The sequence below is a fragment of the Cupriavidus necator genome (genome assembly GCF_013141915.1).
GTDB lineage: Bacteria > Pseudomonadota > Gammaproteobacteria > Burkholderiales > Burkholderiaceae > Cupriavidus > Cupriavidus necator_B.
The window spans coordinates 55,764-112,574 of record NZ_SROX01000022.1; the positions used below are offsets into that span (position 1 = coordinate 55,764).

Annotated in this window: 51 protein-coding genes and 1 tRNA gene (2 of these 52 running past the window's edge); 12 read left to right on the forward strand and 40 right to left on the reverse strand. The window is 67.6% G+C overall.

The annotated features are described in order from the left end of the window. The 5 genes from E5S69_RS28435 to E5S69_RS28455 form a co-directional block, all read left to right on the forward strand. Positions 1 to 1,326 carry the 3' end of an Rne/Rng family ribonuclease gene (locus E5S69_RS28435; RefSeq protein WP_171517787.1) on the forward strand. It extends 1,770 nt beyond the left edge of the window, so 1,326 of the gene's 3,096 nt are visible here — the last part of the coding sequence; the start codon falls outside the window, past its left edge; it ends in the stop codon at positions 1,324 to 1,326. 226 nt (positions 1,327 to 1,552) lie between these two features. After that, positions 1,553 to 2,677 carry a GTP 3',8-cyclase MoaA gene (gene moaA, locus E5S69_RS28440; protein ID WP_171517788.1) on the forward strand — a complete coding sequence of 375 codons (1,125 nt, stop codon included), beginning with the start codon at positions 1,553 to 1,555 and terminating at the stop codon, positions 2,675 to 2,677. A gap of 20 nt (positions 2,678 to 2,697) precedes the next feature. Then, positions 2,698 to 3,297 carry a molybdenum cofactor guanylyltransferase MobA gene (gene mobA, locus E5S69_RS28445; RefSeq protein ID WP_171517789.1) on the forward strand — a complete coding sequence of 200 codons (600 nt, stop codon included), beginning with the start codon at positions 2,698 to 2,700 and terminating at the stop codon, positions 3,295 to 3,297. 17 nt (positions 3,298 to 3,314) lie between these two features. Further along, positions 3,315 to 4,613 carry a gephyrin-like molybdotransferase Glp gene (gene glp, locus E5S69_RS28450; RefSeq protein WP_171517790.1) on the forward strand — a complete coding sequence of 433 codons (1,299 nt, stop codon included), beginning with the start codon at positions 3,315 to 3,317 and terminating at the stop codon, positions 4,611 to 4,613. Between the two features lie 194 nt (positions 4,614 to 4,807). Continuing rightward, a complete protein-coding gene (locus E5S69_RS28455; protein ID WP_018005172.1) occupies positions 4,808 to 5,089 on the forward strand; it encodes a hypothetical protein in 282 nt (93 codons plus the stop codon). Positions 5,090 to 5,167: 78 nt separating this feature from the next. Here E5S69_RS28455 and E5S69_RS28460 read toward each other — a convergent pair whose 3' ends face one another. From E5S69_RS28460 to pncB, 5 genes are all read right to left on the reverse strand, one after another. Further along, positions 5,168 to 6,658, reverse strand: coding sequence for a DNA recombination protein RmuC (locus E5S69_RS28460; RefSeq protein ID WP_171517791.1), 1,491 nt, complete (start codon positions 6,656 to 6,658; stop codon positions 5,168 to 5,170). 37 nt (positions 6,659 to 6,695) lie between these two features. Then, positions 6,696 to 7,691 carry a 2-hydroxyacid dehydrogenase gene (locus E5S69_RS28465; RefSeq protein WP_171517792.1) on the reverse strand — a complete coding sequence of 332 codons (996 nt, stop codon included), beginning with the start codon at positions 7,689 to 7,691 and terminating at the stop codon, positions 6,696 to 6,698. 4 nt (positions 7,692 to 7,695) lie between these two features. Continuing rightward, the gene (locus E5S69_RS28470; protein WP_171517793.1) at positions 7,696 to 9,120 is read right to left on the reverse strand and encodes a sodium:proton antiporter; all 1,425 of its coding nucleotides are present in this window, start codon (positions 9,118 to 9,120) and stop codon (positions 7,696 to 7,698) included. Positions 9,121 to 9,277: 157 nt separating this feature from the next. Continuing rightward, entirely contained in the window at positions 9,278 to 9,964 is a 687-nt protein-coding gene (locus tag E5S69_RS28475) for a LutC/YkgG family protein (RefSeq protein WP_171517794.1), read from the reverse strand. Between the two features lie 103 nt (positions 9,965 to 10,067). Continuing rightward, the gene (gene pncB / locus E5S69_RS28480) at positions 10,068 to 11,246 is read right to left on the reverse strand and encodes a nicotinate phosphoribosyltransferase (RefSeq protein WP_171517795.1); all 1,179 of its coding nucleotides are present in this window, start codon (positions 11,244 to 11,246) and stop codon (positions 10,068 to 10,070) included. A 366-nt stretch (positions 11,247 to 11,612) separates the two neighbouring features. On the opposite strand from pncB, the gene fdxA reads away from it, so the two are divergent. The 3 genes from fdxA (at position 11,613) to E5S69_RS28495 (ending at position 13,441) form a co-directional block, all read left to right on the forward strand. Next, on the forward strand, positions 11,613 to 11,936 hold the full coding sequence (gene fdxA, locus E5S69_RS28485; protein ID WP_061957871.1) for a ferredoxin FdxA: 324 nt from the start codon (positions 11,613 to 11,615) through the stop codon (positions 11,934 to 11,936). Positions 11,937 to 12,013: 77 nt separating this feature from the next. After that, entirely contained in the window at positions 12,014 to 13,123 is a 1,110-nt protein-coding gene (locus E5S69_RS28490; protein WP_236901459.1) for an NAD(P)/FAD-dependent oxidoreductase, read from the forward strand. A gap of 242 nt (positions 13,124 to 13,365) precedes the next feature. Further along, a tRNA-Asn gene (locus tag E5S69_RS28495) sits at positions 13,366 to 13,441 on the forward strand. 135 nt (positions 13,442 to 13,576) lie between these two features. Here the strand turns inward: E5S69_RS28495 and E5S69_RS28500 are convergent. The 11 genes from E5S69_RS28500 to E5S69_RS28550 all read right to left on the reverse strand — a co-directional run bounded on the left by E5S69_RS28500 (position 13,577) and on the right by E5S69_RS28550 (position 26,810). Beyond that, positions 13,577 to 14,344, reverse strand: coding sequence for an IclR family transcriptional regulator (locus E5S69_RS28500; protein WP_171517796.1), 768 nt, complete (start codon positions 14,342 to 14,344; stop codon positions 13,577 to 13,579). Positions 14,345 to 14,403: 59 nt separating this feature from the next. Next, positions 14,404 to 15,564 carry a CaiB/BaiF CoA transferase family protein gene (locus tag E5S69_RS28505; protein ID WP_171517797.1) on the reverse strand — a complete coding sequence of 387 codons (1,161 nt, stop codon included), beginning with the start codon at positions 15,562 to 15,564 and terminating at the stop codon, positions 14,404 to 14,406. 12 nt (positions 15,565 to 15,576) lie between these two features. Further along, complete coding sequence (locus tag E5S69_RS28510; RefSeq protein ID WP_171517798.1) at positions 15,577 to 16,743, reverse strand: acyl-CoA dehydrogenase family protein; 1,167 nt, start codon at positions 16,741 to 16,743, stop codon at positions 15,577 to 15,579. A 48-nt stretch (positions 16,744 to 16,791) separates the two neighbouring features. Next, the gene (locus tag E5S69_RS28515; protein WP_171517799.1) at positions 16,792 to 17,769 is read right to left on the reverse strand and encodes a tripartite tricarboxylate transporter substrate-binding protein; all 978 of its coding nucleotides are present in this window, start codon (positions 17,767 to 17,769) and stop codon (positions 16,792 to 16,794) included. 44 nt (positions 17,770 to 17,813) lie between these two features. Continuing rightward, a complete protein-coding gene (locus E5S69_RS28520) occupies positions 17,814 to 18,203 on the reverse strand; it encodes a cupin domain-containing protein (RefSeq protein WP_171517800.1) in 390 nt (129 codons plus the stop codon). 174 nt (positions 18,204 to 18,377) lie between these two features. Then, positions 18,378 to 19,073 carry a two-component system response regulator KdpE gene (kdpE, locus tag E5S69_RS28525; protein WP_171517801.1) on the reverse strand — a complete coding sequence of 232 codons (696 nt, stop codon included), beginning with the start codon at positions 19,071 to 19,073 and terminating at the stop codon, positions 18,378 to 18,380. Positions 19,074 to 19,104: 31 nt separating this feature from the next. Then, positions 19,105 to 21,957, reverse strand: coding sequence for a sensor histidine kinase (locus tag E5S69_RS28530; protein WP_171517802.1), 2,853 nt, complete (start codon positions 21,955 to 21,957; stop codon positions 19,105 to 19,107). A 75-nt stretch (positions 21,958 to 22,032) separates the two neighbouring features. Further along, positions 22,033 to 22,662: a potassium-transporting ATPase subunit KdpC gene (kdpC, locus tag E5S69_RS28535; RefSeq protein ID WP_171517803.1), complete on the reverse strand. Its 630-nt coding sequence runs from the start codon at positions 22,660 to 22,662 to the stop codon at positions 22,033 to 22,035. 28 nt (positions 22,663 to 22,690) lie between these two features. Then, a complete protein-coding gene (kdpB, locus tag E5S69_RS28540; protein WP_171517804.1) occupies positions 22,691 to 24,862 on the reverse strand; it encodes a potassium-transporting ATPase subunit KdpB in 2,172 nt (723 codons plus the stop codon). Between the two features lie 41 nt (positions 24,863 to 24,903). After that, a complete protein-coding gene (gene kdpA, locus E5S69_RS28545; RefSeq protein WP_171517805.1) occupies positions 24,904 to 26,721 on the reverse strand; it encodes a potassium-transporting ATPase subunit KdpA in 1,818 nt (605 codons plus the stop codon). Further along, positions 26,721 to 26,810, reverse strand: coding sequence for a potassium-transporting ATPase subunit F (locus E5S69_RS28550; RefSeq protein WP_171517806.1), 90 nt, complete (start codon positions 26,808 to 26,810; stop codon positions 26,721 to 26,723). The genes kdpA and E5S69_RS28550 overlap by 1 nt, the downstream gene beginning before the upstream one ends. 601 nt (positions 26,811 to 27,411) lie before the next feature. On the opposite strand from E5S69_RS28550, the gene rpsU reads away from it, so the two are divergent. From rpsU to E5S69_RS28570, 4 genes are all read left to right on the forward strand, one after another. Further along, complete coding sequence (rpsU, locus tag E5S69_RS28555) at positions 27,412 to 27,624, forward strand: 30S ribosomal protein S21 (protein WP_010814647.1); 213 nt, start codon at positions 27,412 to 27,414, stop codon at positions 27,622 to 27,624. Positions 27,625 to 27,825: 201 nt separating this feature from the next. Then, the gene (gene nodI / locus E5S69_RS28560; RefSeq protein WP_171517807.1) at positions 27,826 to 28,737 is read left to right on the forward strand and encodes a nodulation factor ABC transporter ATP-binding protein NodI; all 912 of its coding nucleotides are present in this window, start codon (positions 27,826 to 27,828) and stop codon (positions 28,735 to 28,737) included. 25 nt (positions 28,738 to 28,762) lie between these two features. After that, entirely contained in the window at positions 28,763 to 29,611 is an 849-nt protein-coding gene (locus tag E5S69_RS28565; RefSeq protein WP_171517808.1) for an ABC transporter permease, read from the forward strand. Positions 29,612 to 29,647: 36 nt separating this feature from the next. After that, complete coding sequence (locus tag E5S69_RS28570; RefSeq protein ID WP_236901460.1) at positions 29,648 to 29,959, forward strand: hypothetical protein; 312 nt, start codon at positions 29,648 to 29,650, stop codon at positions 29,957 to 29,959. 4 nt (positions 29,960 to 29,963) lie between these two features. Here the strand turns inward: E5S69_RS28570 and E5S69_RS28575 are convergent, their stop codons facing one another. The 24 genes from E5S69_RS28575 to E5S69_RS28685 form a co-directional block, all read right to left on the reverse strand. Next, a complete protein-coding gene (locus E5S69_RS28575; protein ID WP_171517809.1) occupies positions 29,964 to 31,169 on the reverse strand; it encodes an O-succinylhomoserine sulfhydrylase in 1,206 nt (401 codons plus the stop codon). Positions 31,170 to 31,501: 332 nt separating this feature from the next. Beyond that, positions 31,502 to 33,031, reverse strand: coding sequence for an amidophosphoribosyltransferase (purF, locus tag E5S69_RS28580; RefSeq protein WP_171517810.1), 1,530 nt, complete (start codon positions 33,029 to 33,031; stop codon positions 31,502 to 31,504). A gap of 112 nt (positions 33,032 to 33,143) precedes the next feature. Next, positions 33,144 to 33,647, reverse strand: a complete 504-nt coding sequence (locus E5S69_RS28585; RefSeq protein WP_171517811.1) for a CvpA family protein — start codon at positions 33,645 to 33,647, stop codon at positions 33,144 to 33,146. 41 nt (positions 33,648 to 33,688) lie between these two features. Further along, positions 33,689 to 34,429: an SPOR domain-containing protein gene (locus E5S69_RS28590; RefSeq protein ID WP_171517812.1), complete on the reverse strand. Its 741-nt coding sequence runs from the start codon at positions 34,427 to 34,429 to the stop codon at positions 33,689 to 33,691. Between the two features lie 107 nt (positions 34,430 to 34,536). Beyond that, on the reverse strand, positions 34,537 to 35,847 hold the full coding sequence (gene folC / locus E5S69_RS28595) for a bifunctional tetrahydrofolate synthase/dihydrofolate synthase (protein ID WP_171517813.1): 1,311 nt from the start codon (positions 35,845 to 35,847) through the stop codon (positions 34,537 to 34,539). 137 nt (positions 35,848 to 35,984) lie between these two features. Then, positions 35,985 to 36,857 carry an acetyl-CoA carboxylase, carboxyltransferase subunit beta gene (accD, locus tag E5S69_RS28600; RefSeq protein WP_171517814.1) on the reverse strand — a complete coding sequence of 291 codons (873 nt, stop codon included), beginning with the start codon at positions 36,855 to 36,857 and terminating at the stop codon, positions 35,985 to 35,987. A 181-nt stretch (positions 36,858 to 37,038) separates the two neighbouring features. Beyond that, positions 37,039 to 37,836 carry a tryptophan synthase subunit alpha gene (gene trpA / locus E5S69_RS28605; protein ID WP_171517815.1) on the reverse strand — a complete coding sequence of 266 codons (798 nt, stop codon included), beginning with the start codon at positions 37,834 to 37,836 and terminating at the stop codon, positions 37,039 to 37,041. A gap of 1 nt (position 37,837) precedes the next feature. Beyond that, the gene (locus E5S69_RS28610; RefSeq protein ID WP_171517816.1) at positions 37,838 to 38,752 is read right to left on the reverse strand and encodes a DNA-methyltransferase; all 915 of its coding nucleotides are present in this window, start codon (positions 38,750 to 38,752) and stop codon (positions 37,838 to 37,840) included. Then, positions 38,752 to 39,945: a tryptophan synthase subunit beta gene (gene trpB, locus E5S69_RS28615; protein WP_171517817.1), complete on the reverse strand. Its 1,194-nt coding sequence runs from the start codon at positions 39,943 to 39,945 to the stop codon at positions 38,752 to 38,754. Before trpB ends, E5S69_RS28610 begins: the two co-directional genes overlap by 1 nt. 123 nt (positions 39,946 to 40,068) lie before the next feature. Beyond that, on the reverse strand, positions 40,069 to 40,791 hold the full coding sequence (locus E5S69_RS28620; protein WP_171517818.1) for a phosphoribosylanthranilate isomerase: 723 nt from the start codon (positions 40,789 to 40,791) through the stop codon (positions 40,069 to 40,071). After that, positions 40,778 to 41,596, reverse strand: a complete 819-nt coding sequence (gene truA, locus E5S69_RS28625; RefSeq protein WP_171517819.1) for a tRNA pseudouridine(38-40) synthase TruA — start codon at positions 41,594 to 41,596, stop codon at positions 40,778 to 40,780. Before truA ends, E5S69_RS28620 begins: the two co-directional genes overlap by 14 nt. 124 nt (positions 41,597 to 41,720) lie before the next feature. Continuing rightward, complete coding sequence (locus tag E5S69_RS28630) at positions 41,721 to 44,531, reverse strand: FimV family protein (protein WP_171517820.1); 2,811 nt, start codon at positions 44,529 to 44,531, stop codon at positions 41,721 to 41,723. A gap of 286 nt (positions 44,532 to 44,817) precedes the next feature. Beyond that, the gene (asd, locus tag E5S69_RS28635; protein ID WP_171517821.1) at positions 44,818 to 45,954 is read right to left on the reverse strand and encodes an aspartate-semialdehyde dehydrogenase; all 1,137 of its coding nucleotides are present in this window, start codon (positions 45,952 to 45,954) and stop codon (positions 44,818 to 44,820) included. 90 nt (positions 45,955 to 46,044) lie between these two features. Further along, positions 46,045 to 46,176 carry a hypothetical protein gene (locus E5S69_RS32705; protein WP_272871743.1) on the reverse strand — a complete coding sequence of 44 codons (132 nt, stop codon included), beginning with the start codon at positions 46,174 to 46,176 and terminating at the stop codon, positions 46,045 to 46,047. Positions 46,177 to 46,276: 100 nt separating this feature from the next. Continuing rightward, positions 46,277 to 47,344: a 3-isopropylmalate dehydrogenase gene (gene leuB, locus E5S69_RS28640; RefSeq protein WP_171517822.1), complete on the reverse strand. Its 1,068-nt coding sequence runs from the start codon at positions 47,342 to 47,344 to the stop codon at positions 46,277 to 46,279. Positions 47,345 to 47,366: 22 nt separating this feature from the next. Then, entirely contained in the window at positions 47,367 to 48,017 is a 651-nt protein-coding gene (gene leuD, locus E5S69_RS28645; protein ID WP_171517823.1) for a 3-isopropylmalate dehydratase small subunit, read from the reverse strand. 19 nt (positions 48,018 to 48,036) lie between these two features. Then, positions 48,037 to 49,446: a 3-isopropylmalate dehydratase large subunit gene (leuC, locus tag E5S69_RS28650; protein ID WP_171517824.1), complete on the reverse strand. Its 1,410-nt coding sequence runs from the start codon at positions 49,444 to 49,446 to the stop codon at positions 48,037 to 48,039. A 353-nt stretch (positions 49,447 to 49,799) separates the two neighbouring features. Next, on the reverse strand, positions 49,800 to 50,501 hold the full coding sequence (locus E5S69_RS28655; protein WP_171517825.1) for an ABC transporter ATP-binding protein: 702 nt from the start codon (positions 50,499 to 50,501) through the stop codon (positions 49,800 to 49,802). Next, the gene (gene livG / locus E5S69_RS28660; protein WP_171517838.1) at positions 50,501 to 51,286 is read right to left on the reverse strand and encodes a high-affinity branched-chain amino acid ABC transporter ATP-binding protein LivG; all 786 of its coding nucleotides are present in this window, start codon (positions 51,284 to 51,286) and stop codon (positions 50,501 to 50,503) included. Before livG ends, E5S69_RS28655 begins: the two co-directional genes overlap by 1 nt. 8 nt (positions 51,287 to 51,294) lie before the next feature. After that, complete coding sequence (locus tag E5S69_RS28665; RefSeq protein ID WP_171517839.1) at positions 51,295 to 52,554, reverse strand: high-affinity branched-chain amino acid ABC transporter permease LivM; 1,260 nt, start codon at positions 52,552 to 52,554, stop codon at positions 51,295 to 51,297. A gap of 33 nt (positions 52,555 to 52,587) precedes the next feature. Beyond that, on the reverse strand, positions 52,588 to 53,514 hold the full coding sequence (gene livH / locus E5S69_RS28670) for a high-affinity branched-chain amino acid ABC transporter permease LivH (protein WP_018005204.1): 927 nt from the start codon (positions 53,512 to 53,514) through the stop codon (positions 52,588 to 52,590). An 85-nt stretch (positions 53,515 to 53,599) separates the two neighbouring features. Beyond that, positions 53,600 to 54,715, reverse strand: a complete 1,116-nt coding sequence (locus E5S69_RS28675) for a branched-chain amino acid ABC transporter substrate-binding protein (protein WP_171517826.1) — start codon at positions 54,713 to 54,715, stop codon at positions 53,600 to 53,602. Positions 54,716 to 55,243: 528 nt separating this feature from the next. Continuing rightward, positions 55,244 to 56,545 (reverse strand): citrate synthase, encoded by a 1,302-nt coding sequence (gene gltA, locus E5S69_RS28680; protein ID WP_171517827.1) that lies wholly within the window; start codon positions 56,543 to 56,545, stop codon positions 55,244 to 55,246. 43 nt (positions 56,546 to 56,588) lie between these two features. Beyond that, positions 56,589 to 56,811: the 3' portion of a succinate dehydrogenase assembly factor 2 gene (locus E5S69_RS28685; protein WP_171517828.1), read on the reverse strand. 65 nt of this gene lie beyond the right edge of the window; only the last 223 of its 288 coding nucleotides appear in the window; its start codon lies off the right edge, out of view — the gene reads right to left on this strand; it ends in the stop codon at positions 56,589 to 56,591.

Sequence of the window (56,811 nt, forward strand, 5' to 3'; positions counted from 1 at the left end):
GTGGTGGAGCCGGCCAAGCCCGCAGCCGCCGCGGAAACCCGCAGCGCGGATGGGCGCCGTGAGCGCGGTCCGCGTGGCGAAGGCCGCGGCCAGCGCGGCGAGCGTGGCGAACGCACTGAGCGCGGCGAACGTGGCGAGCGCCAGGGCCGCGGCCAGCGCGGTGAACGTGGTGAACGCGCCGAGCGTGGTGAACGCGCCGAGCGTGGCGAACGCCAGGCCGGGGAGCGTGGCGAGCCGCGCGAGGGCCGAGGCGAACGCCAGGGCCGCCAGCCGCGCCAGCAAGGTGAAGGCCAGGCGACGCCGGCCGTGGCGCGCCAGGCCGAGGCCATGCCGGCCGAGCGCGCCCAGGGCGAACGCGCCGAGACGCGCCAGGAAGGCCGCCGCGACCGCAACCAGGAACGCCGCGAGCGCCAGCGCGAACGCCAGCGCGAGCGCAGCGAACTGCGCGAAGCCGAAGCCGGTGAAGCGCCGCAGCCGGAAGCCATCGCTGCCGCCCAGGCCCTGGGCGTGCTGCCCGAAGCCGTGACGGAAGACTTCCACGCCCGCGCCGAACTGCCGGAAGGCGCCGAAGGTGCTGCCGAGACCGCCGAAGGCGAGGAACGCCGTCGCCGCAATCGCCGTGGCCGCAACCGTTATCGCCGCGAACGCGACGAGTCCGTGCAGGGCGCGCAGGGTGAAGGCGAAGGCGCTGCAGAAGACTTCGCCCCGGCCAGCGCCGAAGCGGACGTGGCAGCCGAGCCCGCGCCGCAAGCGGCCGTGACCGCGCAAGCTGCGGCCGAACCCGTCGAGGCAATCCACATCGCTGTGCCGGCAGAGGTGACGCCGGCCCCGGCCGCGCAAACCACCCCGGCGGCCGAGCCGCTGGCCGCGCCAGCTGCCGCACCTGCTGAGACTGTCACGCCGGTGGCCGTGGCGGTGACCGAGGCCGTTGCCGCCGAAGCCATCGCCGAGCCCGCCGTCGGCGCGGCGGTCGAGACAGCCGCGCCGGTCGTGCCGGCCGCGGCACCGGCATCCGCGCCGGAGCCCGTGCCCGCGCCGGTCGCGGAAACCGTTCCGGTGGCCGAGCCGGTCGTTCCGACCCCGACTCCGGTCGCAGCCGCAGCCCCGGCGGCGCTGGAAAACCTGGAGCCGATGCTGGCCACCGCCGGCCTGCAATGGGTCCAGACCGACAGCGACAAGCTGCGCACGGCGCAGGAAGCCGCCGCCCGCATCGTGCCGGCCCCGCGCGTGCCGCGCGAGCGCAAGCCGCTGCCGCCGCTGCCCCAGGGGCCGATGATCCTGGTGGAAACCGGCAACCGCGAAGTGCAGATGGCATCGCAGCAGTAAGCGACGCCGCTGCGCAGCAGCGAAAGCAAAAGGGGACGGCCTGGCCGTCCCCTTTTTTTATAGGTGGGGCCGATGAATCCCCCTCATCACCGGGGGATGCGGATGCCCAGCCCCCGCCTCGGCTAGAATGGCAGCAGAATGCATCCGGCCCCCGAGCGCCCCCGTCGCATCGCCTTTTTTCGCCTTGCGCCGGCCGCTCCCCGGACGCCGCGCCCACCCACAGGCCATGACCGAATCCGTCATCCCGATTTTCGACCTGCGCGACCATCGCTACCGCTCGATGACGCCCAGCATTCCCGGCAACCTGGTTGCGCCGACCGGCCTGGTGGCCGACAGCCGTGGCCGGCCGCTGCACGACCTGCGCATTTCGGTGACGGACCGCTGCAACTTCCGCTGCGTCTACTGCATGCCCAAGGAAGTGTTCGACAAGGACTACACCTTCCTGCCGCATTCCGAGCTGCTCAGCTTCGAGGAGATCGAGCGCACCGCGCGCCTGTTCGTGGCCCACGGCGTCGAGAAGATCCGCCTGACCGGCGGCGAGCCGCTGTTGCGCAAGAACATCGAGCACCTGGTCGAGATGCTGGCGAAGATCGAGACCGTGTCGGGCAAGCCGCTGGACCTGACGCTCACCACCAACGCCTCGCTGCTGGCGCGCAAGGCGCGCGCGCTGCGCGACGCGGGCCTGACGCGGGTCAGCGTCAGCCTGGACGCGATCGACGACGCCACCTTCCGCCGCATGAACGACGTCGACTTCGCCGTTGCCGACGTGCTGCGCGGCATCGAGACCGCGCACGCCGTGGGGCTGGCGCCGATCAAGGTCAACATGGTGGTCAAGCGCGGCACCAACGACCAGGAGATCGTGCCGATGGCGCGCCACTTCCGCCACAGCGGCATCATCCTGCGCTTCATCGAGTTCATGGACGTCGGCGCCAGCAATCACTGGCAGATGGACGAAGTGCTGCCGTCGGCCGACGTGGTCAAGCGTATCGATGCCGAATTCCCGCTCGAACCGGTGCAGGCCAATTATTCGGGCGAAACCGCCGAACGCTGGCGCTACCGCGACGGCGCCGGCGAGGTCGGCGTGATTTCCAGCGTCACCCATGCCTTCTGCGGCGACTGCAGCCGCGTCCGGCTGTCCACCGAAGGCCGTCTCTACCTCTGCCTGTTCGCCACTGAGGGCTTCGACCTGCGCGCGCTGCTGCGCGGCGGCTACAGCGACCTGGAAATCTCCAACGCCATCGCGCAGGTGTGGCAAGGCCGCTCCGACAACTATTCCGAGCAGCGCGGCGACCCCGCAGTGCGGGCAAGACGCGCCGAGCGCAAGATCGAGATGTCCTATATCGGCGGCTGAACCCGCCGCACCTCCTATCCATGATTGCACGCGAAGACATCACCGGCCTGATCCTCGCAGGCGGCAGGGGCAGCCGCATGGGCGGCACCGACAAGGGCTTGCAGCCGCTGCGTGGCACGCCGATGGCCATGCACACGATGATGCGGCTCACCCCGCAGGTCGGCGCGCTGATGATCAACGCCAACCGCAACCTGGCCGCCTATGAATCCTTCGGCGTGCCGGTCTACACCGATAGCGTGCCCGACTTCGCCGGTCCGCTCGCCGGCATGCTGGCCGGCCTGGAGCAATGCGCGACTTCGTGGATGGTGAGCGCGCCGTGTGACTCGCCGTTCCTGCCGACCGACCTGGTGGCGCGCCTGGCGCAGGCGATCGAGGCCGAAGGCGCCGAGCTGGCGATCCCGGTCACGCTGGACCAGGACGGCCGGCGCCAGACCCAACCGGTGTTCTGCCTGATGCCGGTCAGTGCGCTCGACAGCCTGGTGGCTTATCTTTCCGGGGGCGGCCGCAAGATCGAGACCTGGGCCGCGTCGCACCGGCTGGCCGAAGTGCTGTTCGACGACGCTGCGGCCTTCGCCAATATCAACACCCTGGACGAACTGCGCACGCACGAAACGCGCTGAATCCCTGCCGAGCCACCATGCCTTCCCTGCAATCCGTCATTTCCTGCTTGTCCGAGTACGATCCCACGGCACTGCCGGTGGACCACGCCAACCGCATCATCGGCGAGGTGGTCGAGCCGGTGCGCGGCATCGAGCAACTGCCGATCCGCAGTGCGCTGGACCGCGTGCTGGCCGAGGACATCGTCTCGACCATCGACGTGCCGGCCCATGACAACTCGGCAATGGACGGCTATGCCTTCCAGGGCGCGGCACTGGCCGCGGCGCAGACCACCACGGTCGAGCTCGAGGTGATCGGCAGCGCCATGGCCGGGGGCGCCGGCGCGCTGGCCCCTACCGCCGTGCAGACGGTGCGCATCATGACCGGCGCCGTGATGCCGGCGGGCTGCGATACCGTCGTGCCGCAGGAGTTCGTCGAGACCGTGGCCGACGGCGCGCGCATCCGCTTTGCCGCCGACTGCGTCCGCATCGGCGACAACCGGCGTTTGCGCGGCGAGGACCTGGCCCGCGGCCAGGCCGCGCTGCAGGCCGGGCGCATCCTGCAGCCGGCCGACCTGGGCCTGCTGGCATCGCTCGGCGTGGCCGAAGTGCGGGTGCGCAGGCGCCTGCGCGTGGCGTTTTTCTCCACCGGCGACGAGTTGCGCTCGATCGGCGAGCCGCTCGACCCCGGCTGCGTCTACGACTCCAACCGCTACACGCTGCACGGCATGCTGCGCCGGATGAACGTGGACCTGCTCGACATGGGCGTGGTGCGCGACCACCCCGATGCGCTCGAAGCCGCGTTCCGCACCGCGTGCGAAAGCGCCGACGCGGTCATCACCTCGGGCGGCGTCTCGGTCGGCGAGGCCGACTACACCAAGCAGATCATGGCGCGCCTGGGCGATGTCACGTTCTGGAAGATCGCCATGCGCCCGGGCCGGCCGATGGCATTCGGGCGCATCCAGGCCAATGGCGCGGACGCCCACTCGGCGCTGCTGTTCGGCCTGCCCGGCAATCCGGTGGCGGTGATGGTCACCTTCTACCATTTCGTACGCGCCGCGCTGCACCGGCAGATGGGCGCCAGCGTGCCGCCGCTGCCGCTGCTGCGCGTGCGCAGCGCGCAGGCCATCCGCAAGAAGCCGGGGCGCACCGAATACCAGCGCGGCATCCTGGCGCGCGCTGGCGACGGCGAGTGGGAAGTGCGCATCACCGGCCAGCAGGGCTCCGGCGTGCTGCGCTCCATGAGCGAGGCCAACTGCTTTATCGTGCTCGGCCACGAGCAGGATTCGGTCAAGGCCGGCGACCCAGTCGAGGTGATGCTGTTCGACGGGCTGGTTTAACCCCGAGACGGCGGGTCCGCGCGCAACCATTCGCTACGCGGCGGTAGCAATGTGTCGTTTTTGTGCTGCACATTTGCCGTCGGCGCGCGGTTGTCGCGGGGCTTTCGGCGGCCCCGCGGCCGCCGGACTATGCTTGGCATCGGCCAATCGCTACACTTGGCGCACGATTCAGAAACATTCGAGTATCCCCCGTCATGAATCAGGAGATCGCGTACCTCCACCCCGTCAAGACCGCCCGCGCGCTGGTGCTGGTCTACTTGTGCTTCTCGCTGCCGATCGTGTCGCTGGGCCTGTTCGTCACCTTCGTCCGCTATGGTGACCTGCCGGCCATCACCGTCTTCAGCGCGATCATCCTCAATGCGCTGATCGGCTTCGGCCTGCTGTGGCTGGCCTGCAAGGCCTACAACTGGGTGGCCGCCCGCTTCGGCGGGATCGAAGTCCACGTGCGCGAGCTGTCCCCCGAAGAAGACCGCTGAACGGCGCCGGTCAGTCCCGGCCGGGCGCCAAGCCGGCCGCCCTTCCCGCTTCTCTTGGATACCTGTCTTGCCGCATGGTCAAGACTGGCTGTTTTCCGTGCTTTCCGGTTCGCCGTCCACCGGCGTTTCGAGACCAAGGCCAAGCAACTGCTGCGCGGCCTCGCCCGGCAGGGCTTCCACCGTGCGCAGCTTGCGCGCCATCTGTCGCGTACGCACTTCCGCCTGTTCGATATTGCGCGCCGCACGCTCGAGCGTATCGCGGGTCTTGGCCAGCACGTCGCCGAACTTGCCGAATTCGGTCTTGACCGCACCCAGCACTTCCCACACTTCGCTCGAACGCTTTTCCAGCGCCAGGGTGCGAAAACCCATCTGCAGGCTGTTCAGCAGCGCGGTCAGCGTGGTCGGCCCGGCCACGGTCACGCGGTAGTCGCGCTGCAGCTGGTCGGTCAGGCCGGGACGGCGCAACACTTCGGCGTAGAGGCCTTCGGTGGGCAGAAACAGGATGGCAAAATCCGTGGTCTGCGGCGGCGCCAGATATTTTTCCGCGACGGTCTGGGCCTCGCGCCGCAGCGCCCCTTCCAGTTCGCGGCCGAACGCCAGCACACCGTCCGGATCGCCCCGCTCTTGCGCGTCCACCAGGCGCTCGTACTGTTCCTTGGGAAACTTGGCGTCGACCGGCAGCCAGACCGGCGCGTTGTCCCCACCCGCGGCCTTGCCGGGCAGGCGGATGGCAAACTCCACCCGCGCGCCCGAGTTGCGCACGGTCTCGACGTTCTTGCCGTACTGCTCCGGCGTCAGCATCTGCTCCAGCAGCATTTCCAGCTGCACCTCGCCCCAGGTGCCGCGCGACTTCACGTTGGTCAGCACCTTTTTCAGGTCGCCCACGCCCTGCGCCAGCACCTGCATTTCGCCCAGGCCGCGATGCACCTGCTCCAGGCGGTCCGACACCAGCCGGAACGATTCGCCCAGGCGCTGCTCGAGCGTTGCGTGCAGCTTTTCATCGACGGTGCGGCGCATTTCCTCGAGCTTGGCGGCGTTGTTGGCCTCGATGTCTTGCAGCTTTTTCTCCAGCGTGGCACGGACTTCGGCCAGGCGCCGCTCGTTGGCTTCGGACATTTGCGCCAGTTGCTGCTGCAACCCGTCGCCGAAGCGGCGCAGCGTGCCACCCTGCTCGTCGCGCGCCTGCTGCGCTTGCAGCATCAGCTGCTGGCGCACCTGCTCGAGCTGCTGCGTGTTGCTCTCGGTCAGCTTGGCCAGCTGCTGCGCGAAGGTGTCGATCTGGTTGTTCTGCAGCGTGGCGATGCCGGTCAGCTGCGACGACAGCGCCTGCTGGAAGCGCAGCATCTGCTGTGCCGATTCGCCGCGGCTGCCGCGCGCGGCCTCGGCCACCTCGGTGCGCACCTCGCGCTCCAGCCGCTCCAGGCCACGCGCGTGGTCCACCCGCATCTCGTCCAGTTGCCGCGCCATGCCGGCGCCAGATGAGGCGGCCTGCTGGCGCAGCAACAGGATGAGCAGCAGGACCACCGCGAGCAGCGCCACGGCCAGCGTCAGGAGCGGAATCAGGTTCATGCGAGAGACATGCGGTTGACGAAGCGCTGCGCCCGGCTCAGCGGCGATGCGGCATCACTTCAGGATTGATCACGGTCGGCGGATGGCCGGCCTGCGGCCCCAGGTCGAGGGCCGCAATCAGGTTGTCGGCGGCCAGCATGGCCATGGCGCGGCGGGTCTTCTCGGACGCGCTGGCGATATGCGGCGTCAGCACGACGTTGGGCACGGTCAAAAGGTCCGGGTGAACCGAGGGCTCGCCCTCGAACACATCCAGCCCGGCGCCGAAGATGCGCTTGTCGCGCAGCGCCTGCGCCAGCGCGGCGTCGTCGACGATGCCGCCGCGTGCCAGGTTCACCAGCGTCGCGGTCGGCTTCATCAGCGCCAGCTCGGCGGCGCCGATGGCGTGGTGGCTTTGCGGGCCATAGGGCAGCACCAGCAGCAGGTGGTCGGACTGGCGCAGCAGGTCTTCCTTGCTGACGTAGCGGGCGTTGAGCGCGCGCTCGGTGTCGGCCGGCAGCTGGCTGCGGTTGTGGTACAGCACGTTCATGCCAAACCCACCCGCACGGCGCGCCAGCGCCTGGCCGATGCGGCCCATGCCCAGGATGCCGAGCGTGCTGCCGTACAGGTCCATGCCGACCAGCATGTCGTAGCTCCAGCGCTGCCACTTGCCGGCGCGCAGGTAGTGCTCGGCCTCGGTGACGCGGCGCGCGGTCGCCATCAGCAGGGCCCAGCCAAAGTCGGCGGTGGTTTCCGTCAGCACGTCCGGCGTATTGGTGGCGACGATGCCCGCGGCCGTCAGCGCCGGCAAATCCAGGTTGTTGTAGCCGACTGCCATGTTGCACACCGCGCGCAGCGACGGCAGCCCGGCAATGACATTGCCGTCGATGCGGTCGGCGGCGTTGGCCAGCACGCCGGCCTTGCCCGCCAGCCGCGCCTGCAGCGCCGCGGCGTCGAGCACCGCGTCCTGCTGGTTGTCGTCGACATCGAAATACTGCGCCAGGTGCGCGATGACTTCGGGATAGATGGCGCGGGTGACCAGGACGGACGGCTTCATGGCATCAGATATGGAAGAAGAGGAAGGTCATGATGACGAACAGCGGCACCAGGAAAATGCCGGAGTACAGCATGTAGCCGAAAAAGCTCGGCATGCGCACGCCCCGGTTCTCGGCAATGGCCTTGACCATCAGGTTGGGGGCATTGCCAATATAGGTGTTGGCGCCCATGAACACTGCCCCGGCCGAAATCGCCGCCAGGGTCGAGGCATCGCGCGTCATCAGCGTGGCGGCGTCGCCACCGGCGGTATTGAAAAACACCAGGTAGGTCGGCGCGTTGTCCAGAAACGACGACAGCACGCCCGTCGCCCAGAAATACATGCCGTCGACCGGCTGGCCGTTGGCGTCGCTGACTGCGCGGATCACTCCCGAAAAGGCCCCGTCAGTACCCGCCTTCAGCATGGCGATGACCGGGATGATGGTCAGGAAGATGCCGGCGAACAGCTTGCCGACCTCGAGAATCGGCTCCCAGTTGAATTCATTGCCCACGCGCGCCGCACGCGGCGTGGCCAGCAGCGACACCAGCGCCACCACCACCAGCAGGCCGTCGCGCACCGCGGCCTGCAGCGGCACCTCGGTGCCGAGGATGTCGAACGAGATCCCGGGCTGCCACAGCCCGCTCATCAGCACCAGGCTGACCACGGCCAGCAGCAGCACGAAATTGAACTTGCCTTCGATGGCGATGCCGCCGGAATCCGGGGTGGGGTCATAGCGCGGCGGCAGTTCCTCTTCCTTGTTGTGGTAGTAGTGCCGGTCAACCAGATAGAAAAGCAGCAACAGCGCCACGCAAATAAACAGCGTCTCCGGGAAGATATTGCGCAGGGTCCAGAAGAAGTCCACACCCTTGAGGAAGCCCAGGAACAGCGGCGGGTCTCCCAATGGTGTCAGCGAGCCGCCGGCATTGGCCACCAGGAAGATAAAGAACACCACCACGTGCGCCACATGGCGGCGGTTATCATTGGCGCGCAGCAGCGGCCGGATCAGCAGCATGGCCGCGCCGGTGGTGCCCATCAAGCTGGCCAGGACCGTCCCCAGCGCCAGGATGCCGGTATTGAGCCCCGGCGTGCCGTGCAGGTTGCCGCGCACGCAGATGCCGCCGGCCACGATATAGAGCGTGGTGATCAGCGCGATGAACGGAATGTACTCGGCCAGCAGCGCGTGCACGGTGCTGGCGGCGGCGGCATGCGCGCCGAACACGAACGCGAATGGCAGCAGGAACAGCAATCCCCAGCCGGCGGCGATCTTGCCGTAGTGGTGGTGCCAGAACTTCGGCCCCAGCAGCGGCCACAGCGCAATCGACAGCAGGATGCCGGCAAAAGGCAGCCCCCACAGCGGCGACAGCGATGCCCCGTCGAGCCCGGCGGCATGGCCGGCGGCGGGAAAGGCGGCCAGCATGGCCAGCAGCGGCAACAGCACGGAGGCACGTCGCATCAGGCAGGATCTCCTTGGGAAGGCAGCAATCACGGGCGCGCACGGCGCGATGCCAGCGCGCGCAGGCAAGCCTGCAAGTGTAATGCAAGCCCATGCCGCGATTACCCTCGCGGCGTGCCTTTTCGGACGGCGGCGCGCCGCGCGCGCCCCGCGTGGCTCAGGCCCCGTCGACCAGGATCACGTGCACACGGTACGGACCATGGGCGCCGAGCACGATGGTCTGCTCGATATCGCCCGTGCGCGAGGGCCCACTGATGATATTGGTCGCACGCGGCAGCTCGCCGCGTTCGCTGCGCACCAGCGCAAACGCGTCTTCCAGGCCGGCGACGATGCGCGAGCGCGGCACCACCGCCACATGGGTCTCGGGCAGCAGCGCGGCCGAGGCGAAGGTGGTGGGCCCGGACAGCAGCATCAGCGAACCGGTCTCGGCGATCGCACAGAAGCAGCCGGTGATGCCGACCAGGTCGCCATGCTCGCGGTCGGCCACGGCGTCCCGCACCGGCGGGCGGCATTCCACTGCCAGGCCCGCGGCGTGCCACGACAGCGGGCCAAATTCGTCCCACGCGACCGCGCGGCGCACCAGCCCCAGGCTGTCGAGATAGCGCGCCGTGGCGGCGGGCACGTCTTCGATGGCCGCGACGCGGTCCACGGTCGAGGCCATGCGCTGGGCCTGCGCCAGGAAGGCTTCGGCCAGGTCAGGCATGGCCGCCGGACGCGGGCCCTGCGGGTGGCGAGCCAGGTAATCGGCGACGGCGCCGCGTTCCCCCGCGCTCGGCCGTACCGGCCTGCCCTGGGCGGCTCGGATGCGGGTAAAGATGCGGTCGCGGGCGTCGTTGGTTTCCATAGGGCTGGCTGGGATAGCTAGGCGCAAAAAGCGCGATGCGCCGATTATAGGGGCGAGCGCCGCGCCAGCATGGTGTCGCGGCCGACGCACCGGTTGAATGTCGCTAAGGGGCGGACTGCACCGAGTACACCTGGCGCAGGTAGGCCAGGTAGCCGGGATCGTCGCACATGGTCTTTTCGGGCGTGTCCGACAGCTTGGCCACCGGCTGTCCGTTACAGCGCACCATCTTCAGCACGATCTGCAGCGGCGTGTAGCCCAGGTCATTGGTCAGGTTGGTGCCGACGCCGAACGCCAGCCGGCAGCGGCCATGGAAGCGTTGATATAGCTCGATCACGCGCGGGATGTCCAGGCTGTCGCTGAAGATCAGCGTCTTGGTGCGCGGGTCGACGCGGCTGGCGGCATAGTGAGCCACCATGCGTTCGCCCCACAGCACCGGATCGCCGGAATCATGGCGCACGCCGTCGAAGAGCTTGCAGAAATACAGGTCGAAGTCGCGCAGGAAAGCGTCGAAGCCATAGGTATCCGACAGCGCGATGCCGAGGTCGCCGCGATATTCGCGCGCCCAGCGCTCCAGCGCAAACACCTGCGAGTCGCGCAGCCGCGGCCCCAGCGCCTGGCAGGCCTGCAGGTATTCATGCGCCATCGTGCCCAGCGGCACCATATTGTGCAGGCGCGCGAAATGGACGTTGCTGGTGCCGGCCAGTTGCGGGCCGAGCAGGCGCCGCATGGTCTGCAGCACCTCTTCCTGCCAGTCGCGCGAGAAGCGCCGGCGCGTGCCGTAGTCGGCGATCACGCAATCGTTCAGCGCGGGCGTCTTCAGCAGCGCCAGCTTGTCTTCCAGGCGGCGGCGTCCTTCGGCCAGGTCGGGCCGCGGCTGGGTGCGGCGGAAGTAGACTTCATTGACGATGGCCAGCACCGGCACTTCGAACAGGATGGTGTGCAGCCACGGGCCGATGATGGAAATCTCGATCTCGCCGTTGCCCTGCGGCGACGGGCGCACCGAGACATATTTCTCGTTCAGGTGGAACAGCCCGAGGAAATCGACGAAATCGCTCTTGATGAAGCGCAGCCCGCGCAGGTAGGCCAGCTCGTCGTCGGTGAAGCGCAGCTGGCACAGGTGCGCCAGCTCGGCGCGGATCTCGTCGATATACGGCGTGAGATCGATGCCCGCGTTGCGGCACTTGAAGCGGTATTCCACTTGCGCTTGCGGGAACTGATGCAGCACCACCTGCATCATCGTGAATTTGTACAGGTCGGTGTCGAGCAGAGACTGGATGATCATAGCGAGCCAGACGGCGATGCCGGGTCAGAACGCCATGCTACCTGAAGTCTGTCCGCTGCCGGCTGGCCAGGTGTTGCTGCGCAGCATGCCCCCGTACTGTCAAACCCGCTCGTCGGCCACCATGCGTTAAATCAAAAGTACATAAAGAAATAAGAAAACTATCTGATCCAGCTATATAGACCCGCTATCCTTGCCAGAAGGCTCGGCTACAATATCGGTTTCCGAAAGGCCTCGGCCGGCGCTCGCCCAGCCCATGCTGCCATGCGGCATGCGGGCACCTCAATGTGATGGATGCGGCGCGTCACGCCGGCAAAAAACGGCCCCATAGTTTCCCATTAAAAGCCGACCCGTTTTCCTGGAACCGAAATGACTCACGTTGTCACCGAATCCTGCATCCGTTGCCGCTACACAGACTGCGTTGACGTGTGTCCGGTCGATTGTTTCCGCGAAGGCCCCAACTTCCTGGCCATCGACCCCGATGAGTGCATCGACTGCGCCGTGTGCGTGGCCGAGTGCCCGGTGAACGCCATTTACGCCGAGGAAGACGTACCGGGCGACCAGCAGCAATTTATCGAACTGAACGCCGAGCTGGCGCGCAACTGGCCCTCCATCACCAAGACCAAGGCCCCGCTGGCCGAGGCCGAGGAGTGGAAGGACGCCACCGACAAGCTGCAGTACCTGCAGCGCTGACCGAACCCGAAGGCCGTCCCCACGCGCTTTCCGCAATACCGGGCACCCGTGGCCCACGCAAACGTATCAGGACGAATATGGACTTGAGCATTCCAAATCCCGTCGCCGACACGACCAGGCAGGTCGACGGCGCCAGCCCGGCCGGCGGCCAGCCGCTGGAAATCGATGCGCTGATCGTCGGTGCGGGTCCGGTGGGCCTGTTCCAGGTGTTCGAACTGGGCCTGCTCGAAATCAAGGCCCATGTGATCGATTCCCTGAAGGTGGTCGGCGGGCAATGCGTGGAGCTGTATCCGGACAAGCCCATTTATGACATCCCGGCGGTGCCCAGCTGCACCGGCCAGGAACTGACCGACAACCTGCTCAAGCAGATCGAGCCGTTCGAGCCAACCTTCCACCTGGGCCAGGAAGTCGCCGTGGTCGAGCGCCGTGACGACGGCCGCTTTTTCGTCGAGACCTCGCTCGGCACGCGCTTTATCACCAAGACCATTTTCATCGCCGCCGGCGTGGGCTCGTTCCAGCCGCGCACACTGAAGGTCGACGGCATCGACAAGTTCGACGGCAAGCAGCTGTTCTACCGCGTCAAGGACCCGAGCCGTTTCCACGGCCGCAACCTGGTGATCGTCGGCGGCGGCGACTCGGCGCTGGACTGGACCCTGGACCTGGTCGGCAAGGCCGAGTCGGTGGTGATGATCCACCGCCGCGACGGCTTCCGCGCCGCGCCGGCGTCGGTCGCCAAGATGAAGGAACTGTGCGAGCAGATGGAAATGCAGTTCGTGGTCGGCCAGATCGGCGGCTATGAAGAGAAGGACGGCGTGCTCACCGAGATCAAGGTGACCGGCGCCGACGGCGTGACCCGCCGACTGCCGCTGGACGACCTGCTGGTGTTCTTCGGGCTGTCGCCCAAGCTGGGCCCCATCGCAGAATGGGGCCTGGACCTCGAGCGCAAGCAGATCAAGGTGGACACGGAGAAATTCCAGACCAACATCCCCGGCATCTTCGCGGTCGGCGACATCAACACCTACCCCGGCAAGAAGAAGCTGATCCTGTCGGGCTTCCACGAGGCCGCGCTGGCCGCGTTCGGTGCTGCGCCGTATATCTTCCCGGAGAAGAAGATCCACATGCAGTACACCACCACCTCGCCGAAGCTGCACAAGGTGCTGGGCGTGGAATCGCCGGTGTTCGACTGACCTCGCGCGGCACCCGCACGAAGAAACCGCCCACGTGGCGGTTTTTTTCTGGCACCAAGCCGGAACCGTCGCTATAATGCGGCCTCGCTGTTCAGCGCGACGGTCCGAAGCTGGCTATAAGCCCTTTGCACCGCCTGCCCCGGCAGCAAGCCAGCCTTCCCGGCACGCTCCGACCAGAACTAAATGTCGAAAGGGTGTTGACGAAGAAATGAGAAACTGGCTATAATTTCTTTCTCAGCTGTTCCCCGATAGCTCAGTCGGTAGAGCGACGGACTGTTAATCCGCAGGTCCCTGGTTCGAGCCCAGGTCGGGGAGCCAACCGATACGGAAGCCCGGTGCAAACGCACCGGGCTTTTTCGTTTTCCGGATGCCCGTTCCAAGGCTCGACGCGGAGCGCCCCGGCCGTCCGGCCGCAACGCCCTGCGCTTTCTCCTTCTAGCCGTCCCTCTTGCCCTATCCCTGCAGCGATGGGGCGGCCGCCTCCAGCGCCGCGGCAATGCCCTGCGCGTTGATTTCCACCCGATGCAGCGGCCCTGCCACCGACAGGCCATAAACGACGCCGCCGATCGTCACCGGCACGGCGATGGCGCCGAGGTCGGGAAACGATTCGCCGAAATTCGGATACCAGCCCTGCTTCTGCCAGCCCTGCATCGCCGCTTCCAGCGCCTGCGCCGAGCTGATGGTGCGCGGCGTGCGCGCGGCAAAGGACAAGCCTGACACCAGCTCGGCACGCGCGCCGGCGCTCAGCGTGCCAAGGATGGCGCGGCCGATCGAATTGACATGCGCATCGCGCAGCTCGCCCGGCGCGGCGATATAGCGCACCGGGTTGGGGGACTCGCGCACTTCCAGATACAGCACGCGACCGTCGTCCTGCAGCTTGCCGAACACCACGGTCTCGCCGGTGGTGTCGCGCAGCGACTCCAGCACCGGCTGCACGCGCTCCAGCAGCGGATCGTTGCGGGCGATGCGTTGCGCGATGTCGAGCAGCCGGCGCGTCGGGTAATAACCCTGGCGGCGGCCGGTCTCGTAGAGATAGCCCAGCGAGGCGAGCGTGCGGATCAGCCCCAGGCAGCTCGACATCGGTGCGCCCAGCAGCTTGGCCAGTTCGGTCAGCGTCAGCGAGCGCCCCTCGCGCGCATAGATTTCCATGATCTCGATCACGCGCAGCGCCGTCTTGACGCTGCCGTAACCAGATTTTTCCGCCGCTTCGTTTCCTGCCATCGTTGGCTTCCTCGACTTCAGTATCCGTTGGCCGGGATTGTACGCGGCGGCAGCGCGGCTCAGTCCTCCGTGTCCGGGGCTGGCGGCAATGCCTGCGGCCAGCTGCGGATATTGCCGGGTGTGCGCGAGAAGCGCGTGGGAATGCCCACGCCGCGCAGGCGCCCTTCGCTCGGATGGTCGTATTCGAACATCATGCCGGTGGCGCGCAGGTGCGGGTCGTCGGCGAGGCTGTCGAAGTGCGGCACCTCGCTGTGCGGGATGTCGGCATCGCGCAGCAGCGCCAGCCATTCGGCGGTGGTGCGCTGCGCGACGATTTCGGCCAGCGTGGCGTAAAGCGCATCGATATTGGCGCTGCGCGCGGCCGGCGTGGCATAGCGCGGATCGCCGGCCAGCTGCGCGTGGCCGGACACATCGAAGAAACGCTGCCATTGCGCGCTGGTGTATGGCAGCAGCGCGATATGCCCGTCGCGGGTACGGTACGGCTTGCGGTGCAGCGACATCACGCGCGGATAGCCGGCCGGCCCGAGCGGCGGAACAAAGGTCTGCCCGGCCAGCTGTTCCGCGGCGAGGAAGGAAACCAGCGTCTCGAACATCGGCACCTCGATGGCCTGGCCGCGGCCGGAGCGCTCGCGCTCGTACAGTGCCATCGGAATCGCATAGGCCACGGTCAGCCCGGCGACCTTGTCGGCGAGGATGGTGTTGACGTACTGGGGCCCTTCGTTCGAGTTGGCACCCTGGAACTGGGCCATGCCGCTGCGCGCCTGGATGATGTCGTCGAACGCCGGCGCGCCGGCATATGGCCCGGTCTCCGAATAGCCATAGGCGCCGCAGTAGATCAGCCGCGGGTGCGCCGCGCACAGCGACGCGTCGTCCAGTCCCAGCTTGCGCAGCGACTGCGGCCGCACGTTCGAGATAAAGACGTCGGCGCCGGCAATCAGCGCCTTCAGCGCCGCCAGATCGTCGGGCTGCTTCACGTCCAGCACCACGAACTGCTTGTTGCGGTTCAGGTTCAGGAAGCTGGCGCCCATGGCGGCGTGCCGCGCCGGCTCGGCGTGGCGGAACACGTCGCCGGCTGGCGGCTCGACCTTGATCACCTCCGCGCCCATGTCGCCCAGAATCTGCGTGGCATACGGGCCCATCGCGACCGAGGTCATGTCGATCACGCGGATCCCGGCCAGCGGCCCGGTGGGCACACTGGCCTGCGCTGGCTTGTCTTGCATCGCCGCCTCCGCTCAGTACGACTTGGGCAAGCCCAGCACCCGCTCGGCGATAAAGCACAGGATCAGCTGCGGGCTGACCGGCGCGATGCGCGGGATATACGATTCGCGCAACAGCCGCTCGACGCGGTACTCGCGCGAATAGCCCATTCCGCCCAGCGTCAGGATCGCGGTCTGGCAGGCATTGTGGCCAGCCTCCGCGGCGAGGTACTTGGCGGCATTGGCCTCGGCGCCGCACGACTGGCCCGCGTCGTAGCGCGCCGCGGCCTTCAGCATCATCAGGTTGGCCGACTCCAGCTGCATCCAGGCCTGCGCCAGCGGATGCTGCACGCCCTGGTTCATGCCGATCGGGCGCCCGAACACCACGCGCTCCTTGGCATATTGCGTGGCGATGGCCAGCGCCGCGCGCCCCAGTCCGATGGCCTCGGCCGCGATCAGGATGCGTTCCGGGTTGAGCCCGTGCAGGATGTACTCGAAGCCCTTGCCTTCCTCGCCGATGCGGTCTTCGTCGGGGATGAACAGATCGTCGATAAACAGCATGTTGGTGTCGACCGCGGCACGGCCCATCTTGTCGATCTCGCGGATCTCGATCTTGCTGCGGTCGACCTTGGTATAGAACAGCGACAGCCCTTCGGTCGACTTCTTCACTGACTCCAGCGGCGTGGTGCGCGCCAGCAGCAGCATGCGGTCGGCCACCTGCGCGGTGGAAATCCAGATCTTGCGCCCGCTTACCGAATAGCCGCCCGGCACCTTGCGCGCAAAGGTCTTGAGCTTGGTGGTGTCCAGCCCCGCGTCGGGCTCGGTCACGCCGAAGCAGGCCTTCTCCTGCCCGGCGATCAGCGGCGGCAGGAAGCGGCCCTTCTGCGCGTCGGTGCCGAACACCACCACCGGGTTCAGGCCGAACACATTCATGTGCACCGCCGACGCGCCGGTCATGCCCGCGCCCGACTGCGAGATGGTCTGCATCACCAGCGCCGCTTCCAGGATGCCGAGCCCCGCGCCGCCGAAGGCCTCGGGCATGGCCACGCCGAGCCAGCCGCCCTCGCACAGCGTCTTGTAGAACTCGTGCGGATAGGTGGCGGACTTGTCGAGGCGGTCCCAGTATTCCATGTCGAACTGCGCGCATACCTGCTGCACGGCCTCGACGATGGAGGCCTGTTCTTCGGAGAGATCGAAATTCATCGCGTTTCCTGCTTGCTGTCGTTGTCTGGTTCGATGCCGGGTAGTTTCTTATTCCGGCTGGATGCCGGCGTCCTTCACCAGCCGCGCCCACTTCTGCAGCTCGGCCACGACAAACTGGCCGAGCTCCGCCGGCGTGCTGCCGAACGGCTCGAAGCCAAGCGCGTGGAACTGCGCCGCGTGCTGCTTGCTGGTGGCTATCGCCACCAGTTCGCGGTTCAGGCGTTCCACCACCGGTGCCGGCACTCCAGCCGGCGCGAACACCCCGTTCCACGAGGTCACGTCGAAGCCCTTCAGTTCCGGCACGCTCGCCAGCGGCGGCAGGTCCGGCAGCAGCTCGCTGCGCTGGGCGGTGGTCACCGCCAGCGCGCGCAGCTTGCCGGCGCGCACGTTGGCGATGCCGGCGGCAAAGTCGACGAACATCGCCTGGACCTGGCCGCCCATCACATCGGTCATGGCCGGCGGCGTGCTCTTGTACGGCACGTGCAGCATCTTCAGCCCCGCCATCTTCGACAGCGTGGCGCCCGAGACGATGCCGGTGCTGTTGCCGCTGGCATAGCTCAGGCCCGGATGCGCCTTGGCGTAGTCGACAAACTCGCGCAGCGTCTTGACCGGCAGCGCCGGGTTGACCACCAGCATGAACGGCAGGTTGCCCATGCGCGAGATCGGCGTGAAATCCTTGACCGGGTCATAGCGCAGCTGCTTCATCAGCGACGGGTTGGCCGAATGCGTGGTGTTGGTGGTCATGAACAGCGTGTAGCCGTCGGCGGGCGCCTTGGCCACGAACTCGGCGGCGATGGTGCCGTTGGCGCCGGGCTTGTTGTCGACCACCACCGGCTGCTGCAGCGACTCGCCCAGGTACTTGGCGGTCAGGCGCGCCACGGCATCGGTGCCGCTGCCGGCGGCAAACGGCACCACCAGGCGCAGCGGCCTGGACGGAAATGCATCGGCGGCGAGTGCCGGGGTGGCGGCCAGCGCCGCGCCGCATCCCAGCACCAGGCTGGCAAAAGCGTTCTTGAATGACTTCACGGTGGTTGTCTCCTGTCGTTTTGTGCCCTGCCCGTGACCGCGCCTCAGGCGGGCCGTATCACGCGCTCGGGGGATTCCTCGTAAGGCGGGGAATAGATCACCAGAATCTTCGCCGGCTCGTCGCTGACCACCGTGAAGACGTGCATCTGGTCGGGCGGGAAGAAGCAGCAATCGCCCGGGCCCAGTTCGCGGCGCTGGCCACCGACCTCGGCCACGGCGCGGCCTTCCAGCACGTAGCAGACCTGCTCGATACCGGGATGCGCGTGCGGCAGCGCCCCCTTGCCTTTCTCGATGGTGCCGTGGATCACTTCCAGATGGCGCGAGCCCACCGTTTCGGGCGCGATCAGCCGGCGGTTGAGCGTGCCGACATGGTTGGCGGGGTGGTAGCCCTCGACATCGTCGGTCGAGACGAAATACACGGGTTGGTCCGGCATGCGAGACTCCTGCTTAAATTCATGTTTATGAATATAAGTTTATACATATGAATTTTCACGTCAAACGTTTTCGACGTACTTGCGGGTTTACCGGGAGCGCTTGGCACACGCGAGCGTCGTCCTCACGCGCCGCGTGATCAGCCGGAAAGGGATGCGAGGGGAACGGCCGCGGGCTCAGCCGGCGAAGCGGTAGCCCACGCCGACTTCGGTCAGCAGCCAGGCGGGCTGGGCCGGGTCGGCCTCCAGCTTGTGGCGCAGGTGGCCCATGTAGACCCGCAGGTAGTGGCTGCTGTCGGCGTGGGATGGCCCCCACACCTCGCGCAGCAGCTCGCGGTGCGTCATGACCTTGCCGCGGTGCGCCAGCAGTACGGCAAGCAGGCGATATTCGATCGGTGTCAGGTGCACTAACTCGCCGCGGCGCCTTACTTGCCGGTTGGCGAAGTCGACCGCAATGTCGCCGAACGCCACTTGCGCCCGCCCTTGCGTGCCGGCGCGCGCGTGCCGGCGCAACAGCACGCGCAGCCGTGCCACCAGCTCGCCCACGCCGAAAGGCTTGGTCAGGTAATCGTCGGCGCCGGCGTCGAGCGCGCGGATCTTCTCGGTCTCGTCGGTGCGGGCCGACAGCACCAGCACCGGCACTTCGGTCCAGGTGCGCAACTCGCCGATCAGGGACACGCCGTCGCCATCGGGCAGGCCCAGGTCCAGGATTACCAGGTCCGGCTGGCGCGTGCCGGCGTCGATCAGGCCGCGCTGCAGCGAATCGGCCTCGTGCACGGTGCAGCCTTCATCCTGCAGCGCCGCGCGCACGAAGCGGCGGATGTGGGGCTCGTCTTCCACCAGCAGCACCGTGGGCGAAAACTCGAATGGCATGACGCGTCGCTTCCTTGGAAGTTTGGCGGGTTCAGGCTGGCAGGCCGGCGGCTTCCGGCTCCAGCACGGGAGGGGTGCCGCGCGGCAGCGTAACCACGAAGCGCGCGCCGGCCCCCTCGCCCTGTGTCCCGGCATGAACCGGCTCGACCCGGATGCTGCCGCCGTGCGCCTGCACGATCGCGTCGCACACGGCCAGGCCCAGGCCCACGCCGCTGGTGGCGGATTCGCGCTCGCCGCGGGTAAATTTCTCGAACACCTGGCGCGCCATCGCGGCCGGCACGCCAGGGCCGTCGTCCTCGACGATCAGGTTCACGGCGTCTTCGGTCACCTCGCCGCGCAGCCGGATCTCGGTGCCCGGTGCGGTGTACTTGGCCGCGTTCTCGAGCAGGTTGCACAGCACGCGCTCGATCAGCACGCCATCGCACTCCACCAGCGGCAGCGCCGACAGGCCCGCCACCACCACGCGGTGCTGCGCCAGCGCGTCGCGCAGCGACGCCAGCGCCGCGCCGGCCAGTTCTTCGAACGACTGCCATGCCTTGCGCAGCGCCACGTTGCGGCTCTGCAGCCGCGCCATGTCGAGCAGGTTCGCCACCATCGCATGCATGCGCCGCGCCTGGTCGCGCATGGCGCCGACCGTTTCGGCGACGTCCGCGGCCAGCGGCGAGGTGCCGCGCTGCAGGGTCTCAGCCATGCCGATCAGGCTGGTCAGCGGCGTGCGCAGATCATGCGACACCGCGGCCAGCAGCGAGCTGCGCAGACGCTCCGATTCCATCGTCAACAAGGCCTGCTGCGCGACCTCGACGTAATGCAGCCGCTCCAGTGCGATCGCGATCAGCGTGGCGAAGACATCGGCCTGCCGCCGCAGCGCCGGCTGCGCCAAGGCGCGCCAGGCGCGCGGCTCGACCGCGAGCACGCCGCGCACCTGCATCGGCGCTTTCAACGGCAGGTACAGCACGGTGCCGGCCGGCAGGGTGTCGGTGCCGGTGCCAGCCGGCTGGCCGTGGTCGAATACCCATTGCGCCAGCACATGGTCGATCGCATCGCTCTGCGCGGCCGCGTCATCGGTCTCGGCATCGGGCACGGCCGAGAGCAATCGCCCCCGCGGCCCGGCCAGGAAGAAGGCCGCACGCGCGTCGAACGCCGCGCGCAGGAAGCGGCTGCCAATGGCGACGATCTGCGCATCGGTCAGCGCCGCCGAGAGTTCGCGCGCCAGTTCGTACAGCGTGCGCGCATCGGTCTCGCGCTGGACCGACACCTGCGCCTGCTCGCGCAGCCCGGCGGTGAGCTGCCCGATCACCAGCCCCACCGCCAGCATCACCAGGAAGGTCACCAGGTACTGCACGTCGCTGACCGCGAACGACAGTCGCGGCGGCACGAAGAAGAAGTCGAACGCGCCCACCGCCACCACGGCGGCAAAGGCGCCGGCCGTGCGCCCGTGGCGCAGCGCCACGCCGGCCACTGCCAGCAGGAACAGCATGGCGATATTGACCAGGTCGAACCACGGCCGCGCCAGCGCCGACAGCACGGTGGCGCCGGCGCACCAGGCCACCGCCCACAGCAGGCCCGGCCACTGCGCCGGACTTGCTTCGCCGGCTTGCGGTTCGATGCGACGCACGCTGCCGGGGGCATCGGGTGCGTCATGCCGGACCCCGTCGGCAGCGACGCGGATCACGTCGACCTCCGGACACGCCGCGGCCAGCGCATCGGCAAAGCTGCTGCGCCCGAACAGCCAGGCGCGCGCACCCAGCCAGGGCGCCAGTGCCCAGGCCAGCCACGCGTGCAGGCGCCCAGGCAGCGAACCGCCGCTGTTGCGCCAGCGCGCCGGCGTGCGGCCTATCAATACCTTGGTCAGGTTGTGCCGCCGCACGTAGCCGGCCACCGCGGCCACCATGTCGCTGCCGGCCAGGGTCTCGGTGCGCGCGCCCAGCGACTCGGCCAGCCGCATGGCCTCGTCGAGCTGCGCGCGGGGCGTATCGGGCGCCGGCGCCAGCCGCGGCACCGACACCGTCACCACATGGCAATCGGCATCCAGCTGCGCGGCCAGCCGGCGCGCGCTGCGCACCACCTGCGCGGCATCGCTGCCGTGGCCGATGCAGGCCAGCACGGCTTCGCGCGTGCGCCACACCGGTGCGATCGCGGCTTGCTGGCGGTAGGCGCGCACATCGTGGTCGACGCGGTCGGCGGTGCGGCGCAGCGCCAGCTCGCGCAGCGCGATCAGATTGCCCTTGCGGAAGAAGTGCTGCACCGCGTGGCGGGCCTGTTCGGGCACGTACACACGGCCTTCGCGCAGGCGGCGCAGCAGTTCGTCGGCGGGCAGGTCGACCAGCACCACTTCGTCGGCCTCGTCGAAGACCGCGTCGGGCACGGTCTCGCGCACGCGGATGCCGGTGATGCCGGCCACCGCCTCGTTCAGGCTGTCGAGGTGCTGGACGTTGACGGTGGTCCAGACGTCGATGCCGGACGACAGCAGCTCGGCAATGTCCTGCCAGCGCTTGGGATGGCGGCTGTCGGGCGCGTTGCTATGGGCCAGCTCGTCGACCAGCACCAGCGCCGGCCGGCGCGCCAGCGCCGCGTCCAGGTCGAATTCCTGCAGCGCGCGGCCGCGGTAGTCCAGTTCGCGCCGCGGCAGCTGCTCGAGCCCTTTGGCCAGCGCCTCGGTCTCGGCGCGGCCATGGCTTTCGACCACGCCCACCACGACGTTGCCGCCCTGCTCGCGCAGCGCGCGCGCCGCCGCCAGCATGGCAAAGGTCTTGCCCACCCCGGCCGAGGCGCCGAAGTAGATGCGCAGGCGCCCGCGCGCGGCGCGTTCGCCGTCGGCCTGCAGGCGTTGCAGCAGGTGGTCGGGATCGGGGCGGAGGTCGTCGGCTGGGCGCGGCGCGGGCATGGTGGGCGCGCTCACTTTGCGGCGTGAGCGCAGCCAGATTGTGCCATGCAGGCCGGCGCGTGGCCCGCCGCCACCTCAGCGCGCCGGCAGCGCATCCAGTGCCAGGTTCAGCTTCAGCACGTTGACCCCGGCCTCGCCCAGCACCGGCAGCAGGGGCTGGTCGGTATGCGCGGCGATCAGCGCGCGTACCTGCGCCAGCGGCAGGCCACGCGCCCGCGCCACGCGCGCCGCCTGGTACTCGGCCGCGGCTACGCTGATATGCGGGTCCAGGCCGCTGCCGGACGCGGTTACCAGGTCCACTGGCACCGGGGCGGCGTTGCCGGGATCGGCCGCGCGCAGCGCGTCGAGGCGCGCGCGCGCCGCGTCGGCCAGCGCCGGGTTGGCGGGGCCCAGGTTGGAGCCGCCGGACGCGCCGCCGTTGTACGGCATCGGCGCGGTCGCCGAGAGCCGGCCCCAGAAGTCCCCGGGCTCGGAAAACGGCTGCCCGATCAGCGCGGAGCCCAGCACCTTGCCGTCGCGCACGATCAGCGAGCCGGCCGCCTGATGCGGAAAGGCCGCCGCGGCAAGCGCCGTGATCGCCGCGGGGTACAGCAGGCCGGTCAGCAGCGACAGCGCCAGCAGGATGACCAGCGCCGGGCGCATCAGGCCGCCCTGCTCTGTGGTTTGCGCATCGCGCGCGACATCGGGCGTGATTGGATAGGACATGGTTGCTCCGAAAGTGGTTTTGCGTCGATCAGGCCCAGCCCATCGCGGCCAGCCCCAGGTCGATCAGCTTGATGCCGGCAAACGGCACCGCGATGCCGCCCAGCCCGTACACCAGCAGGTTGCGGCGCAGCAGCGCGGCGGCGCCGAGGGCGCGGTAGCGCACCCCGCGCAGCGCCAGCGGGATCAGCACCACGATGATCAGCGCGTTGAAGATCACCGCCGACAAAATCGCGGAAGACGGCGTCGCCAGGCCCATCACGTTGAGCAGGCCGAGCTGCGGATAGGTGGTGGCAAAGGCCGCGGGAATGATCGCGAAATACTTGGCCAGGTCGTTGGCCACGCTGAAGGTGGTCAGGGCACCGCGGGTCATCAGCATCTGCTTGCCGATGCCGACGATCTCGATCAGCTTGGTGGGATTGCTGTCGAGGTCGACCATGTTGCCGGCCTCGCGCGCGGCCTGCGTGCCGCTGTTCATCGCCACCGCCACATCGGCCTGCGCCAGCGCCGGGGCGTCGTTGGTGCCGTCGCCGGTCATCGCCACCAGCCGCCCTTCTGCCTGGTACTGGCGGATCAGCGCCAGCTTGGCTTCGGGCGTGGCCTCCGCCAGGAAGTCGTCGACGCCGGCCTCGGCGGCGATCGCGGCGGCGGTCAGCCGGTTGTCGCCGGTGATCATGACGGTGCGGATGCCCATGCGGCGCAGTTCGCCGAAGCGCTCGCGGATGCCGCGCTTGACTGTGTCCTTCAGCTCCACCACGCCCAGCACGCGCACCTCCGCGCCGACCAGCTCGGCCACCACCAGCGGCGTGCTGCCAGCCCGCGCCACGTCCTCGACCGCATGCGCCACCGCGTCGGGGAACTTGCCCGCCTGCTGGGCCACGTAGCGGCGCACGGCATCGGCGGCGCCCTTGCGCACGCTGCGCCGCGACGCGCCCTCGTCCAGGTCGACGCCGCTCATGCGCGTCTGCGCGGTGAACGGCACGAACACCGGCCGCGCCGCGCCCATGCCGGGCGCCTCGACGCCGGCCTGCTGGCGCGCCAGCGCCACGATGCTGCGGCCTTCGGGGGTTTCATCGGCCAGCGACGACAGCCACGCGGCGGCGGCCAGCTGACGCTCGGTCACACCCGGGGCTGGCAGCAGCCGTGCGGCCTGGCGGTTGCCCAGCGTGATCGTGCCGGTCTTGTCGAGCAGGAGCACGTCGACGTCGCCGGCGGCTTCCACCGCGCGGCCCGAGGTGGCGATCACGTTGGCCGCCATCATGCGGCTCATGCCGGCCACGCCGACCGCCGACAGCAGCCCGCCGATGGTGGTCGGGATCAGGCACACCAGCAGCGCCACCAGCACGGTCACGCTGACCGGCAGCCCCGCGCCCGTCGCCACCACGCTGTAGGCGGAGAACGGCAGCAGCGTGGCCGTGGCCAGCAGCAGCACCATCGACAGCCCGACCAGCAAGATGGTCAGCGCCAGCTCGTTGGGGGTCTTCTGGCGCCGGGCGCCTTCCACCATCGAGATCATCCGGTCGATAAAGCTCTCGCCGGGATTGGTGGTGACGCGCACCACGATCCAGTCGGACAGCACGCGCGTGCCGCCGGTGACGGACGAGAAGTCCCCGCCCGATTCGCGGATCACCGGCGCCGACTCGCCCGTGATGGCGCTTTCGTCGACCGAGGCCACGCCCTCGATGACGTCGCCGTCGCCGGGAATCATGTCGCCGGCCTCGGCCAGCACCACGTCACCGCGGCGCAGCGTGGTGGCCGGGCGCACCTGCATGGCGCCGTCGCGGCGGCCCTCGGTCAGCACACGCGCGGTCGCGATACTTTTCAGCCCGCGCAGCGACGCGGCCTGCTGGCGGCTGCGCCCTTCGGCCAGCGCCTCGGCAAAGTTGGCAAACAGCACGGTGGCCCACAGCCAGAGCGTGACCGCGACGATAAAGCCCGCGCTTTCGGTGGCATGCGGCAGCGGCGACACGAACGCGCGCAGCGCCAGCAGCGTGGTCAGGATGGCGCCGGCATAGACCACGAACATCACCGGGTTGCGCAACTGCTCCCGCGGCGACAGCTTGCGCAGCGCCGCGAGCAGCGCCGGGCGCGCCAGTTCGGGCGACAGTATGCGGTGCGGCGCGCGTGCCGGGTGGTGGGTGGCGCCGTCCTCGGCGCGGTCAGTGGCGGCCTGGGGCCGCGTGGTCAGGGTATCGGGTTGCATGATAGACAGGTTCGCGATTGGCGATTCGTCAGGGCTAGCGATCAGCGCGCGGCGCCGGTCAGCACGCCTTGCAGGTGTTCGGCGACGGGGCCCAGCGCCAGCGCCGGGACATAGGTCAGCGCGCCAACCATCAGCACCGAGCCTGCCAGCAGCACCACGAACAGCGCGCCGTGCGTGGGCATGGTGCCGCCGGTGGCCGGCAGCTTCGGCTTGGCCGCCAGCGAACCCGCCAGCGCCAGCACCGGGATCACGATCCAGAAGCGGCCGAACCACATCGCCGCGGCCAGCAGCGTGTTGTAGAACGGGGTGTTGGCCGACAGGCCCGCGAACGCGCTGCCGTTGTTGTTGGCCGCCGACGACAGCGCGTAGAGGATTTCGGAGAAGCCGTGCGTGCCCGGGTTGAGCACCCCCGCGCGCCCCGCGCCCGCCATCACCGCCACCGCCGTGCCCAGCAGTACCAGCAGCGGCGTGACCAGGATCACGATCACGGTCATCTTCATTTCGAAGGCCTCGATCTTCTTGCCAAGATATTCCGGCGTGCGGCCGATCATCAGGCCGGCGATGAACACCGCCAGCACCGCATAGACCAGCATGCCGTACAGGCCCGAGCCGACCCCGCCTAACACCACCTCGCCCAGCTGCATCAGCAGCATCGGCACCATGCCGCCCAGCGCGGTGAAGGAATCGTGCATGGCGTTGACCGCGCCGCACGACGCCGCCGTGGTGACCGCCGCGAACAACGCGGAGGCGGCCACGCCGAAGCGCGTTTCCTTGCCTTCCAGGTTGCCGCCCGCCTGCAGCGCGGAACCCGCGTGATCCAGCGGCAGCGCGGACAACACCGGCCCCGCATGCTGCTCGGCGAGCGCGGCCAGGCCAGCCATGGCCACGAACAGCAGCGTCATCGCCGCCAGCACCGCCACGCCCTGCCGGCGGTCCTTCACCATCTCGCCGAAGGTGAAGCACAGCGCTGCCGGGATCAGCAGGATCGCCAGCATCTCGATCAGGTTGGACAGCGCGGTCGGGTTCTCGTACGGATGCGCGGAGTTGGCGTTGAAGAAGCCGCCACCGTTGGTGCCCAGCATCTTGATCGCTTCCTGCGACGCCACCGGCCCCATCGGCAGTGTCTGGGTGTACGCCATGGCTGGATGGCTCAGCGCCTGGCCCCGGGCATCGGTGACAGGCGCGCCAGCGGCGTCGGTCACCGGCTGGCTGTACGCCACCGGACGTAGCAGCGTGGCATCGCGATTGCCGCTGAAATTCTGGATCACGCCCTGGCTGGCGAGCACCAGCGCGATCACCGAGGCCAGCGGCACCAGCACGTACAGCGTGATGCGCGTCAGGTCGACCCAGAAGTTGCCGATTACGTTTGCGCGTTGGCGCGCAAACCCACGGATCAGGGCAAACACCACCGCGATCCCCGTAGCCGCGGAGACAAAGTTCTGCACCGTCAGCGCCAGCATCTGCGTCAGGTAGCTCATGGTCGATTCGCCGGCATAGCCCTGCCAGTTGGTATTGGTGACGAAGCTCACGGCGGTGTTGAAGGCCGAATCCGGCGACACCGCGCCAAAGCCCTGCGGATTCAGCGGCAGCCAGCCCTGCAGGCGCTGCAGCGCATAAACCGCCAACGCGCCAAGCAGGTTGAAAGCGAGCACGGCCAGTGCGTATTGCCGCCAGCCCATCTGCGCCCCGCCCTGCACGCCGGAGAGCCGGTATAGCGCGCGCTCGAGCGGACGGCCCCAGGCGGTCAGCCGAAAGCCGTCGTCTTCGACCGCGCGGCGCAGGTAGCGGCCAAGCCATGGCGCCAGCGCCAGCAGGATGGCCAGGTAAAGGGCCAACAGGCCCGGGAAATCGGTCGGCATCAGAACTTCTCCGGACGGCACAGCGCAATCAGCAGGTAGAGGAAGACGGCCACGGCAAGCACGCCGGCCAGCAGTTCGGTCCAGTCCATCAGCGTTCTCCGCCGGTGGCTGCGTCCGGCTGCGGCCGGTCCGCGGGCATCACAGGCCGCGCCGGGCCCCACAGCCATGCGCATAGCGCAATAAGGGCGACGCTGGCGGCGCCGAAGGCAATCAGAACGAGCAGGAACATCGCATCCATAGCGGGCTGAATCGTGAGTGGCAGACGTCACCCAGATTAGGGATGCGGGGATAAAAACGGGATAGAAAGAGCCGCTGCGCCTGTAAAAACGGTATAAAGACGCCTCGCGCCTCCGCGCTGACCCTGGCGGCTCGCCTTAAGTGCTGGAACGGTAACACTCCACCCGGCCGCCACGCGTACATTGCACTGCATTCTTGACAGCGTCGTCGTATACATGCCATAGTTACGGGCGTATAGCATTCATGGAAACCGGTACTGTCAGGCTCCAGTTGTATTCGGACCTGGCGCTATCACCCCTGACACTGGTTGCACGGACTGAAACGTCCACATCTTTCAGGTTCGCGGGGGCGCACCAGGGCATCAGCCCGGCGTGCAATACCAGTCGCTCCGGCGACCGCAGTTTCCCCCCGTGTGAACCAGCCGCCCTGGCGGCAATCCCCTAAAGGACTGAATTGACTAAGATCGTCTTGAAACCCGGTGAGCCCGTTGAAGTTGCAATGCGGCGTTTCCGTCGCGCCATTCTGCAGACTGGCCTGATCGTTGAACTCAAGAGCCGTACCGCTTACGAGAAGCCGACGACCGAGCGCAAGCGCAAGAAGAAGGCCGCCGAAGCACGCCTGCGCAAGCGCCTGCGCATGCAGATGCTGCCGAAGAAGATGTACTGATTTCAGTACGCTTCGCTGCCTGGCAGTGCCAGGCAAGAAAAAACCGCCAGCTCGCTGGCGGTTTTTTTGTGCCCGCGCGCGGGCGGGGGGCTCGCCTGCGGGGGACCGCGGCGTCTGCTGCACCGCGCCACCTGAGCGCGCCGCCGATGACCGGCATAATGTCGGCAATTGCGCCGTTGCGGCGCCACACCGGACCCTGCCTTGACTGCCATCCTCGAGTTGCGCAAGGTGCGCAAGCAATACGGCGACACCATCGTGGTCGACGATCTCGACCTGCAGGTATTCCGCGGCCAGTGTTATGGGTTGCTGGGCCCCAACGGCGCCGGCAAGACCACCACGCTGCGACTGCTGCTGGGCCTGACCACGCCGATGGCCGGCACGCTGACGCTGTGCGGCGAGCCCATCCCGGAGCGCGCGCCGCAAGCGCGCATGCGCGTGGGCGTGGTGCCGCAGTTCGACAATCTCGACCCGGACTTCTCGGTGATCGAGAACCTGCGCATTTTCGGGCGCTACTTCGGGCTGTCGTCGGCCGAGATCGAGCGCCGCGTGCCGAAGCTGCTGGAATTCGCCCGGCTGGAGAACCGCGCCGACGCCCAGGTGCGCGACCTCTCGGGCGGCATGCGCCGGCGCCTGACCGTGGCGCGCGCGCTGATCAACGACCCCGACCTGCTGGTGATGGACGAACCCACCACCGGCCTGGACCCGCAGGCGCGCCACCTGATCTGGGAGCGGCTGAAGTCGCTGATGGCCAGCGGCAAGACCATCCTGCTGACCACGCACTTCATGGAAGAAGCCGAACGGCTGTGCAACTACCTGTGCGTGATCGACGGCGGCCGCAAGATTGCCGAGGGCAAGCCGCACGAGCTGATCGACAGCCAGATCGGCTGCGACGTGGTCGAGATCTATGGCGATGAACTGGACACGCTGCGCGGCGCGCTCACGCCGCTGGCGCAGCGCACCGAGATGAGCGGCGAGACGCTGTTCTGCTACGTGCGCGAGCCCGCCCCGCTGCTGGCGGCGCTGCACGGCAGGAGCGGCGTGCGCTACCTGCACCGCCCGGCCAATCTCGAGGACGTCTTCCTCAAGCTGACCGGCCGCGAGATGCGGGACTGAATGCGGGACTGAACCAAGGGACGACATGAGCGAACAGGATCCCCGCGCGGACGCCACCGACGCCTCCGCCTCCGGCACCGCGGTGCGGCAGACCTATCCGCAGCCGCTGCTGCCGCGCAACCTGCGCAACTGGATGATGGTCTGGTACCGCAACTACATGGTGTGGAAGAAACTGGCCATCCCGTCGATGATCGGCAACCTGGCCGACCCGATGATCTACCTGTTCGGGCTGGGGCTCGGGCTGGGGCTGATGGTCGGGCAGGTCAACGGCGTGTCGTATATCGCCTTCCTGGCGGCAGGCACCACCGCGTCGAGCGTGATGATGTCGGCCAGCTTCGAGTCGATGTATTCCGCGTTCTCGCGCATGCATGTGCAGCGCACCTGGGAAGCGATCATGCATGCCCCGCTGACGCTGGGCGACGTGGTGCTGGGCGAAATCGCCTGGGCCGCCAGCAAGGCCGTGCTGTCGGGGCTGGCCATCATGCTGGTGGCGGGCGGGCTAGGCTATGCGCAGATGCCGGGGGCGCTGCTGGCGCTGCCGGTGATCGTGCTGGCCGGGATCGCCTTCGCCGCGCTGGCGATGATCGTCACCGCGCTGGCGCCCAGTTACGACTTCTTCATGTTCTACCAGACCCTGGTGATGACCCCGATGCTGCTGCTGTCGGGCGTGTTCTTTCCGCTGGAACAGCTGCCCGAAGGCGTGCAGGCAGCCACCAAGGTCCTGCCGCTGGCGCATGCCGTGGCACTGATTCGCCCGCTGATGCTGGGCCGCCCGGTCGACGGCGCCGGCTTGCACCTGGCGGTGCTGGGCGCCTATGCGGCAGGCGCGCTGGTGGTGTGCCTGGTGCTGCTGCGCCGCCGGCTGCTGCGCTGACACCGGCGCCTGGCTCAACAATTACCTGTTCGCTCGATGTCCTATTCCCTTCCCCGATTGCGCCGAACCCTGCGCAACCACAGCGGCGCATCCGCTACCCTGCTGCGCGCCGCGCTGGCGCTTGCAGGCGCATGCGCCACGGCATTGCTCGCCGGGTGCATGGTGGTCGGCGCCACCGTGGCCGTCGGCAGCGCCGCAGTGTCGACAGTCACCACGGTGGGCTCGGCGGCGGTCAGCGTGGCCTCGACCGCGGTCAGCACCACCTATGACGTCACCGCCGCCGGCGTGAAAGCGGTGGCGGGCGGCGACGAGCCGGCCGCGCCGGCGGCGCCGGCCACGGTGCAGTAGCGCCTCAGTCGCCCAGCCCGCGCAGCAGGTCGGCCTTCAGGTCCGCCACCGACTCCAGCCCCACCGCCAGGCGGATCAGCCCTTCGCCCACGCCGGCGGCCGCCTTGGCCTCGGGGCTCACGCGCGCGTGCGTGGTGGTGTACGGGTGCGTGATGGTGGTGCGGGTGTCGCCCAGGTTGCCGGTGATCGAGCACAGGCGCGTGTTGTCGATCACGCGCCAGGCATTGGCGCGCTGCTGCTCGGGCGTGGCGCCCTTGAGTTCGAACGACACGATCGCCCCGCCGCCGCTTTGCTGGCGCATGGCGATCTGGTGCTGCGGATGGGACGGCAGCGCCGGGTGGAACACGCGCGCCACGGCCGGGTGCGATTCCAGGAACTGCGCCAGCGCCAGCGCGCTGGACGAATGGCGTTCCATGCGGATCGCCAGCGTTTCCATGCCCTTGAGCAGCACCCAGGCGTTGAATGCCGACAGCGTCGGCCCGGCGGTGCGCACGAACGGAAACACCTTGCCCATGATGAAGTCGTGCGTGCCCAGTACGGCGCCACCGAGCACGCGGCCCTGGCCGTCGATATGCTTGGTGGCGGAGTGCACCACGATGTCGGCGCCGAACTTCATCGGCTGCTGCAGCGCGGGCGAGCAGAAGCAGTTGTCGACCACCAGCAGCGCATTGGCGTCGTGGGCAATGTCCGCGACGGCCGCGATGTCGGCCACCTCGGTCAGCGGATTCGACGGGGTTTCCAGGAAGAACAGCTTGGTGTTCGGGCGGATCGCCGCACGCCACGCTTCCAGGTCGGTGGGATCGACAAAGGTGGTCTCGACGCCGAACTTGCCGAAGATATTGTTGAACAGCGTCATGGTCGAGCCGAAGATCGCGCGCGAGCTGACCAGGTGGTCGCCGGCCTGCATCGACGACAGCACCACCGACAGGATCGCGCTCATGCCCGAGGCGGTCGCCATGCAGGCCTGCGCCCCTTCCAGCGCGGCCAGGCGCGACTGGAACATCGACACGGTCGGGTTGGTGAAGCGCGAATAGGTGTAGCCCTCTTCGGAGTTGGCAAAGCGCTCGGCCGCTTCGGCGGCGCTGTTGAAGCAGAAGCTCGAGGTCAGGTACATGGCCTCGGAGTGCTCCATGAAGTCGCTGCGCAGCGTGCCGGCGCGCACGCCGAGGGTATCGATGCCGAGCGATTCGGGATTGAGCGGTTGGTTCATGCTGGTGGCGCGGTCGTACCCGCGCGAATGCGATGGTTTCGACAAGCCGCGCACCGGCCCCGGGTGGTCGGCGCGCGGCCATGAAAAAAGCCCGTGCGATCGGATGGTCGGATCGACGGGCTTGCTGTTCTGCGAATCGCCTTGGGCTTCAGGCTGTGGCGGCCGGCTTCCGGGCATCGCGGCGCCGGCAAGGCGCTGCGCATCGGGAATCGTTGCTGGCCGCCATCTCTTTAGCTGTTTCGGGCTGTACCCGCGTCCGCAAGCTGACTGTCAAATCGACGCCCGGCCATGTTACGGCCGGGCGTCGCATTCGTCAACGCGCCTGGGGCCCCTTACTCGTTGCCGCCGGAGCGCTGCAGGTGCAGCTGCGAGCGCTCGGTGTCACCGCCGGTGCCGTCGCGGTCGGCCTGGCTGCGCGCGGTTTCCAGGCGCTCCAGGTAGGCCTCGTCGATATCGCCGGTGATGTAGCGGCCGTCGAAACAAGAGGCGTCGAAGTCCTTCAGCGCCGGATTGATGTCACGCACGGCCTGCTTCATCGCTTCCACGTCCTGGTACACCAGCTTGTCCGCGCCGATGATCCGGGCGATCTCTTCGTGGGTGCGGTTGTGCGCGACCAGTTCGCTGCGGGTCGGCATGTCGATGCCGTACACGTTGGGGAACTTCACCGGCGGCGCGGCCGAGGCGAAGATCACCTTGTTGGCGCCGGCGTCGCGCGCCATCTGCACGATCTCGAACGAGGTGGTGCCGCGCACGATCGAGTCGTCGACGATCAGCACGTTCTTGCCCTTGAACTCCACGCCCATGGCGTTGAGCTTCTGGCGCACCGACTTCTTGCGCACCGCCTGGCCGGGCATGATGAAGGTGCGGCCGACGTAGCGGTTCTTGAAGAAGCCTTCGCGGTAGTTGACACCCAGGCGGTTGGCCACCTGCATCGCGGCCGGCCGGCTGGAATCGGGGATCGGCATGACCACGTCGATATCGCCGGCCGACACCTCCTGGCGGATCTTCTCGGCCAGGTAGTCGCCCATGCGCAGGCGCGCGTCATAGACCGGCACGCCGTCGATGCACGAATCCGGGCGGGCCAGGTAGACGTACTCGAAGATGCACGGGGTCAGCACCGCGTTGTCGGCGCACAGCTTGGTGTAGAGCTTGCCGTCGAGGTCGATGAAGATGGCCTCGCCCGGCGCCACGTCGCGCTCGAGCTTGTAGCCGATGCCTTCCAGCGCCACCGACTCCGACGCCACCATCCATTCCTTGCCGGTCGGGGTTTCGACGCTGCCCAGGCACAGCGGGCGGATGCCGAACGGGTCGCGTACCGCCAGCATGCCGTAGCCGGCGATCTGCGCGGCGATGGCATACGAGCCGCGCACGCGGCGGTGCAGGCCGCTGACTGCCTTGAAGATGGTGTCGGGGTCCAGCGCCATGCCGTTGCTGGCGCGCTGCAACTCATCGGCCAGCACGTTCAGCAGCACTTCGGTGTCCGAGTGCGTGTTGATGTGGCGGCGGTCGCGGCGGAACATCTCCTCGCGCAGCTGTTCCCAGTTGGTGAGGTTGCCGTTATGCGCCAGGATCACGCCGTAAGGGGCGTTGACGTAGAACGGCTGCGCCTCTTCTTCGCTGGAAGCCGAGCCCGCGGTCGGATAGCGCACCTGGCCGATGCCGGCGGCGCCCGGCAGGCCGCGCATGTTGCGGGTGCGGAAGACATCGCGCACCAGGCCGTTGGCCTTGTGCATGTGGAAGGTACTGCCGTTGGCGGTGGCGATGCCGGCAGCATCCTGTCCGCGATGTTGCAACAACAGCAGGCTGTCATAAATCAATTGGTTGACGGGCGTGGATGACACCACACCGACGATACCGCACATGCCAAGCTCCCAGGAAAGGCTTTGATTCAGGGGCGCAGCCTGGTCCGGCATATCCTCCGGACCCCAAGGCCTGCGTTACTACCAGCCGCGCAACGTGCCCGGCCCTATGTCTTCACGTTGATGTCTTCACGTACTTTGCCAGTTCCGGTGGCAGCCAGGGCTTCACCGATTCCATGGCTTGCATCACATACGGACGGCTCACCGCATCGCGCCAGAACGGTTCTTCCGGCAATTTCGTCAGGCTGGCCAGCGTCACCATCACCATCACCAGCAGCACGCCGCGCAGCAGGCCGAACACCAGCCCGAGGCCGCGGTCGGCGGGCTTGAGCCCGGTGGTCTCGAGCAATTGCCCAACCACCATGCCGGCCAGCGACGCCCCCAGCACGGTGCCGATCAGCAGCACCACGAAGCCCAGCGCATGGCGAGCTAGCTCGCCGCCCGGCAAGGATTCGGGCATCCAGGCGGCCGCCACCGCGCCGTAGCGGAACGCCACCCAGAACGCCACCACCCAGCCGATCAGCGACAGCACCTCGCGCACCAGCCCGCGCAACACGCCCAGCAGGCCCGAAGCCAGCAGTATGAAGACCACGGCATAGTCGAAGAAAGTCGGCTGCATCGTTGCTGGCGGCCGGGCACACGCACCGGCCGTGGCTGCCTTTACTGTTCCACGACCTTCGAGGTCAGCCCCACTGCCCGCACGCGCTTGTCGGCGGCGTCGGCGGCATCGCGGTCGCTGAAGGGCCCGGCGCGCAGCAGGATGCGCTCGCCATCGGCCAGCACTTTCTTTTCGACATAAGCAGGCACCTTGCTCGCCTTGAGCTTGGCCAGCCAGCCGCGGGCGCGCTCTTCGGAAGAAAACGCGCCGATCAGGATCAGGTACTTGCCGCTGCCGGACTTGGCTTCGGCCTTGGCTTCAGGTTTCGCTTCGGCCCTTGTCTCGGTCCGCTGCGCGGGTTTTTCCGCGGCAGCCGCCGCGGCCTTGGGCGTATTGACGGGATTGACGATTTCCTCGCCGGCATCGAGCGCCGCGGCATCGTTGCGCGCGGCCGGCGCGGGCGGCAGCGGATCCGCCTTGCGCGGCTCGACGCGCGGCTTCTGCGTGCCGGTGACGCCGTTGGCGACCTTGACCGAGACATCGTCCGACACCGGCCGCGGCTTGGTCTCGAACACGATCGGCAGCACGATCACGGCGGCCACCATCAGCACCACGGCGCCGATCAGCCGGCGGCGCGCGCGCTGCTTCTGCGGGAATTCAGGGTCTAGCGTGTCGTCGGCATACTCGTCGGCCAGGCGGCGCGACGCGGCGATGCCTGCACCCGGGTCGGTGCGCTGGCGCCGCGCACGCTCGGGTGCCGGGTCGGTGCCCTTGCGGGAAGAAAACAGCGAAAGCAGGCCCATAGATTGGTTCGGTGATACGGCCCGGTGGGCCGCTCGTTGCGTTTGCCGCTCAGTGATCGGCCAAGGCCGCCGGGGTTGCCAGGTCAGCGCGCGCCGCGACGCCCGCTTCAGTTAGCCTGCGTGGCACGGTAGGCCATCACGCCGGCGACGGTATAGAACGATCCGAAGACCAGAATTCTATCATTCTCGGTGGCTCGCTCGATGGCGTCGCGGAATGCCGCCTCGGGGCTGGAAAAGCAGGCCGCGGTGGCATCCGGGCCGGGGCGGAATCCGCCCGCTTCGAGCTTGGCCAGCAGGTCCGCGGCGCTGGCGGCGCGTTCGGTCGGCAGGTCGCACAGGCACCAGTGGTCGACCTTGTCGGCCACATGCTGCAGCACGCCGGCAATATCCTTGTCCTGCATCGCGCCGAACACCGCATAGGTGTAGCGGAAGAAGCCCATGTTCTCCAGGTTCTGCCCGAGCGTGGCGGCCGCATGCGGATTGTGCGCCACGTCGAGGATCACGGCCGGACGACCCGGCAGCACCTGGAACCGGCCCGGCAGCTCGACGAAGGCCAGGCCGTTGCGGACTTCCTGCGCGCTCACCGGCAGCCGTTCGCGCAGCGCCTGCAGCGCGGCCAGCGCGGCTGCCGCGTTGAGCAGCTGGTTGGCGCCGCGCAGGGCCGGATAACCTAGGCCGTTGAGCTTGCGCCCGCCGCCGCTCCAGTCCCATTGCTGGCGCTCCTGGCCCTTGGCGGCCTGGAAATGGTAGTCGCGGCCCACCAGCCACAATTCGGCGCCGACCGCTTCGGCGTGCGCCACGAGCGACTTGGGCGGCACCGGGTCGCCGCAGATCGCCGGCACGCCCGGACGGAAGATGCCGGCCTTCTCGAAGCCGATTTCCTCGCGGGTGTGGCCCAGGTACTGGGTATGGTCGATATCGACGCTGGTGATGATCGCGCAATCGGTATCAATCACGTTGACGGCGTCGAGCCGCCCGCCGAGGCCCACCTCGAGGATCATCGCGTCGAGCCCTGCCGCGGCGAAGGCGTGCAGGATGGCCAGCGTGGTGAACTCGAAATAGGTCAGGCTGATCGGGTCGGCAAAGCTGGTGCGGGCGCGCTCGACCGCCTCGAAATGCGGCAGCAGCTGCGCATCGGTGGCGATCTCGCCATTGATGCGGGCGCGCTCGTTGAACGAAATCAGGTGCGGCGAGGTATGGCAGCCCACCTTGTAGCCGGCCTCCAGCAGGATGCGCTCCAGCATGGCGCAGGTCGAGCCCTTGCCGTTGGTGCCGCCCACCGTGAACACCACGGCGTCGATGCGCAGCCCGAGGGCCTCCTTTACGCGCGTGATACGCGCCAGGCCCATGTCGATGCCCACGGGGTGGGCGGTTTCGAGATGGGCAAGCCATTCGGGGAGCGTGTGGAAGACAGGCATTTCGGGTGTGCGAGGAAAGCGTTTGCTACCAGATTCGGGCAGGCGGGGGCAAAGTCAAGGGCCGTCGCCGCGGGCGTCCAGAAAAGGCGAAAGGCGCGTCAACCACCCGCGCCTTCGGTACCGCGATCGTTGCGGCGTTATGCCACCGCGTCGGCGGGCTGCTTCTGCAGCAGCGCCAGCAGCTGCGCCAGTTCAGCGCGCATCTTGCGGCGGTCGACGATCATGTCGATGGCGCCCTTGGTCAGCAGGAATTCCGAGCGCTGGAAGCCTTCCGGCAGCTTCTCGCGCACGGTCTGCTCGATCACGCGCGGACCGGCAAAGCCGATCAGCGCCTTGGGCTCGGCAATCACCACGTCGCCGAGGAAGGCGAACGAGGCCGACACGCCGCCCATGGTCGGGTCGGTCAGCACGCTGATGAAGGGCAGCTTGCTTGCGCTCAGCTGGTTCAGCATCGCCGTGGTCTTGGCCATCTGCAGCAGCGACAGCAGGCTTTCCTGCATGCGCGCGCCGCCGGTGGCGGTAAAGCAGATGAACGGCACCTTCTGCTCCAGCGCGGCCTGCGCGCCGCGCACGAAGCGCTCGCCCACCACCGAGCCCATCGAGCCGCCCATGAACTCGAACTCGAAGCAGCTCGCCACCACCGGGATGGTGTGGATGGCACCGCCCATCACCACCATGGCATCGGTTTCGCCGGTGTCTTCCATGGCGGCCTTGATGCGGTCCGGGTACTTCTTGGAATCCTTGAACTTGAGCGCGTCGACCGGCACGATCTCCTGGCCGATCTCATAGCGGCCTTCGGCGTCCAGCAGCGCGTCCAGCCGTGCGCGTGCGCGGATGCGCATATGGTGGTCGCACTTGGGGCAGACGTGCAGGTTGGCCTCGACGTCGGTCCGGTACAGGGTGGACTCGCACGACGGGCACTTGACCCACAAACCCTCAGGGATACCCTTGCGGGTGCTGGGGTCGGTCTGTTGAATCTTGGGGGGCAGGAGTTTATCCAACCAGCTCATGAAAGCTCCTTTCGGATGACTGCGGTCCGCCGGGCAGGCCCGTGGTCGGGGCGCCGGTTGGCGGAAGGCAGGGAATCAACCCGCGAATTTACCATGCCGGCCCGGCCAGCTCGAAGCGCAACGCACGAATTGCGCACAACAATGCACCTTCCGCGCGTCCCGAGACCGACAATGGATCACTTCAGCTATCCAGCGCCTGCCGGATTTCGGCGATGAACGCCTGCAGCGCCGGCACCGCCCGGTCGCGCGGGGTATCTTCCAGCAACTGCACCAGGCGGCTGCCGATGACCACGGCATCGGCCACGCTGCCGATCGCGCGCGCGGTCTGCGCGTCGCGGATGCCGAACCCTACCCCTACCGGCAGGTTGGCGTGCTGCTTGATCAGCGGCAGGCGCGCCGCCACGCTGTCGAGGTCGATCGCGGCCGAGCCGGTCACGCCTTTGAGCGAAACGTAGTACAGGTAGCCGCTGGCCACGCGCGCAACCGCCTCGATGCGGGCATCGGTCGAGGTCGGCGCCAGCAGGAAAATCGGGTCCATGCCGTGGTCGCGCATCAGCCCGGCGAACGACTCGCACTCCTCGGGCGGGTAGTCGACCACCAGCACGCCATCCACGCCGGCCGCGCTGGCGGCCTTGGCAAAGGCCTCTTCCCCCATGCGCTCGATCGGATTGGCATAGCCCATCAGCACCACCGGGGTGTCGGCATTGGTCTGGCGGAACTCGCGCACCCACTGCAGCACCTGCGTGAGCGACACGCCCTGCGCCAGCGCGCGCTCGGAAGCGCGCTGGATCACCGGGCCGTCGGCCATCGGGTCGGAGAACGGCACGCCCAGCTCGATCACGTCGGCGCCGCCCGCCACCAGCGCGTGCATCAGCGCCACGGTCAGGCCGGGCTCGGGATCGCCGGCGGTGATGAACGGGATCAGGCCCTTCTTCTGCTGCGCGGCCAGCGCCGCGAACGTCTTCTGGATACGGGACATATCAAGGAATCAGGTGAGGCCGCGGCGCCGGCGAGACATCGTCGTTGGCGGCGGCCAGGGTTGGGGCGGCGGCGGGCTCGATCGCGGGCATGGCTTGCGCAGCCGCGGCCACGCGCCCGCACGCCACCTGCACGTACTCCGGGTTGATCTCGTAGCCGACAAAGCGCCGGCCGTGGCGCAGGCAGGCCACCGCGGTGGTGCCGCTGCCGGCGAACGGATCCAGCACCAGGCCGCCCGGCGGGCAGCTCGACAGCACCATGCGCTCGACAATCTCCAGCGGCTTCTGCGTCGGATGGTTGGCGCGCTCCGGGTCCTGGCGGTGAATGCGCGAGACGCTCCACAGGTCCTTCGGGTTGTAGCCCACCTCCAGCCACTTCTTGCCTTCGAAACGCGGCCGGCTGCGCGCCTTCTTGGTCTCGGGGTCGTACGGGATGCGCACCGGGTCGAGATCGAAGTAGTAGTCGCGCGCCCTGGCAAAGAAGCCGATGTTGTCGTGCACCGACGAGAACTTGCGCGTGGTGCCACCCATGCTGGGCACGCGGCGGTCCCAGATGATCTCGTTGATCATGGTCAGGCGCCGCTTCAGCATGACGAACAGTTCCGGCGAGTACTGCCACGTGCAGAACAGGTAGAGCGTGCCCTTGGGCGCGAGCTTGGGCACCACGGCGTCCATCCAGCGCTCGGACCAGTCCAGGTAGGCCTGGCCCGACAGCAGGTCGGAATCATTGCCGTAGTCCTTGCCCAGCCCGTAAGGCGGATCGGCGACGATCAGGTCGACCGAGCCGTCCGGCAGGCGAGCAATGCCCTCGAACATGTCTTCCTGGAACAGGCGCAGCGGGGCGGAATCGGGCGCCCCGGCAACATCCGGCGCGCCCGCGCCGCCCACGGCAAGTCCGGTCGGAGGCAGCGCGCGCATCAGAGCTTGAGCCCCGCGCGCTCGGCCACGGTGTGCATGTCCTTGTCGCCGCGGCCGGACAGGTTCACCAGCAGGAGCTTGTCCTTGGGCAGCGTCGGCGCCAGCTTGCAGGCATAGGCGATGGCGTGGCTCGATTCCAGCGCCGGGATGATGCCCTCGATGCGGCAGCAGTCGTGGAAGGCCTTGAGCGCTTCTTCATCCGTGACCGGCACGTACTGCGCGCGGCCGCTGTCCTTGAGCCAGGCATGCTCGGGGCCGACGCCGGGGTAGTCCAGGCCGGCCGACACCGAATGGGTCTCGATGATCTGGCCGTTGTCGTCCTGCAGCAGGTAGGTGCGGTTGCCATGCAGCACGCCCGGCGTGCCGCCGGTCAGCGAGGCCGCGTGGCGGCCGGTGTCGAGGCCATCGCCGGCGGCTTCCACGCCGATCAGCTGCACGTCCTGGTGCTCGATATACGGGTAGAAGATGCCCATGGCATTGGAGCCGCCGCCGACGCAGGCGATCACGGCATCCGGCTGGCGCCCGGTCATTTCCGGCATCTGCACCTTGGCTTCCTCGCCGATCACGCACTGGAAGTCGCGCACCATCATCGGGTACGGATGCGGGCCGGCCACGGTGCCGATGATGTAGAAGGTGTTCTCGACATTGGTGACCCAGTCGCGCATGGCTTCGTTGAGCGCGTCCTTGAGGGTGCGCGAGCCGCTTTCCACCGGCACCACGGTGGCGCCAAGCAGCTTCATGCGGTAGACGTTGGCGGCCTGCCGCTTGACGTCCTCGGCCCCCATGTAGACCACGCACTCCATGCCGAAGCGGGCGGCGATGGTGGCCGTGGCCACGCCGTGCTGCCCTGCCCCGGTCTCGGCGATCACGCGCGGCTTGCCCATGCGCCTGGCCAGCAGCGCCTGGCCGATCACGTTGTTGATCTTGTGCGCGCCGGTGTGGTTCAGGTCTTCGCGCTTGAAGTAGATCTGCGCGCCGCCGAGCGTCTCGCTCCAGCGCTGCGCGTGGTAGATCGGCGACGGGCGGCCGACGAAGTGCTTCAGTTCGCGGCGGAATTCGGCGTCGAACTGCGGGTCCTTCTGGGAGTGCGCATAGGCCTCGCGCAGCTCATCGAGCGCGTGGACCAGCGTCTCGGAAACGAAGGTGCCGCCATAGGGGCCGAAATGGCCACGGGAATCGGGCAGGTCGTACATGTCTAGGCTCTTCGGAACAGCGGCCTTGCCTCGCTCGGCAGGCTCGCCTGGTTGACTGGGTGCGCGATGCCCGCTCAGGAGCGGCGGGCGCGGTATGCGGAAGGGATCGGGCTTCGACCCGGCTCATCCGGCGCTGGCGCTGCGGACAGCGCGCACGAACTCGGCAATGCGGGCGTGGTCCTTCACGCCCTTGGCGGCCTCTACCCCGCTGCTGACGTCCACGGCGTAGGGGCGCACGCGTTCAATCGCGCCAGCGACGTTTTGCGCGTTCAACCCACCACTCAAAACGATGCGAGGAGCGCCGCTTGCGTTCGGGTTGCCGGTAGCTGGTACCGGGGGAGTAGGCGGAAGCCATGCCGGAGGAATCAGGGTCCAGTCGAAGACGTGGCCGCCACCACCGTAGCCTTCGACGAAGGCATCGAGCAGCAAGGCAGCGGCATCACGGTATTGATCGGCGAATTCTATCAAATCAAGGCCGGGTCGGACACGGGCGGCGCGCAGGAACGGCAGCCGGCAGCGCTGCGCGGCCTGGATGCAGAACTGCGGGGTTTCGTCGCCATGCAGCTGCAGCAGCGTCAGCGGCACACGCTCGGCCACGTGGGCGATGTCTTCCAGCTCGGCGTTGACGAACAGGCCCGTCACCGCGACGAACGGCCCGGCGGCCTCGGCCAGCGCCGCGGCTTGCGCCACCTCGACGTAGCGGGGACTGTTGGGGTAGAACACCAGCCCGATCGCGTCCGCGCCCGCATCGACCGCGGCGCGCACGTCGTCCTCGCGGGTCAGGCCGCAGATCTTGATGCGGGTGCGCTGCGGCAGGTGCGCCGCACTGCCCTCAGGCTGCGTCATCGAACACTCCATGGAACAGGCTCGCGGATGGATCGGCCGCTGGGATCGGGTAAGCATCAGGATACTTGACCCCGACCAGGTAGAGGCCGTCCGGCATGAAAGTCGGCGCTGCCAGCTTGCGGTCGCGCCCGGCCAGCACTTGCGCCAGCCACTGCGGCGGGTAGCGACCGCGCCCCACCGCCACCAGGCAGCCCATCAGGTTGCGCACCATGTGATGCAGGAAGGCGCTGGCGCGGAAGCGCAGGAACACCCAGTTGCCGTCGTCGCGGATGGTGACGTCATACATGGTCTTGACCGGCGACTTGGCCTGGCACTCGGCGGCGCGGAACGCGGAAAAATCGTGCTCGCCGATCAGGTGCGCCGCGGCTGCGCGCATGGCCTCCACGTCGAGCCGTTGCCCGGGCGGCAGCATCTGGTAGCCGGCGCGCCCATGGACCATCGGCACCCGGTGCGGACCGGTGTAGAGCGCGTAGTAGTACATGCGCTCGTACGCCAGGAAGCGGGCATGGAAGCCTTGATCAACCGGCAGGGCCCATTGCAGCGCGATCGAGGGGGGCAGGAAGGCATTGACGCCACGCACCCAGGAAAATGGCTCGCGCTGGAGCTCGGTATCCAGGTGGATCACCTGCCCCAGCGCGTGCACGCCGGTATCGGTGCGCCCGGCGACGGTGGTCAGCAGGCGCACGCCGGCAAAGCGCTCGATCGCGTCTTCGAGGCGATCCTGCACGGTGTTGCGGTGCGGCTGCGACTGCCATCCGGAAAAGGCGGCGCCGTCATAGTGCAGCCCAAGTGCGATGCGGTTCATGTGAGGGGATAAGGCGTGGCGACAAGCAATGCGCCCGGAAAAGCAAATGCGCCGGAAGGGACGCTTCCGGCGCATCGCTTCAAGCCACGGCAGCGCCTGCCGCGGCCGGACCGCCAATGATAGCTCAGGCCACTTCGAGCAACAGCGAGCGGGCTTCCGCCTGCAGCGGATCCTGCGACTGCTCGACCACTTCCTGCAGCAGTTCGCGCGCGCCCTCCTTGTCGCCGATCTCGATATAGGCGCGGGCCAGGTCCAGCTTGATCTGCATGTCGCGGCCGCTGTCCATGCCCTCGGTCGACAGCGTGCTCGGGGAAACGCTCTGGCCGAGGCCGCCGCCGGTGTCGGGCGCCACCCGCGACAGGTCGATCGGCTCGGCCAGCTTGCCGTCGCGCAGCATGGTGGGGGCGGGCAGGGGCACCTCCGCCTCGTCCAGCGCGGCACGGCCACCGGCATCGCCTTGCGCGACGCTGCCGAGGTCCAGCGACAGTCCCGAGATGTCGAATTCCAGCGGGCGGCCGCGGGTGGGCGTGTCGAGCGTCGGCACGTCGTCGGCGAGCGGATCGGCGCCCGGCAGGTCCATGTCGAGACGTACCGCCTCGCCAGGCTCCGGCGTGCCGAACGCCATGGCCGCCGAGGCCGGCGCGACGATAGGGTCGCCGGCGGCCGGCGCCGGGAAGGCCTCCAGCGGCAGCGCGAACTCGCCCAGCGACGGCTCCAGCCGCGCGATCGAGGCCGGATTGTGCGACGGATCCTGCGTGCGCCACTGGTCGGTGGCCGGCGATGCCGTCTCGGGGCCGGCAGCGTCGGGCGACACCACCAGGAACAGCGCATTGCCGGGTTCCAGCGTGCGCCCCATTTCCGCTGCCTTCAGCCATTCCGGTCCGCGTCCGCCGGTCTGGGCGAACATTTCTTCTGCAATCACGCGGAACCCTTCCACATCCTGTCTGTTGCTGTAAATCTCCAGGAGCTTGAGCCGTACCGGCTGCTGCTCCGGGTGTTTCTCCAGGGCTTCGCGCAGGATTTCCTCTGCCTGCACATCGCGTCCGTAGGCGATATAGACCTCGGCCTCGGCGATCGGGTCGACCTCGTTGGCTTCCGGCGTGTTGTTGCCGATGCGGAAGTCGGCGCCGAACACGCTGTGCTGCGAGGTGTCGACGCTCTGGCCGCCGGCGGTGCCGAATAGCGAATTGGCGCCGGCCATCACCGTGCTTTCCTGCGACAGGATGCTGTCGCCGAAGCCGGTGGCCTCGCCCTCTTTCTGCTTCTGGCGGCGGCGATAGAGCGCATACACGCCCAGCAGGGCCACCACCAGGCCAGCGCCCGGCAGCAGCATGGGGTTGGCCAGCAGGCCATCGAGGAACGACGGTTCGGGCACCGGCTCAGGCTGCGCCGCTACTGCCGGCACCGGCTTGGCGACGGGGGTCGAGGCGGCGCCCGGTTTCGCGTTGGCGGCCACGTCCGCGGCCGGCTGCGAGGCTGGCGCCGCGGCCACGGCGGACGCTGCCACGGGCGCCACGGCGTCCGCGGCACTGGCGCCGGCCACTGGCACGGCAGGCGCGCTCGCCGCATTCGCGACCGCTGCCGCGGTTGCCGCGGCCGCAGCGGTGTTCGCCGCCACGGCATCGGCCTTCGGCGGCTGGGCCGGCACCACGGACGGCGCCGCGGCAGCCGCCCTGGCGGCGGCATCCGCCTTTTCCTTGTCGGCCAGTGCGGCCTGGTTGGCCTGGCTCAGCTTGGCGATCTCGGCGTTCTTCAGCTCGAGCAGCTTCTGCATGTCGCCGACGTTCTTTTCCAGCTGCGCCAGACGGGCCTCGGCTTCCTTCAGCTGGCGCTCGCGCGCGACCCCGGCTTCGGCCTTGGCCGCGGCGTCGGCCTGCGCGCCACGCGCGGCCTTGCTGAGTTTCAGTTCATCGCGCGGGCCGTCGGTTGGCGCCGCCTGCTCCTGCACCCGGGCGGTCACGTTGCCGGATTGCTGGCGGCCGCTGTCGGGCTCGACCGACCGGGCCGCGGCGGCGCTGGCCAGCCGGCTGCGGTAGGCATCGAAGCCCTGCGTGCGTGCCACCACTTCGCGGCGCGCGGCCCTGGGCGTCACGGCCTGCGCCTGCTGCTGGGTCGGCACCTGCAGCACCGCGCCGCTGCGCAGCCGGTTCATGTTGCCGCCAATAAAGGCATTGGGGTTGTTGCGGTAGAGCGCCACCAGCATCTGGTCCAGCGACACCGATTCCTGGCCCTGCACGGCTTCGCCGGCAATGCCATAGAGCGTGTCGCCGCGCTGCACGGCATAGCCGCCGCCGGGAGCCATGTCCGTGCCGGCGGCTGGCGCCGCGGCGCGCCTGGCGCTCTGGCGCGCGGGTCGGGCCGGTGCGGCGGGCCTGGCCGCCGCGGCCTCGGCCGCGGGCGCAGCTTGCTGCGTCGGTGCGGGCGGCGCGGTGAGCGCATCGGGCGTGGCCGCCTGCACCACCGGTGCCGGCGAGAAAGTCTGGTTGGCAGGGCGAGCGCCGGCAGGATCGAGCAGGAAGGTGTAGGCGCGCGAGACCTTGCCGCTGGCCCAGCTCATGTCGACCAGGATATCGACGAAGGGCTCGCTGATGGGCTGGCTGGAACGCACTCGTGCCACGTAACTGCCGTTGGCGCGGCGCTCCACTTCCAGCCGCAGGCTGCCGACCGCAGGCAGGTAGGTCAAGCCGGCCGCGGCATAGGCGGCAGGTGGCGCCAGCTTGACGCTGAGCGCCGCGGCCTCCTCGGCGGTGACCCCACTGATGTCGATTTCAGCCTGCAGCGGCTGCCCCAGATTCGACTGAACCCGCAATTGCCCGAACCCCGCGGCATACGCAGCCGGCTGCGCGAGCAGCAGGCCCAGTGCCGTGACGGCCAGCGTTGACCAGCGCTGACGGGCAGTAGGCGCATCTTTCCGGCGATGTTGGCTCACACTCACCTTGTGCTCCGTTATGTTTTAGTAGCGATATGAATCGACAAACCGACCCCATAAACCAGGTCTGCCCGGCTGGCGGGACATTCTGAACGGTCCCTTTGCCAGCCCGTGCGCAGTTGCCGGCACCTACCGGCGCGGGGCGCATGCCGGCGTATTGTGACGCATCGCCCGGAAAAAGAGGCGCCCGGATACAACAACGCCGCGCATGGGCGCGGCGTCGTAAGCAAAGCGGTACATTCTGTTGCCTGGCTGCAACGAACACAATCAGGCAACAGCGGGCAGCCCGCGATCAGGACTCGATCAGGATACGCAGCATGCGGCGCAGCGGCTCGGCCGCGCCCCACAGCAGCTGGTCGCCGACCGTGAAGGCCGACAGGTACTCGCCGCCCATCTGCATCTTGCGCAGGCGGCCGACCGGGATGGTCAGCGTGCCGGTCACGGCTGCGGGCGTCAGGCCGGTCATGCTGGCCTCACGCGTGTTCGGCACCACCTTGGCCCACGGGTTGTGGGCGGCCAGCATGCCTTCGATCTCGTCGAGCGGCACATCCTTGCGCAGCTTGATGGTCAGCGCCTGCGAATGGCAGCGCATGGCGCCGATGCGCACGCACAGGCCGTCGACGGCGATCGGCGTGGCGCCGGTAGCGCCCAGGAAGCCCTCGCCGCGGCCCAGGATCTTGTTGGTCTCGGCGCCGCCCTTCCACTCTTCCTTGGACTGGCCGTTGCCCAGGTCCTTGTCGATCCAGGGGATCAGGTTGCCGGCCAGCGGCACGCCGAACTGCTTGGTTTCTTCCGCCGACAGGCCGTGCTGGGTCGCCAGGATCTGGCGGTCGATTTCCAGGATGGCCGACGCCGGGTTGTCCAGCAGCGGCTTCACCGACGCGTTCAGCGTGCCGAACTGGGTCAGCAGTTCGCGCATGTGCTGCGCGCCACCGCCCGATGCCGCCTGGTACGTCATCGAGGTCATCCACTCGATCAGGTCGGCCTGGAACAGGCCACCCAGGCCCATCAGCATGCAGCTGACCGTGCAGTTGCCGCCGATGAAGTTCTTTACGCCCTTGGACAGCGCGTCCTTGATCACACCCTGGTTGACCGGATCGAGCACGATGATGGCATCGTCCTTCATCCGCAGCGACGACGCCGCGTCGATCCAGTAGCCCTTCCAGCCCGCCGCGCGCAGCTTGGGGAAGACCTCGTTGGTGTAGTCGCCGCCCTGGGCGGTCAGCACCACGTCGCACTTCTTCAGTGCCTCGATGTCGTTGGCATCCTTCAGCGTGGTTTCGTTCTTCGCCATGGCGGGCGCCTTGCCGCCGGCGTTGGACGTGCTGAAGAAGACGGGCTCGATATGGTCGAAATCACGCTCTTCCTGCATGCGCTGCATCAGGACGCTGCCGACCATTCCCCGCCAACCGACGAGACCTACAATCATGATTTACCTCGGATGTGATTTTTACTTCCCCGCCATTTTCCTCGCCCGGCGTGGCTGCGCGGGGAAGACGGGCAGGCACGACGAACGGATCTAGGCGATCGCGGTTTTAATAATGGTTTTAATCGTCGTTGCGGTCTGGCCGAGCGAAGTCGTGCCGACCGGGCCGCGGGTAGCGGTCAGGGCGACAACAGCAGTCAGGGTGGACTGGGAGAATCGGGCCATCGGCAGAGTCTACACGATTTTGCGGCGCTGCCGCAGCGTGGAAACAAGGGGACGAATGAAACAAGGGCACCGCGTCTGCGATGCCCCTTTTGCATGTGACTTACAGTGCCGCCAGCACCGCGTCACCCATCTCGCGCGTGCCGACCTGCTTGCAGCCCGGCGTCAGGATGTCGCCGGTGCGGTAGCCCTGGGCCAGCACCTTCTTGACGGCGTTCTCGATGCGATCGGCCTGCTCGGCCTTGTTCAGCGAGTAGCGCAGCATCATCGCCGCCGACAGGATGGTGGCCAGCGGGTTGGCCACGCCCTTGCCGGCGATATCCGGCGCCGAGCCGTGCGACGGCTCGTACAAACCCTTGTTGTTGGCATCCAGCGACGCCGACGGCAGCATGCCGATCGAGCCGGTCAGCATCGCCGCCTCGTCCGACAGGATGTCGCCGAACATGTTGCCGGTGACGATCACGTCGAAGCTCTTTGGCGCCTTGACCAGCTGCATGGCCGCGTTGTCGACATACATGTGCGACAGCTCGACTTCCGGATATTCCTTGCTGACATCGATCACGATGTCCTTCCAGAACTGGAAGGTCTCGAGCACATTGGCCTTGTCGACGCTGCACAGCTTCTTGCCGCGCTTGGCCGCGGCCTGGAACGCCACATGGGCGATGCGGCGGATTTCCGGCTCGCTGTAGCGCATGGTGTCGAAGGCTTCGCGCGCGCCCTGGAACAGGCCGTCCGGCGCTTCGCGCAGGCCGCGCGGCTGGCCGAAGTAGATATCGCCGTTCAGCTCGCGCACGATCAGGATGTCGAGGCCGGCCACCAGCTCGGGCTTCAGGCTCGAGGCGCCGGTCAGCTCCGGATAGCAGATCGCTGGACGGAAGTTGGCGAACAGCTGCAGGTGCTTGCGCAGGCCAAGGATGGCCTGCTCGGGGCGCAGCGCGCGCTCGAGGCTGTCGTACTTCCAGTCGCCGACGGCGCCGAACAGGATGGCATCGGCTTGCTTGGCCAGCTTCAGCGTGTTCTCCGGCAGCGGATGGCCCTCGGCCTCGTAGCCGGCGCCGCCAACCGACGCGGTTTCCAGTTCGAACTTCTCGTCGAGCGCGTTCAGGACCTTGACGGCCTCTGCAACGATTTCGGGACCGATGCCGTCACCCGGCAGGACTGCGATCTTCATTGTTGTCTTTCCTCGTTGAGCCTTATCCGACCAGGCGGTTGTTCAGCCACGGCATCTTCGCCACGCGCTCGGCTTCATAGGCCTTGATCTTGTCGGCGTGGCGCAGGGTCAGGCCGATATCGTCGAAGCCATTCAGCATGCAGTACTTGCGGAACGGGGCGATGTCGAACTCGTAGCCCTGCCCCGACGGTGTCATCACGACCTGCTTGTCCAGGTCGATGGTGAGCTGGTAGCCGTTGAACGCATTGGTTTCGTTGAACAGGTGGTCGACCTGCTGCTCGCTCAACGCCACCGGCAGCAGGCCGTTCTTGTAGCAGTTGTTGAAGAAGATGTCGGCAAAGCTGGGCGCGATCACGGCGCGGAAACCGTATTGCGTCAGCGCCCACGGCGCGTGCTCGCGCGAGCTGCCGCAGCCGAAATTGCGGCGCGCCAGCAGGATCGACGCGCCCTGGTAGCGCGGCTGGTTCAGCACGAAGTCCGGATTCAGCGGACGCTTGCTGTTGTCCATGCCGGGCTGGCCGACATCCTTGTAGCGCCATTCGTCGAACAGGTTGGGGCCGAAGCCGGTGCGCTGGATCGACTTCAGGAACTGCTTCGGGATGATGGCGTCGGTATCGACGTTCTCGCGGTCGAGCGGCGCGACCAGGCCGCTGTGTACGGTGAACTTTTCCATGTGCTCTGTCCTTGCTTGTTCAGCCCAGCTTGCGGATATCGACGAAATGGCCCTCGATGGCCGCGGCCGCGGCCATCGCCGGGCTCACCAGGTGGGTGCGCCCGCCCGCGCCCTGGCGGCCTTCGAAGTTGCGGTTCGAGGTCGAGGCGCAGCGCTCGCCGGCGTCGAGGCGGTCGGCATTCATCGCCAGGCACATCGAGCAGCCCGGCTCGCGCCATTCAAAGCCAGCCGCCTTGAATATCTGGTCCAGGCCTTCGCGCTCGGCCTGCTCCTTGACCAGGCCCGAGCCCGGCACCACCATCGCCAGCTTCACGTTGGCGGCAACCTTGCGGCCCAGCTTCTGCACCACCCACGCGGCGGCGCGCATGTCCTCGATGCGGCTGTTGGTGCACGAGCCGATGAAGACCTTGTCGATATTGATGCTCTCGACCGGCACGTTGGGCTGCAGGCCCATGTATTCCAGCGCGCGCTCCATCGCGTTGCGCTTGTTGGGGTCCTTTTCCTTCTCGGGATCCGGCACGCGGTCTTCGATGCTGATCACCATTTCCGGCGACGTGCCCCAGGTTACCTGGGGGCGTACGTCTTCCGCGCGCAGCTCGACCACCTGGTCAAAGTGCGCGCCGGCGTCGGAATGCAGCGTGCGCCAGTAGCGCACGGCCTGCTCCCATTCAACGCCCTGCGGCGCGTACGGGCGGCCCTTGACGTATTCGAGCGTGACGTCGTCCACCGCCACCAGGCCGGCGCGCGCGCCGGCTTCGATGGCCATGTTGCAGACCGTCATGCGGCCTTCCATGGTCAGGTCGCGGATGGCCGAGCCGGCGAACTCGATGGTGTAGCCGGTGCCGCCCGCGGTACCGATCTTGCCGATCACGGCCAGCACGATGTCTTTGGCGGTGCAGCCCCGCGGCAGCTTGCCTTCGACCTTGACCAGCATGTTCTTGGCCTTCTTGCCCAGCAGCGTCTGCGTGGCCAGCACGTGCTCGACTTCCGAGGTGCCGATGCCGTGCGCCAGCGCGCCGAAAGCGCCGTGCGTGCTGGTATGCGAGTCGCCGCACACCACCGTCATGCCCGGCAGCGTCGCGCCCTGCTCCGGCCCGATCACGTGCACGATGCCCTGGCGATGGTCGTTCATCTTGAACTGGGTGATGCCGTAGCTGTCGCAGTTCGCATCCAGCGTATCGACCTGCAGCTTCGACACCGGATCGGCGATGCCCTGGCTGCGATCCGTGGTCGGCACGTTGTGGTCCGACACCGCCAGGTTGGCGCTGATGCGCCACACCGGGCGCTGCGCCAGCTTCAGGCCCTCGAACGCCTGCGGGCTGGTCACTTCATGCAGCAGGTGGCGGTCGATGTAGAGCAGCGTGGTGCCGTCTTCCTCGACGTGGACGGTGTGGTCATCCCAGAGTTTGTCGTAGAGCGTCTTGGCCATGATGCGATGGCGGGACCGATGGCCGTGCCTGGGCAGGCCGGCCTGCGGGGACCGCGCAGTAGTTTGCAGGGGTTTTGTCCGCTTCGTTCGCGGCGGGCGAACCGGCGCGCGATCGTGGCGATCGCGCCGGAAGTTGCTGAAAGCCACTGGAAGCGCGCGTTATTTCAAGCGTTGCGGCAATGCTTGACTTGGCAATCGATTATGCCACAGGGGGTATGGCGCTCGGTCCCCTGCCCGGTCCCCGAAGGGGGCTGCAATGTAATGTGATTGGCGAAAGGGGGATTTCGCGTATGGCGAAAACGCGGATGGCAGCAGAAAGCGGCCGCCGCGGCAAGCGCGGCGGCCGGCCGGCATCAGCCGCCGAGATAGGCGGCCTTGATCCGGTCGTTGGCCAGCAGGTTGGCGCCGGTATCCGCCAGCACCACCTTGCCCGTTTCCAGCACATAGCCCCGGTCCGCCACCTGCAGCGCCTTGTTGGCGTTCTGCTCGACCAGGAACACGGTGACGCCTTCGTCACGAATGGTGCGGATGATGTCGAAGATCTGCGCGATGATCAACGGCGCCAGCCCCAGCGTTGGCTCGTCCAGCAGCAGCAACCGCGGCCGGCTCATCAGCGCGCGGCCGATCGCCAGCATCTGCTGCTCGCCGCCCGACATGGTGCCGGCGCGCTGGCCCGCGCGCTGGTTCAGGCGCGGGAACAGCTTGAAGACGTGCTCGATGCCCGCCTCGATCTCGTCGCGCCTGGCAAAGAAAGCGCCCATCTTCAGGTTTTCCAGCACCGTCAGGCTGGGGAACACGCGCCGGCCCTCGGGCGAGATCGCCATGCCCAGGCGCATGATCTCGTGCGTCGAGCGCTGGGTGATGTCCTGCCCTTCGAACAGCACGCGCCCGCTGGAGGCGCGCGGCGTGCCGCACACGGTCATCATCAGCGTCGTCTTGCCGGCGCCGTTGCTGCCGATCAGGGTGACGATCTCCCCCTTGTTGACTTCGATCGATACGCCCGACAGCGCCTCGACGGCGCCGTAGTGGGTATGGACCCGTTCCAGCTTCAACATCAGTCCTCTCCCAGGTAGGCCTTGATCACGCGCGGGTCGTTGCGCACCGCTTCGGGCTTGCCGATCACGATGGGCTTGCCGTGTTCCATCACCAGGATGCGGTCGGACACGCCCATCACCAGGCTCATGTCGTGCTCGATCAGAAGCACGGCAATGCCGAACTCGCGGCGCAGCTGGTCGATCAGCTGCTGCAGCTCGATCTTCTCCTGCGGGTTCAGGCCGGCGGCGGGCTCGTCGAGCATCAGCAGCCGGGGCTGGGTGATCATGCAGCGCGCGATCTCGAGCCGGCGCTGGTGGCCGTAAGAAAGCGTGCCCGCTTCGCGGTTGGCGACGCTGGTCAGGCCCATGCGCTCCAGCCACTGGCCGGCACGCTGCAGCGCTGCGCGCTCGGCGCGGCGGTAGGCCGGCGTCGCGAACAACCCGCGCAGGATGCCGGACTGCACCTGCAGGTGTTGCGCCACCAGCAGGTTCTCGACCACGGTCAGGTTGCGGAACAGGCGGATGTTCTGGAACGTGCGCACCAGGCCCTTGCGCGCCACCATATGGCTCGGCAGGCCGGCAATGGCATGCCCGTCCAGCGAGACCTCGCCCGCGGTCGGCTTGTAGAAGCCGCCGACGCAGTTGAACACCGTGGTCTTGCCGGCGCCATTGGGGCCGATGATGGCGAAGACCTCATCCTTGCGCACATCGAAATCGATGCCGTCGACGGCCAGCAGGCCGCCGAAGCGCATCTGCAGGCCCGACACCTTCAGCAGTTCTGCCGTGGTATGGCTCGGCGCATTCATTGCTGCACTCATCGGGGAAGCTCCACGTGCGGGCGGCTCGCGGGCAGCAGGCCCTGCGGACGCCACATCATCATCAGCACCATCACCAGGCCGAAGATCAGCATGCGATATTCGGCAAAGCCACGTGCCACTTCGGGCAGCACGGTCAGCAGGATCGCCGCCAGGATCACTCCCAGCTGCGAGCCCATGCCGCCCAGCACCACCACGGCCAGTACCAGCGCCGATTCGATGAAGGTGAACGACTCCGGATTGACCAGGCCCTGGCGCGCGGCAAAGAACGCGCCGCCCAGGCCGGCGAACGAGGCGCCCAGCGTGAACGCCGACAGCTTGATGCGGGTCGGGTTCAGGCCCAGCGAACGGCAGGCGATTTCGTCCTCGCGGAGCGCCTCCCAGGCGCGCCCCATCGGCATGCGGATCAGCCGGCTGGTCACGAACAGCGTGAAGCCGACCAGCAGCAGCGCGATCAGGTAAAGGAAGATCACCATGTGCTGGCTGGCGTAATCCAGGCCGATCAGCTCGTGGAAGGTGCGCGCGCCCTCGACGCTGGCGCTGCGCGCCATTTCGATGCCGAACACGCTGGGCTTGGGAATGCCCGAGACCCCGTCGGGGCCGCCGGTCAGGCTGGTCAGGTTGTTCAGCAGCAGGCGGATGATCTCGCCGAAGCCGAGCGTGACGATGGCCAGGTAATCGCCGCGCAGGCGCAGCACCGGGAAACCGAGCAGGAAACCGAAGCCCGCCGACATCGCCGCCGCGATCGGCAGGCATTCCCAGAAGGTCAGGCCGAAGTACTGGTTCAGCAGTGCGTAGGTATAGCCGCCCACGGCATAGAAGCCGACATAGCCCAGGTCGAGCAGGCCGGCATAGCCCACCACGATATTCAGGCCGAGGCCCAGGATCACGTAGATCAGCGCCAGCGTGGCCACGTCGACCGCGCCGCGCGAACCGAAGAACGGCCACACCAGCCCCACCGCCAGCAGCACCCACACCGCCACGCGCTGCTGCTGCGCGCCCAGCGCCGGCAGCGCCGGCAGGCGCACCGCGCTGCCGGCGCGCGTCAGCATCGGCTTGAACAGCTGGAACAGGAATACCGCGGCCACGGCGATCCATACGGGCCGCCAGTGCGGTTCCAGCACCACCTTGTAGCCCTCCAGCTTGAGCTGCAGGCCGAGGATGGGGATGGTCAGGATGGCGGTCATCACCGCCGCCGTGATCGCGTTCTTCAACGACTGGCCCGGCGTGGCGCCGCGCACGGCTTGTCCGGCGGACATTGCAGAAACTTGGTTGGTCATGTCTCGCCTCCCTCAGACCTTTTCGACATCGGGCTTGCCCAGCAGCCCGGTCGGACGGAACAGCAGCACCAGCACCAGCAGGCTGAATGCGACCACGTCCTTGTATTCGGCCGGCATGTAGCCCGAGGCGAAGGTTTCCGCCAGGCCCAGCAGCACGCCGCCGAGCATCGCGCCGGGGATGCTGCCGATGCCGCCCAGCACCGCCGCGGTAAAGGCCTTGATGCCGGCAATGAAGCCGATGAAGGGATTGAGCTTGCCGATGGTCAGTCCGATCAGCACGCCGCCCACCGCCGCCAGCATCGCGCCCAGCACGAAGGTGAACGAGATCACCTTGTTGGTGTCGATGCCCAGCAGGTTGGCCATGCGCATGTCCTCGGCGCAGGCGCGGCAGGCGCGGCCCATGCGCGAGCGGCCGATGAACAGCGTCAGCGCCACCATCAGCGCCAGCGTCACGCCGACGATCAGCAGGCGCGAGTACGGCACCGTGACGGTGAAGTCACCGCCCATCTGGAACTCGATGGCGCCCGAGATCAGCACGGGCACCGACACATCGCGCGCGCCCTGCCCGATCTGGACATAGTTCTGCAGGAAGATCGACATGCCGATGGCGGAGATCAGCGGCACCAGCCGCGGCCCGCCGCGCAAGGGCCGGTAAGCCACCCGCTCGACCGCATAGCCGTAGACGCCGGTGACCAGCACCGAGACCAGCAAGGCGGCACCGAGCACCAGCGGCAGGGGGTAGCCGGCCTGGGCGCCGATGGCGGTGAGCGTGACCAGGCCGACATAGGCACCGATCATGTAAATCTCGCCGTGCGCGAAATTGATCATGCCGATGATGCCGTAGACCATTGTGTAGCCGATGGCGATCAGCGCATAGATCGCACCCAGCGTCAGGCCGTTGACCAGCTGCTGGGTGAACTGTGGAAGGAATTCATTCATTGGGGAAGCCTCAGGAACTTGAAGCCCGATACCAGAACGCCCCGCCCGGGGTACGGGCGGGGCGTGTGCGGGAAGGAGCGCCTGCTTAGTTCGCGGCGGTCTTGCTGGCGTCCTTGTGCCAGGTGTAGACCACGAACTTGAAGGACTTCAGGTCGCCCTTGGCGTCGTACTCGACCTTGCCGATCGGCGTGGTGAAGGCGTTCTTGTGCATGTACGCCGCGACCTTGGTGGGATCGGTGCTCTTGGCGCCGGCGATGGCGTCGCCGATGATCTTGACCGCGGCATAGGCCGGCATCTGGAACGGACCGTTGGCGTCACGCTTCTTGTCGGCAAAGGCCTTGACCAGGCCGGCGTTGGCCGGATCGGCCGAGAAGTCGGCCGGCAGCGTCACCAGCATGCCTTCCGACGACGGGCCGGCGATCGCGGTCACGTCCTTGTTGCCCACGCCCTCGGGGCCCATGAAGGTGGCCTTCACGCCCTGCTCGCGCGCCTGGCGCAGCAGCAGGCCCATTTCCGGGTGGTAGCCGCCGAAGTAGACAAAGTCCACGCCCTGCGACTTCAGCTTGGTGATCACGGCCGAGTAGTCCGAGTCGCCGGCGTTGATGCCTTCGAACACGGCCACCGGGATCTTGGCGGCTTCCAGGTCCTTCTTTACCGAGCTGGCGATGCCCTGGCCGTACGACTGCTTGTCGTGCAGCACGGCGACCTTCTTCGGCTTGACCTTGTTGATGATGTACTGGGCCGCGGCCGGACCCTGCTGGTCGTCGCGACCGATGGTGCGGAAGATGAAGTTGCGCTTCTTGGTCTCGGTCAGCTGCGGCGCGGTGGCCGACGGCGTGACCATCACGATGCCTTCGTTCTCGTAGATGTCCGAGGCCGGGATGGTCGAGCCCGAGCAGACGTGGCCGATCACGTACTTGATGTTCTGGCTGACGATCTTGTTGGCCACCGCCACGGCCTGCTTCGGCTCGCAGGCGTCGTCCATCAGCACCACTTCGAACTTGTTGCCGCCGGCGCCGCCAGCGGCGTTGATCTGTTCGACGGCGGTCAGCGCACCGGCCTTGACCATGTCGCCATACTGCGCCACCGAGCCGCTCATCGGGCCGGCAATGGCGATCTTCACGGTTTCAGCGTTGGCGGCGGCGCCGAAGGTAGCCAGCATGGCAGCCAGCGAAATGGTGGTAAGACGGGACAGCGTCATCAGGAGCTCCTCGATTTATGTTTGGGTCAACCGGGCAGAAACGGTATGACCTGCGCAATCGAACAACACCCGCGGACTACAGAGACGGACTGGGAGACAGCGGCCCGAGACGCGGAAGACGAGCCTGCAAAGGAGAGACAGCGTATGCGGGGCCCGGCAAGTGTCAGTCCCGTGAGGTATGGGGACCAAGGTTCGGAAAGACAACGTGTAATGCGTTCTCTATTGCGCAAGCGATTCGCCTGCCCCGCTTGCCGCACCGCATGCCGGAAGGGTGGCCCGGCTGCCGTCGGCAAAGCAGCCCGCATTATAGGGTCAAAATTCCTGCGGTACGCGACTATCGCACAATAAATGCGGAACGAATTTGGGAAAACGCGACACAATTGTCCATGAATTGCGCGCCGGACCATTCAAGGTGCAATTTCCTGCGCTTGCCCGCGCCGCAGTGCACAAGTGCGCCCCGCCCACAAAGACAAACGCCCCGGCGGGCCGGGGCGTCTGCAATTGCTGCACTGCGCAGCGAGGGCAAGCTTAGCGCTTGGCCACGTCCGGCACGTCGCGGGTGGCGGCGCCCACGAACAGCTGGCGCGGACGGCCAATCTTGTATTCCGGATCGGTGATCATCTCTTCCCACTGCGAGATCCAGCCCGGGGTGCGGGCCAGCGCGAAGATGCAGGTGAACAGCGAAGTCGGGATACCCAGCGCGCGCTGCACGATGCCCGAGTAGAAGTCGACGTTCGGGTACAGCTTGCGGCTGACGAAGTATTCGTCTTCCAGCGCGATCTTTTCCAGCTCCATGGCCAGCTTGAACAGCGGGTCGTTGTGCAGGCCCAGTTCGTTCAGCACTTCATGGCAGGTTTCGCGCATCAGCTTGGCGCGCGGATCGTAGTTCTTGTACACGCGGTGGCCAAAGCCCATCAGGCGCACGCCCGAGTTCTTGTCCTTGACCTGCTTGATGAACTCGGGGATGTTGTCGACGCTGCCGATCTCTTCCAGCATCTTCAGCGCGGCTTCGTTGGCCCCGCCGTGGGCCGGGCCCCACAGGCAGGCGACGCCGGCGGCGATCGCTGCGAACGGGTTGGTGCCCGACGAACCGGCCAGGCGCACGGTCGAGGTCGACGCGTTCTGCTCGTGGTCGGCGTGCAGGATGAAGATGCGGTCCAGCGCGCGCTCGAGCACCGGGTTCACGGTGTACGGGGCGCACGGCGTGGCGAACAGCATGCGCAGGAAGTTGCCCGAGTAGGACAGGTCATTCTGCGGGTAGATGTACGGCTGGCCGATGTTGTACTTGTACGCCATCGCGACCATGGTCGGCATCTTGGCGATCAGGCGGATGGCCGAGATCTCGCGCTGGTGCGGATCGTCGATGTCCATGGCGTCGTGGTAGAACGCGCTCATGGCGCCCACCAGGCCGGTCAGCACGGCCATCGGGTGCGCATCGCGGCGGAAGCCGCGCATGAAGAACTGCAGCTGCTCGTGGACCATGGTGTGGTTCATCACATGGCCGACGAATTCTTCCTTCTGCTTGGCGTTGGGCAGCTCGCCCTTGAGCAGCAGGTAGCAGGTCTCGAGGTGGTCGCACTTCTGCGCCAGCTGCTCGATCGGGTAGCCGCGGTACAGCAGCTCGCCCTTGTCGCCGTCGATATAGGTGATCTTGGAATTGCACGAAGCCGTCGACATGAAACCGGGGTCGTAGGTGAACTTACCGGTTTGTCCGTACAGCTTGCGAATGTCGATCACGTCCGGGCCAACCGTACCCGTGTAAATCGGCAGCTCAACGCTGGGGGAACCATCGGAGAACGATAGCGTGGCTTTCACATCGGACGGCGTCATGTCGGATCCTTCAAATGCTGTGAATAATAATGTTGACCAAAACTCAGACCGTACGCAGCAGGGCAATGACTCGCTGCATCGGGGGCGTGTCGAGCTCACCGTCCAGTTCCTTGCGGGCAAGGAGCAGGTCCATCAACTCGTTGTCGCTGAGCTCGAACAGCTGGCTCAGCGAAGCCACATCCTCGTCGGACAGGCTCTCCTCGTAACGGTTGAAGAAACGTTCGACGATGATGTCGTTCTCCAGGAGGCCGCGGCGGGCACGCCAG

Coding starts and splice junctions, on each gene's coding strand:
- glp (WP_171517790.1), top strand. CDS start 3,315: ATGCCTTCCCTGCAATCCGTCATTTCCTGCTTGTCCGAGTACGATCCC.
- E5S69_RS28565 (WP_171517808.1), top strand. CDS start 28,763: ATGAGCGAACAGGATCCCCGCGCGGACGCCACCGACGCCTCCGCCTCC.
- mobA (WP_171517789.1), top strand. CDS start 2,698: ATGATTGCACGCGAAGACATCACCGGCCTGATCCTCGCAGGCGGCAGG.
- E5S69_RS28590 (WP_171517812.1), bottom strand. CDS start 34,429: ATGGGCCTGCTTTCGCTGTTTTCTTCCCGCAAGGGCACCGACCCGGCA.
- E5S69_RS28585 (WP_171517811.1), bottom strand. CDS start 33,647: ATGCAGCCGACTTTCTTCGACTATGCCGTGGTCTTCATACTGCTGGCT.
- E5S69_RS28500 (WP_171517796.1), bottom strand. CDS start 14,344: ATGGCAGGAAACGAAGCGGCGGAAAAATCTGGTTACGGCAGCGTCAAG.
- moaA (WP_171517788.1), top strand. CDS start 1,553: ATGACCGAATCCGTCATCCCGATTTTCGACCTGCGCGACCATCGCTAC.
- E5S69_RS28610 (WP_171517816.1), bottom strand. CDS start 38,752: ATGCGCGCGCTGCCTCCGACCGGACTTGCCGTGGGCGGCGCGGGCGCG.
- E5S69_RS28550 (WP_171517806.1), bottom strand. CDS start 26,810: ATGGACTGGACCGAACTGCTGGCCGGCGTGCTTGCCGTGGCCGTCTTC.
- E5S69_RS28655 (WP_171517825.1), bottom strand. CDS start 50,501: ATGTTGAAGCTGGAACGGGTCCATACCCACTACGGCGCCGTCGAGGCG.
- E5S69_RS28620 (WP_171517818.1), bottom strand. CDS start 40,791: ATGACGCAGCCTGAGGGCAGTGCGGCGCACCTGCCGCAGCGCACCCGC.
- kdpA (WP_171517805.1), bottom strand. CDS start 26,721: ATGCCGACCGATTTCCCGGGCCTGTTGGCCCTTTACCTGGCCATCCTG.
- E5S69_RS28505 (WP_171517797.1), bottom strand. CDS start 15,564: ATGCAAGACAAGCCAGCGCAGGCCAGTGTGCCCACCGGGCCGCTGGCC.
- E5S69_RS28465 (WP_171517792.1), bottom strand. CDS start 7,691: ATGAAGCCGTCCGTCCTGGTCACCCGCGCCATCTATCCCGAAGTCATC.
- leuD (WP_171517823.1), bottom strand. CDS start 48,017: ATGGAAAAGTTCACCGTACACAGCGGCCTGGTCGCGCCGCTCGACCGC.
- E5S69_RS28470 (WP_171517793.1), bottom strand. CDS start 9,120: ATGCGACGTGCCTCCGTGCTGTTGCCGCTGCTGGCCATGCTGGCCGCC.
- E5S69_RS28520 (WP_171517800.1), bottom strand. CDS start 18,203: ATGCCGGACCAACCCGTGTATTTCGTCTCGACCGACGATGTCGAGGGC.
- kdpB (WP_171517804.1), bottom strand. CDS start 24,862: ATGCAACCCGATACCCTGACCACGCGGCCCCAGGCCGCCACTGACCGC.
- E5S69_RS28460 (WP_171517791.1), bottom strand. CDS start 6,658: ATGAACCTGATTCCGCTCCTGACGCTGGCCGTGGCGCTGCTCGCGGTG.
- leuC (WP_171517824.1), bottom strand. CDS start 49,446: ATGGCCAAGACGCTCTACGACAAACTCTGGGATGACCACACCGTCCAC.
- pncB (WP_171517795.1), bottom strand. CDS start 11,246: ATGATCATCCAGTCTCTGCTCGACACCGACCTGTACAAATTCACGATG.
- fdxA (WP_061957871.1), top strand. CDS start 11,613: ATGACTCACGTTGTCACCGAATCCTGCATCCGTTGCCGCTACACAGAC.
- leuB (WP_171517822.1), bottom strand. CDS start 47,344: ATGAAGATCGCAGTCCTGCCGGGTGACGGCATCGGTCCCGAAATCGTT.
- E5S69_RS28490 (WP_236901459.1), top strand. CDS start 12,014: ATGGACTTGAGCATTCCAAATCCCGTCGCCGACACGACCAGGCAGGTC.
- livH (WP_018005204.1), bottom strand. CDS start 53,514: ATGAATGAATTCCTTCCACAGTTCACCCAGCAGCTGGTCAACGGCCTG.
- kdpE (WP_171517801.1), bottom strand. CDS start 19,073: ATGCCATTCGAGTTTTCGCCCACGGTGCTGCTGGTGGAAGACGAGCCC.
- asd (WP_171517821.1), bottom strand. CDS start 45,954: ATGATTGTAGGTCTCGTCGGTTGGCGGGGAATGGTCGGCAGCGTCCTG.
- truA (WP_171517819.1), bottom strand. CDS start 41,596: ATGAACCGCATCGCACTTGGGCTGCACTATGACGGCGCCGCCTTTTCC.
- gltA (WP_171517827.1), bottom strand. CDS start 56,545: ATGACGCCGTCCGATGTGAAAGCCACGCTATCGTTCTCCGATGGTTCC.
- trpB (WP_171517817.1), bottom strand. CDS start 39,945: ATGTACGACCTGCCCGATTCCCGTGGCCATTTCGGCCCCTATGGCGGC.
- livG (WP_171517838.1), bottom strand. CDS start 51,286: ATGAATGCGCCGAGCCATACCACGGCAGAACTGCTGAAGGTGTCGGGC.
- kdpC (WP_171517803.1), bottom strand. CDS start 22,662: ATGTCCTATCCAATCACGCCCGATGTCGCGCGCGATGCGCAAACCACA.
- purF (WP_171517810.1), bottom strand. CDS start 33,031: ATGTGCGGTATCGTCGGTGTGGTGTCATCCACGCCCGTCAACCAATTG.
- E5S69_RS28665 (WP_171517839.1), bottom strand. CDS start 52,554: ATGTCCGCCGGACAAGCCGTGCGCGGCGCCACGCCGGGCCAGTCGTTG.
- E5S69_RS28510 (WP_171517798.1), bottom strand. CDS start 16,743: ATGAATTTCGATCTCTCCGAAGAACAGGCCTCCATCGTCGAGGCCGTG.
- E5S69_RS28675 (WP_171517826.1), bottom strand. CDS start 54,715: ATGACGCTGTCCCGTCTTACCACCATTTCGCTGGCTGCCATGCTGGCT.
- E5S69_RS28455 (WP_018005172.1), top strand. CDS start 4,808: ATGAATCAGGAGATCGCGTACCTCCACCCCGTCAAGACCGCCCGCGCG.
- E5S69_RS28530 (WP_171517802.1), bottom strand. CDS start 21,957: ATGCCCGCGCCGCGCCCAGCCGACGACCTCCGCCCCGATCCCGACCAC.
- E5S69_RS28570 (WP_236901460.1), top strand. CDS start 29,648: ATGTCCTATTCCCTTCCCCGATTGCGCCGAACCCTGCGCAACCACAGC.
- E5S69_RS32705 (WP_272871743.1), bottom strand. CDS start 46,176: ATGGCCCGATTCTCCCAGTCCACCCTGACTGCTGTTGTCGCCCTGACC.
- accD (WP_171517814.1), bottom strand. CDS start 36,857: ATGAGCTGGTTGGATAAACTCCTGCCCCCCAAGATTCAACAGACCGAC.
- folC (WP_171517813.1), bottom strand. CDS start 35,847: ATGCCTGTCTTCCACACGCTCCCCGAATGGCTTGCCCATCTCGAAACC.
- E5S69_RS28575 (WP_171517809.1), bottom strand. CDS start 31,169: ATGAACCAACCGCTCAATCCCGAATCGCTCGGCATCGATACCCTCGGC.
- E5S69_RS28475 (WP_171517794.1), bottom strand. CDS start 9,964: ATGGAAACCAACGACGCCCGCGACCGCATCTTTACCCGCATCCGAGCC.
- trpA (WP_171517815.1), bottom strand. CDS start 37,836: ATGTCCCGTATCCAGAAGACGTTCGCGGCGCTGGCCGCGCAGCAGAAG.